The following is a 57,499-nucleotide window of genomic DNA, read 5'->3' as shown; positions in this document are numbered from 1 at the left end:
CTGTGTGATCGCGCAGTTGATCGAGCGCGCGGCCAAGTTGCAGTTGCTGGCGATGGCGGCCGGCACCATCAAGCCGATCCTGCCGGCGCTGGGTCGCGAGGCCCATGCCTGGATTTCCCGGCCCAAGCGCCATGGCGCCGCGTTCAACTACTACGCACGGCAGAACCTGCGCCAACACGCCGATTGCCTGAACTGATCTGCCCTTTTTCGACCGGAGACTTTCCATGTCCAGCCCAACCATCCACGGCATCATCGGCTACACCATCACCCCGTTCAGCGCCGACGGCCAACGCATCGACCTCGACGCCCTGGGCCGTTCCATCGACCGCCTGATCGCCAGCGGCGTACACGCCATCGCGCCGTTGGGCAGCACCGGCGAAGGCGCCTACTTGAGTGATGCCGAGTGGGATGAAGTCAGCGCCTACAGCCTGGCCAAGATTGCCCGGCGCGTACCGACCATCGTCAGCGTGTCCGACCTGACCACCGCCAAGGCCGTGCGCCGCGCGCGCTACGCCGAGGCCAATGGCGCCGATGCGGTGATGGTGCTGCCGGCGTCTTACTGGAAGCTCAGCGAAGCGGAAATCCTCGCCCACTACGCCGCGATCGGCGACAGCATCGGCGTGCCGATCATGCTCTACAACAACCCGGCCACCAGTGGCACGGACATGTCGGTGGACTTGATCCTGCGCATCATCAAGCAAGTGGCCAACGTGACCATGGTCAAGGAGAGCACCGGGGATATCCAGCGCATGCACCAGTTGCATCGCCACAGCGACGTGCCGTTCTACAACGGCTGCAACCCGCTGGCGCTGGAGGCCTTCGTGGCGGGCGCCAAGGGTTGGTGTACGGCGGCGCCGAACCTGATCCCACAGCTCAACCTGGACTTGTACGATGCGGTATTGAGCAATGATCTGACCCAGGCCCAGGCGCTGTTTTACCGCCAGTTGCCATTGCTGGAGTTCATCCTCAAGGGCGGGTTACCGGCGACAATCAAGGCCGGGCTGCGGTTGACCGGGCTGGAAGCGGGTGATCCACGGTTGCCGGTGTTCCCATTGGCTGAAACAGCACGCAATCAATTGAAGGCGCTGCTGGACGTCGCCTGAAAAAACGCCCCGGTTCTTGCGAGCCGGGGCACTTTGGTTTTTGCGACACTTTCAAGTCTTGTCTTTGATCGTGGTCGTCGGGCCATTGGCCTTTACGCTTGCAATGCCATTGTCCCGTGCCGCTGTCGAGGAATACTGCTCGCTGGTACCAATCACTTGGTGATTGGCAGCCTTGAGGTTAAAAAACGGCTGGCCATTGCTGGCCACTTTTTTCTCATAGCGCTCGTCATGCGGGCTGTTGGTCTGCACGGAAGCAATACCGTTTTCGGCTGCGTTGCGGGTGACGTAAAGCTCGCTGGTCAAAATGGTTTCTGCGTTCGCCGCCTTCAACTCGAAACGGAACTGCCCGTTGCCGCTTTTGCTCAACTCATACCATCCAGCCATGACTCTCTCCTTATCAAGTGGGATTTTGTTCACCTGCTTGTAGGATTAAAGGTCATACCCGGCTGATTACCAGCCATGGACTCAGTGAACTGTCATTTATCCGAATGACAAATGACAATAGTTCTCGATATCATTCACGACTTTTCCACGTCGTGCTTCGTCAAGAAGGATATCCATGTCTCGTCCCAAGCCCGACCCGTTGTCGGCCGATGCCTTTCGCGGGTTTTATACAGACATCCTGTATTTCCTGCGCAAACGCACGGACAACGCCAGCGACGCGGCGGACATGACCCAGGATGTCTTCACACAGTGGCTGGACTACCGCGACCGGGCCAAGGTCGAGCAGCCACGGGCGTTTCTGTTCCAGATGGCGCGCAACCTGCTGCGTGATCACTGGCGCAAACAGAAGGTACGGCACACCGTCCACTCTGATCAGGCCGAAATGGATGCGGAGCCTGTCACCGACGAGCAAAACGACCCCATGGCCGCCGCGCAACGCTTGCAACGCCTGGAACAGTTGAAAGAAGTCCTCGCCGAACTCTCGCCCCGCAGGCGAGAAGCCCTTATGCTGCACCGCTTCGAAGGCCTGAGCCAGGCGCAGATCGCCGAGCGCATGGGCATTTCGACCAGCATGGTGGAAAAGCACATCGCTTTTGCCCTGCTGCATTGCAAGCGACGCCTTCAACACGAACCCGGCACGGAGCAGCCAGAATGAACCGCCTGAGCGACACTGACGTGCAGGACATCGAAGACAGCGACGCCATCGATGCCCAAGCCGCCAGCTGGTTTGCGCGCAACCGCAATGGCGTGGGGCGTGCCGAGCGAAAAGCCTTTGCCGCCTGGCAGGCCGAGCCCGCCCATGCCCGCGCCTATGCCGAATTCGAGCAACTATGGGCAGACCTGGCCCAATTGCAGCAGCTGAACAAACCCATGGCGCTGCCCAAGCGCAAACCCTCGGTGTGGCGCCCTGCCCTGGCCGTGGCCGCCGCGTTGCTGTGCGCGGTGTTGGCTACCCCTATCGGCGCGCCCCGCGAGCTGTATCACACCCAGGTCGCGGCCCATGCCAAAGGCATGCGCACCCTCAACCTGCCCGATGGCAGCACCTTGTATGTGAATGCCAACACCCGCGTACGCGTGGATTTCACCGCGCACCAGCGCATCCTGCATCTGGACAAGGGCCAGTTGTACATCGAAGTGGCCGCCGACCAGGAACGGCCGCTGTTCGTGCAAGCCGGCGAGGCCAATGTGCGCGTGGTCGGTACCGGCTTCGATGTGCGCCGCAGCCAGCAGCAACTGGTGGTCAGCGTCGCCCATGGCCAGGTCGCCTTCGAGCCGGACGCGAAAAGCCCCATCACCCTGCTGGGCGCCCGGCAACGTGCGATCTTCAGCTACGCCAAGGGCACATTGCAGCAGCAGACCCTCGCCCCCGAAGAGGTCGCCGACTGGCGCAGTGGTCACCTGGCGTTTCGCAACCGCGAGCTGGCCAGCCTGGTCGATGAGTTGAGCCTGTATCGCCCCCAGGCGCCACTGCAGGTCAGTAACACCGTGGCGCATCTGAAAGTCTCGGGCAATCTGGATGTGAATGATCCAGACGCCCTGCTCAACGCCCTGCCCGCCTTGCTGCCGGTTAAAACGGTGATGTCGACCGACGGCATCGTGAGGTTCGAACCGAGCAAATAACCCCACTGAATTCTTATTTGAGAATATTTTGCATTCGCAGGTGTGGATTTTTTCAGCTGCCCCGTCTTCCTCCGGTCTGAGTTCGATACGCACACCTTTTCGGCCAGTTGGCCATACCGGGGGATTTCATGTTTCGCGCGCCTTGCCACGCTTCGCACCTGTTTCTTCGACCGACCCTCATCGCCAGCTGCCTGGTATTGAGCCTCAGTGCCCAGGCCGAGGCATTCACGCTGCCAGCCCAGGCGCTGGCCACATCCCTGAGCCAGGTGGCGCAGCAGGCTCAGCTCCAGTTGCTGTTCGACGAAGAGCTGCTCAAGAACGTGCAGGCGCCCGCGCTCAACGGCGACTTTACGCCGGAAGTGGCGATTCGCACCCTGCTGAAAAACGGCGAGTTCACCCTGATCAAGGTTGGCAGCACTTATGTCGTGCGCCCCGATGAGGGCAAGACCACCAACAGCGGCGCAATCCAACTGGACGCCTTGAGCGTGATAGGCACTGGTACCGAGGTCGACTCCAGCACCGTCGGCCGCTCGACCCTGAGCCAGGAAGACATCGACCGCTACCAGTCCAACAACATCCCCAGCCTGCTGCAGACCCTGCCCGGCGTGAGCCAGGGCGGTTCGCTGAAGCCTGGCGGCCAGACCATCAACATCCGTGGTTTTGGCGATGCCGAAGACGTGCCGCTGACCGTCGATGGCGCCACCAAGAGCGGCTTTGAGCGCTATCAACAAGGCACCGTATTCATCGAGCCCGAGCTGATCAAAAGCATTGAGGTGGAGAAAGGCCCCAACTCGCCATTCACTGGCAACGGCGGTTTCGGCGGCACGGTCAACATGACCACCAAGGACGCCCCCGACCTGCTCAAGGACGGCCGCAACAGCGGTGCGATGCTCAAATACGGTTACTCCAGCAACGACCACGAGCAGGTCTACAGCAGCGCCGTGTATGGTCGCACCGACGACGGACGCTTTGATGCCCTGGCTTACCTGACCCAACGCGACGGCGACGACATGAAGGTGGCCGCCAAATTACCCAACGAGAACAACCAATACCCGATCAACCCCCAGCGCCTGCCGAACTCCGCCCAGAACGTCGACGGCAAGCTGTTCAAGGTCAACGCCCACTTCACCGAAGAGCACGCCGTTGGCTTGTCCTACTCGCGTTCACACAGCGACCGTTGGACACCGTTTTCTGCCGCCAGCTATCCCACGCCGCCCACCCAGGCGAATATTGACCGCTATGGCTACGAAGCGGCACTCAAGCGTTTTCTGGCCCACCGCGACACTGTCGACACCACCTGGTCCGGCAAATATGAATACACCCCGCTGGACAACCCGCTGGTGGACCTGACCGTCAAGTACTCCCAGTCCAACACCGACCAGACCGACGAACGCGACGCCACGGCGTTTTTCCAACTGGCCACCGGCGGGCGCAAGATGGACACCGCCTACACCGACAAGAACCTCGACATACGCAACGTCAGCCTGTTTGATACAGGTCCCTTGCAGCATGCCGTCACGGTCGGCGGCCAAATCCGCAAGCACATCCGCGAAACCGAGATGTGGATGCCGGGTACCACGTACAACACCCCACGCTATAACTATGGGCATTTCCAGCCAGGCTTCATGCCCCATGGCAAGGTCGATACCAACAGTTTCTTCGTACAGGATGCCGTCACGCTGGGCGACGTCACTATCACGCCATCGATGCGCTACGACCATGTCCGCAACCGTGGCGAAGCCAACGATGCGCCGTACTACAGCAATCCCGACCCGTCCTTCGGCCACGATTACAGCGACCGCACCTACACCGGCTGGTCGCCGCGCCTGGCGGTGTTCTGGACCGTCAACCCGAACCTGGGGCTATTCGCCAACTGGAGCAAGACCTGGCGTGCGCCGGTGATCGACGAGCAGTACGAAGTTCAAGGCCTGGGCAACCGCACCGCCACCAGCGTCGACCTCGACCCGGAACGCATCACCTCGATCAGCGTGGGCAGCGTCAGCAGCTTCGACAACCTGATCGCTCATGACGACAACCTGCAGCTGCGCACCACCTTCTTCCACAACAAAGTCGAAGACGAGATTTTCAAGGCCACAGGTGTCGGCTGCCAGAACCAGGCCATCAATGGCGGGACCATCTCCACCGCCTGCCCGCCGGGGGCCATGTCCAACTACCGCAACATCGGCGGGCTGACCATCAAGGGCTTCGAGCTCGAATCGTTCTACAACTCCACCTACCTGTTCGGCTCGGTATCGTTCGCTTATGCCAAGGGTGACCACGAAGGTGCGTACACCAACCCGTGGGGCCCGGACGTGGCCGCGCGCGATATTCCGCCGACCAAATGGGTGCTGGTGGTGGGCACCAATATTCCGGCGTGGGATGCCCAGGTCGGCTGGACGGGCCAGTTCGTCGGGGCAACCACACGTTTGCCCAGTGATAAATACTCCGGCGGCCCTGGCAGTAGCGTGGGGGATCTGTTCTACGACCAGTACGGCAACAAGCGCTACAACACCCAGGGCCTGTTCGCCAAATGGAAACCCCAACAGGCCTATCTGAAAGGCACCGAGGTGAACTTCACCGTGGACAACCTGTTCAACAACAACTTCCGCCCGGCACTGAGCGGCGACCGCGCCTACACCAAGGGCCGTGATGCCAAGGTCAGCATCACCCGCTTCTTCTGAAAAACTGTACGGATAAATCCGCACCCAGCTGTAGGCCCGCAACCGGCGGGGGATGTGGCTAGATGGGCTTCCCTTGAAGCCCTCTCGTTTTGGTTGCCCCATGAGTTCGCGCGAAAATACCGGCATGGCCCTCGGCCTGCTGGGCGTCATCATCTTCAGCCTGACCCTGCCCTTCACGCGCATCGTGGTGCAGGAAATCCACCCGTTGCTCAACGGCCTGGGCCGAGCGTTGTTTGCGGCGATCCCGGCGGCGGCGCTGTTGCTGTGGCGCCGCGAACGCTGGCCGACCTGGCGCCAGGTGCGCGGGCTGTGCCTGGTGATCGCGGGGGTGATCCTCGGTTTCCCGGTGCTGTCGGCCTGGGCCATGCAGACCTTGCCGGCGTCCCACGGCGCATTGGTCAACGGCCTGCAACCGCTGTGCGTGGCGCTGTATGCGGCGTGGTTGTCCCATGAGCGGCCATCGAAAGCCTTCTGGGCCTGCGCAGCGCTGGGCAGTGGATTGGTGTTGAGTTACGCGCTGATTACCGGCGCCGGTAGCATCCAGGCCGGTGACTTGCTGATGCTCGGTGCGATTGCGGTGGGCGGCCTGGGGTATGCCGAAGGCGGTCGATTAGCCAAGGAAATGGGCGGCTGGCAGGTGATCTGCTGGGCGCTGGTGCTGTCGACGCCGGTGCTGATCGGCCCGGTGTGGTACCTGGCGGCGCAGCATCAAGGCGCGATTTCGATGCGCGCGTGGTGGGCGTTTGGCTATGTGTCGCTGTTCTCGCAGTTCCTGGGGTTCTTTGCCTGGTACGCCGGGTTGGCCATGGGCGGGATTGCGCGGGTCAGCCAGATCCAGCTGTTGCAGATCTTCTTCACCATCGCGTTTTCGGCGCTGTTTTTTGGTGAACACATCGAGCCGATAACCTGGCTGTTTGCGTGTGGGGTGATCGTGACGGTGATGCTGGGGCGCAAGACGGCGGTGCGACCTGCGCCCGTAGCATTGGCCGATCAGGCCAGGTAACCCTCCGCGCGCAGCAGGGTTTCCAGGCAGTGTTCGGTGATGTGGTAGAACGCCTTGAGTTGCTGGATCTTCTCCAGCAACTGCGCGTTGTCCAGCGGCTCTGAGCGCTTTACGGCCAGGATCATCTTGTTCTTGTTGGTGTGCTCCAACGAGATGAACTCGAACACCTTGGTCTCATAACCGCAGGCTTCGAGGAACAACGCCCGCAAACTGTCGGTGACCATTTCGGCCTGCTGGCCCAGGTGCAGGCCGTATTGCAGCATCGGCTTGAGCAGCACCGGGCTCTGGATCTGCAGGCGGATCTGCTTGTGGCAGCACGGCGAGCACATGATGATCGACGCGCCGGAACGGATGCCGGTGTGGATCGCGTAGTCGGTGGCAATGTCGCAGGCATGCAGGGCGATCATCACCTCCAGTTCGCTGGGGGCCACGCTACGCACGTCGCCACACTTGAACACCAGCCCAGGGTGCTCAAGGCGGGCGGCGGCGGTGTTGCACAGGGCCACCATGTCTTCGCGCAATTCAACGCCGGTCACTTCGCCCTCGGCCTTGAGGGTGTTGCGCAGGTAGTCGTGGATGGCGAACGTCAGGTAGCCCTTGCCCGAGCCGAAGTCGGCAACGCGCACCGGCTGGTCCAGCTTCAGCGGTGACGAGGTCAGCGCATGGCTGAACACTTCGATGAACTTGTTGATCTGCTTCCATTTGCGCGACATCGACGGGATCAGCGCCTGCCTGGCATCAGTCACCCCCAGGTCGGCGAGGAACGGCCGGCTCAGGTCAAGGAAGCGGTTTTTCTCGCGGTTATGCTCAGCCGATGGCGCTTCGCGCAGTTGCTGCGGCTTGCTTCTGAACAGCGAGCTTTTGTTCTTCTTGCTGTATTCCAGCTGGGCTTCGTCGGTCAGCGACAGCAGGTGCGCGTTCTTGAACGGGGCCGGCAGCAACTCGGCAATCGCTGCCACCCCCTCGGCCACCGGGAAGTTCTTGGTGATATCGCGGGTCTTGTAGCGGTAGACGAAGGACAGGCACGGCTGCTCCTTGACCGTTACCGGCTTGATGATCAGCCGTTGCAACTCGGCTTCATCGCCGACGTACTTGGCCAGCACCAGCTTGATAAAGGCATTCTGCGCGAGGCTTTCGCTCAGCAGTTCGATGAACTGGGCATGATGATCCGGTTGAGCAGTGACAGACATGAACAAAAACACCTCGGGCAGGGAATGCCGGGCATTTTAGGGGGGATAGTGATTCAGGGCACGGGGTTATTTGATCAGTGGTCATTGGATGGAACACCACAGAACCCAATGTGGGAGGGGGCTTGCCCCCGATAGCAGTAGATCAGCCAATGAATCGGGTGACTGACACACCGCTATCGGGGGCAAGTCGAACCGTCGCACCGCCCCTCCCACATTTTTTTGCCCAGCACTGAGTTTTATTCGAGTACGACCAGGCGATTGGGCAGTTCATTGCGGGTTTGCGTCACCGGCACATGCACCTTCAACAACTCGCCACAGGCCTCGATGCACGCCACAAACCCCGCCAGCGTCTGCCCCTGCTTCACCTGCTGGGTAAACGCCTTGACGATCCCATCCCAGTTGCTGTCATCCAGGCGACTGGAAATGCCGTCATCCACCAGGATCTCCACGTACCGCTCGGCCTCGCTGACAAAAATCAGCACACCGGTGCTGCCCAGGGTGTGATGCAGGTTCTGCTCGAGGAACTGGCGTCGCGCCAGGTTGGAGGCGCGCCAGTGGCGCACCGAACGCGGGATCAACCGTGTCGTCACCTTGGGCAGGCGGAACACCAGGCACAGCACGATGAAGGTCGCCCATTGCGCCAGCAGCAAGGTGTACATGGTCAGGTAGCCCGACAGGTAATGCACCACTCCCGGCACCACCAACGCGATCAGGCTGGCCCACAGCAGCGGGATGTAGGCGTAGTCATCGGCGCGGGCGGCCAGCACGGTCACCAGCTCCGCGTCGGTGGTCTTTTCCACGCGGGCGATCGCCTCAGCGACTTGGCGCTGCTCGTGTTCAGTCAGTAATGCCATGGTTGTGCTTGCTCTCTCATTATTATCATCACCAGCCGCCTGAAGCCCCGCCACCGCCAAAGCCGCCACCGCCGCCGCGGAAACCACCGCCGCCGCCCCCGCCACCACCGCCGCGTCCGCTGCTGCTGAGAATCGCCAGCAGGATCGCGCCCACCGGCAGGCCCAGGCGATTGCACAGCCACAACACGCCGATCAGCAGGATAAACAGGCCGATGGAAAACCCGGGATTATCCTTGGCAAAGTTGGCGTCCGCCACATGGGCCGGCACGGCCAGCGGTTCGCCGCTCACCACCTGCACCATCGCCGCCACACCGTCGCTGATGCCCTGGCTGAAGTTGCCGGCCTTGAACTTGGGTGCAATCACCTGGTTGATGATCACCCACGACTGCGCATCGGTGAGCACACCTTCCAGGCCGTAGCCGACTTCGATGCGCAATTTGCGCTCATCGCGGGCGACGATCAACAGCGCGCCGTTGTCCTTGCCCTTTTGGCCGATGCCCCACTGGCGGCCCAGTTGATAACCGAAGTCCTCAATCGGCACGCCCTGCAGGTCGGGCACGGTGACCACCACGATCTGGTCGCCGGACGTCTGCTCCAGCGCCTGCAATTGCTGGGTCAGTTGCGCACGCGTGGCCGGGTCGATCATCTGGGCGTTGTCCACCACCCGCCCGGTCAGCGCCGGGAAAGTCAGCGCAGCCTGGGCCACGCCCACGCAGGCCAGAAGCCACAGCGCCAGGCCTATCCGTAATAAACGCATCGACACCTCAGCGCAGCCTTATTTGAACTTCACTTGCGGCGCTTTATCGGCATCGGCACTGGTGGCTTCAAACGTGGCGCGGACCGGCAAGTCGCTGTACATCACGCTGTGCCACAGGCGGCCAGGGAAGGTGCGGATCTCGGTGTTGTAGGCCTGCACCGCCTGGATGAAATCGCGACGGGCCACGGCGATACGGTTTTCGGTGCCTTCAAGCTGGGATTGCAGGGCCAGGAAGTTCTGGTTGGCCTTCAGGTCCGGGTAGCGCTCGGAGACCACCATCAAACGACTGAGCGCGCCGCTCAAGCCGTCCTGGGCCTGCTGGAACTGCTTGAGTTTTTCCGGGTTGTCGAGGGTGCTGGCATCCACCTGGATCGAGGTGGCCTTGGCCCGCGCTTCGATCACGGCGGTGAGGGTGTCCTGCTCATGGGCGGCATAGCCCTTGACCACTTCCACCAGGTTGGGGATCAGGTCGGCGCGGCGTTGGTACTGGTTCTGCACCTGGCCCCAGGCGGCCTTGGCCTGTTCGTCCAGGGTCGGGATGTTGTTGATGCCGCAACCGCTGAGCACCGTACCGATCAATAGCAAAACCGCGGCTTTCAAGCCCCAGCGGTAACCTTGTGCTGCTTGCATGGTGTTTCTCCTGGCGAACCTTGATGGAATTGGGCACCGGTAAGGCATAATCCGCTGCCACGACTGGATTGCATCGAATCAATCAGCTAAAAAGATGCCCACCGCTAATAAGAGTTCCGAAGTGTGCGGCATTTGTCGGTATAACACTCGAACAACAACATTACGTTCCCCACATTTTGGCAGAACAGCGCATTTTCGCTGTGCAGTGAGCCGAAAAAGGATATTCATGAAGAAGCTGTGTTTGCTCGGCCTTGTTGCCACGCTGGCCACCCACCCCGCCTGGGCAGAAACAAAGCCTGCTGCGCTCAAGGACAAGGACGCCTTCGTCAGCGACCTGCTCAAGCAGATGACCCTCGATGAGAAGATAGGCCAATTGCGCCTGATCAGCATCGGCCCCGAAATGCCCCGCGAGCTGATCCGCAAGGAAATCGCCGCCGGTCGCATCGGTGGCACGTTCAACTCCATCACCCGCCCGGAAAACCGTCCGATGCAGGACGCGGCCATGCGCAGCCGCTTGAAGATCCCGATGTTCTTCGCCTACGACGTGATCCACGGCCATCGCACCATCTTCCCGATCAGCCTGGCCCTGGCCTCCAGCTGGGACATGGACGCCATCGGCCGCTCCGGGCGCATCGCCGCCCAGGAAGCCGCCGCCGACAGCCTCGACATCACCTTCGCGCCGATGGTCGACATCTCCCGCGACCCGCGCTGGGGGCGTACCTCCGAAGGCTTCGGTGAAGACACCTATCTCGTTTCGCGCATTGCCGAAGTGATGGTCAAGGCCTTCCAGGGCGTCAGCCCCGCGAATGCCGACAGCATCATGGCCAGCGTCAAGCACTTCGCCCTGTATGGCGCAGTGGAAGGCGGCCGCGACTACAACGTGGTCGACATGAGCCCGGTCAAGATGTACCAGGACTACCTGCCGCCGTACCACGCGGCGATCAAGGCCGGTTCCGGCGGCGTAATGGTGGCGCTGAACTCGATCAACGGCGTGCCCGCCACCGCCAATACCTGGCTGATGAACGACCTGCTGCGCAAGGACTGGGGCTTCAAGGGCCTGGCCGTGAGCGACCATGGCGCGATCTTCGAGTTGATCAAGCATGGCGTGGCCAAGGATGGGCGTGAAGCCGCCAAGCTGGCGATCAAGGCCGGCATCGACATGAGCATGAACGACACGCTGTACGGCAAGGAACTGCCCGGCCTGCTCAAGTCCGGCGAGATCGAACAAAGTGACATCGACAACGCCGTGCGCGAAGTGCTCGGCGCCAAGTACGACATGGGCCTGTTCAAGGACCCGTACCTGCGCATCGGCAAGGCCGAGGATGACCCGGCCGACACCTACGCCGAAAGCCGCCTGCACCGCAGCGAGGCCCGCGATATCGCGCGCCGTAGCCTGGTGTTGCTGAAAAACCGGGACAACACCCTGCCGCTGAAAAAATCCGCGACCATCGCCCTGGTCGGTCCGTTGGCCAAGGCGCCGATCGACATGATGGGCAGCTGGGCCGCCGCCGGCAAACCCGAGCAATCGGTGACCCTGCTCGACGGCATGAACGCGGTGATCGGCGAAAAAGGCAAGATCATCTATGCCCGTGGCGCCAACATCACCAACGACAAGGCGGTGGTCGACTACCTGAACTTCCTCAACTTCGATGCGCCGGAAGTGGTCGATGACACCCGACCTGCCCAAGTGATGATTGACGAAGCGGTCAAGGCTGCCAAGGATGCCGATGTGGTGGTGGCCGCCGTGGGCGAGTCCCGTGGCATGTCCCACGAATCCTCCAGCCGCACCGACCTGAACATCCCGCAAAGCCAGCGCGACCTGATCAAAGCCCTCAAAGCCACCGGCAAGCCGCTGGTATTGGTGCTGATGAACGGTCGCCCGCTGTCGATTCTGGAAGAGAACCAACAGGCCGACGCCATCCTGGAAACCTGGTTCGCCGGCACCGAAGGCGGCAACGCCATCGCCGACGTGCTGTTCGGCGACTACAACCCGTCGGGCAAGCTGCCGATCACCTTCCCGCGTTCGGTGGGGCAGATCCCGACCTACTACAACCACCTGACCATCGGCCGACCATTCACCCCAGGCAAACCGGGCAACTACACTTCGCAGTACTTCGATGACACCACCGGGCCGCTGTTCCCGTTTGGATATGGCTTGAGCTACACCACATTCGGCCTGTCGGACATGGCGCTGTCGTCCACCACCCTGAACAAGACCGGCAAGCTCGACGCCAGCGTGACGGTGAAGAACACCGGCAAGGTCGATGGCGAAACCGTGGTGCAGCTGTATATCCAGGACGTGGCCGGTTCGATGATCCGCCCGATCAAGGAGCTGAAGAACTTCCAGAAGGTCATGCTCAAGGCGGGCGAAGAGCGCACCTTGCACTTCACCATCACCGAGGAAGACTTGAAGTTCTACAACACCCAGCTCAAGTACGCGGCGGAGCCAGGCGAGTTCAATGTGCAGATCGGGTTGGATTCCCAGGACGTACAACAGCAAACCTTCGAACTGCTGTAAACATGTGGGAGGGGGCTTGCCCCCGATAGCGGTGGTTCAGTCAATATTTTCAGTGACTGACACCCTGCAATCGGGGGCGAGCCCCCTCCCACATTTGCCTCCCAGTGAACTGGCTAGCCACGTCTATCCAGCAGGTTCACCACCAACCGATCAATCCACCCCCACACCCGCTGCTTCACCCGCCGCCACAACGGCCGCGACTTCCACGCCTCCAGGCTCACCGCCTGGCTCTGGGCAAAATCCCGCTCGAAACTGCCCGCCACCGCCCGCGTCAACTCAGGGTCCAACGCCTCCAGGTTGGCATCCAGGTTGAAGCGCAGGTTCCAGTGATCGAAGTTGCACGAGCCCACACTGACCCAGTCATCCACCAGCACCATCTTCAGGTGCAGGAAACACGGCTGATACTCAAAAATCTGCACGCCCGAACGCAGTAAACGTGGGTAATAACGATGCCCGGCATAGCGCACGGACGGGTGATCGGTACGCGGGCCGGTGAGCAGCAAACGCACTTCCACACCCCGCCCCGCCGCCCGGCGCAGAGCACGACGCACGCCCCAGGTCGGCAGGAAGTACGGAGTCGCCAACCAGATACGTGTCTTGCTGCTGTTCAAGGCACGGATCAACGATTGCAAAATGTCCCGGTGTTGGCGGGCATCGGCATAGGCCACACGACCCAGACCCGGTCCGGTGGCGGGCATCCTGGGTAAGCGTGGCAAGCCGAAATGGGTGGCGGGTTTCCAGGCGCGGCGCGCGTTGTTGGCGTGCCATTGGCGGTCGAACAGGGCTTGCCAGTCGAGCACCAGGGGGCCGCTGATTTGCACCATCACTTCGTGCCAGTCGGCACTGTCGTTGCCCGGCGTCCAGAATTCATCGGTCACGCCGGTGCCGCCGACAAAGGCGATGTCCTGGTCGATCAACAGCAGTTTGCGATGGTCGCGGTACAGGTTGCGCATCCAGCGGCGCCAGCGCAGGCGATTGTAGAAGCGCAGTTCCACACCGGCATCGGTCAAGCGCCTGCGCAGCCCGAGGGTAAACGCCAGGCTGCCGTAATCATCGAACAGGCAGCGCACCTGCACACCGCGTTCGGCGGCCAGCACCAGCGCCTGCACCATGGCTTCGGCGCAGGCGCCGGCTTCCACCAGGTACAACTCCAGCTCGACTTGCCGCTCGGCGCGGGCGATACCCACCAGCATCTGCGGGAAAAAACTCGGCCCGTCGATCAACAACTCGAAACGGTTGGCGCTGCGCCACGGGAACACCGCGCCACTCACGTCAGCGCGCCGTAAAGATCAGCACCGCACCCACCGGCACCGACAGACTGATCGACTTGAGCCCCGCCGCCTTGCGCAGTGCGGCCACACCCGGCGCCAGGTCGAAGTCCTCGGCATGCACCACCAGCGGCTCCAGGGTGACCACCTGGAAACGCCGGTCATCCAGGCGCGTGGCCAGCAGCTCGGCGCTGTAGGTCTGGGTCTTGCCGTGCAGCGTCACCGATAACGGCAGGCGCAATTCAAGCTGCGCGCCGGGGGCCAGGTCGTTGATGGGTTGCAGGTTGATTTGCGCGTTGACCAGCGCCTCGGGGAACGTCTTGATCTCGAACAGCTGATTGCGCATGCGCTCGTCGCGCAGCGGGATGCCGCTGTTGACGGACTCCAGCTCCACCTCAAGCTGCGCCGCGCCCTTGCTGTCGACCTTGCCGTGCAACACCAGGAAGCGATGCACTTCGGCGATTTCGGTGTTCTTGGTGGTGACGAACGACAGCCGCGAAGACTCGTTATCCAGGTACCAGTCGGCATGGGCAGGCACGGCAGCGGCGGCCAACAGGGCGAAAGCCAGGGGTTTGATCACAGAAGCGTTGAACATTGAAGACTCGTGGGGCGAAAAACCTGGACGAACCTTAACCGGATCGCGAGGGTTACGCCAATGCGCGCTGCACTTCGCGCACCGTCTCTTCCAGGCTGGCCATGTGCAGGTTCAACACCCGCTCAACCGGCGCCTGATGCATCGGCCAATGCAGCGCCATGCTCCCAACCAAGCGACCATTGGCGCGCACTGGCAAGGCCACGGCACGAATCAGAAACGGCAGGCGCACCGGATACTCCCAATACCCCTCGGTGCGCTGGCCGAAGCCCTGATGCTGGGTTTGTTCGCAGGCCTGGTACTGCTCGTCCGCCGCCACCCGGTCACGGCCCGCCAAACGTTGAACCTCTTCGGCCGGCAATTGGGTCAGGCAGGCCTTGCCCATCGCTGAATGAAACAGGCTGGCGTGCTGGCCGACGATCTGGCAATTGTTCGGGTAGAGCTTGCGCAACACACTGGGAATCGCGCTTTCCATGACCTCCAGGCGCTCGCCATCAAAACAGGACAAATCCACCACCAACCCGGTGCGCTCACTGAGCTCCAGCAGCCAAGGCGCTGCGCTTTCCACCACCTGGCGCTTGAAGCGTTGCTGGGTGTCGCCGAACAAACGTTGGGCACGCAGGCGGTAACGACGATCGCTCAAGCCGCGATAGACCCAACCCTGCTCCTGCAACGTCAGCAACATGCGCGACACTGTGGCCTTGGGCAGACGTGTGAGGTAATGCAACTCCTCCAGCCCCAGGGCCTGGTGCTCGCCCAGCAACTCGACGATTGCCAGTGCGCGCTCGACCGAGCGTACGGTGCCTGTCTCCATGTTCGATCTCCCTGTTGCCGATGGATGATCATTGTTCACAGCAAGATACAGGCCCGGTCGTGGCTCAACCCGTCGATTCAAGGCACGTCGGCGGTCGACGCTGCACCCATTGCGTCAGCTGTTCATGAGCATAGGCCAATTGCAACACCGCCCGATCCGCCTGGGCCGGGCCGATGATCTGCATGCCCATGGGCAGGCCCTGGGGGTTGAAGCCCACCGGGATGCTCATGCTCGGCAGCCCCGCCAGGGTCGGGCCGATTACCACTTCCATCCAGCGGTGATAGGTGTCCATCTCACGCCCGCCAACGTGGCGCGGCCAGGGTTGTTGTGCCTCGAAAGGGAACACTTGGGCAGTCGGTAACAGCAGGAAATCGTAGTGCTCGAACAGTTTGGCGAGGGCGCGATACCACGCGCTGCGGTCCACCGACGCCTGGTACACCTGCTGGGCCGTCAGATTCAGGCCGCCCTCGACTTCCCATTGCGCTTCGGGCTTGAGCCGCGCACGTTTCTGAGGGTTGGCGTAGGCCGCGCCGAGGTTGCCGTGCACCAGCCAGTGGCGATGCACCAACCAGCTGCGCCACAGCCGCGCCATGGAAAAGTCCGGCTGACAGCTTTCCACCGTGCACCCCAACGCGATGAAATCATCGAGGGCTGATTCGCACAGGCTCAGCACACCGTCGTCCATCGGCAGGTAGCCGTTGTAATCCCCCAGCCAACCCAGGCGTGCGCCCTTGAAATCACGCTGCAAGGGCTGGCTGAACACCGTCGGATCGTCCTTGGACGACAATGGCACCCGAGGGTCATAACCCGCCTGGATACCCAGCAACCGCGCTACATCCGTCACGCTGCGGCCCATCGGGCCTTCGGTGCCCAACTGTTGCACGAACACTTCAGGCATAGGCCCGTGAGGTACGCGGCCTTGTGACGGACGCAAGCCAAACACATTGTTGAACGCCGCCGGGTTGCGCAGCGAGCCCATCATGTCGCTGCCATCGGCCACCGGCAGCATGCGCAGCGCCACGGCCACGGCCGCCCCGCCGCTGCTACCGCCGGCTACCAGGCTGGGGTCGTAGGCATTGACAGTGGTGCCGAACAGCGTGTTGTAGGTCTGCGAACCCAGGCCGAACTCCGGCACGTTGCTCTTGCCGATGATGATCGCGCCACTGGCACGCACCCGAGCCACGCTGATGGCGTCTTCAGTGGGCACGTGCTCGGCGAACAAGGGCGAACCCAGCGTCGTACGCAAGCCTTTGGTAGCCGCCAGATCCTTGATCGCCAGGGGCATGCCGTGCATCCAGCCACGTGACTGGCCCTGGTCCAACTCGCGATCACGTTCCCGCGCCTCGGCCAACACGTCATCGGCATCGCGCAGCGACACCAGCGCATTCACCCTCGGATTGAAGCGCTGAATCTGCGCCAGATAGGCCTGCACCACCTCTACGCACGACACTTGTCGCGCGTGGATTGCCCGCGACAGTTCGGTGGCATCCCAATCAACAATACTCAAGGCTTCACCTCTTTGGAAAACGGCAGTGGTCGCTTGGCCCGCGGTGCCTCATGCATGCAGTAAGTGCCCAGCAGCGTCAGCACGCAAGCGAACAAGACATAGAAGGATGGCGCGACGGGCGTGCCCAGCACTTTGGTCAGCCACGTGACGATCAACGGTGCGAAACCGCCGAACACCATGACCGCCACGTTATAGGCGACCGATACACCGGTCGAGCGAACTTCGATGGGAAACTGCTCGGCCAATGCCGTCGGTGCCGGCCCGAAAAAACCACCGATGGCGGTGCACAGCAGCACCTGCATCGCCAGCAGCCGCTCGATGGACGGTGCGGCGGCGACCCACACGTACAGCGGATAAACCATGACGAAGAATGCGAGGGTGAATGCCATCAACACCGGCCGCCGCCCCAGGCGATCCGAGAGCAGCCCGGACAGTGGAATCACCACGGTCATCAGCGCCACCGCAAACATCTGCACCATCAATACTTGGTCCAGTGGCAGACCAAGGCTTTTGTGGGCGAAGGTCGGCATGTTCACCAGCACCACATAGAACGACACCGTCGCACCACAGGCCAGGCCCATGGAGACGAGGATGCTGCGTCTGTGCTCGCGCACCACCTGCACCAGGCTCGGCGCCGGGCCGCTCGCCTGTTTGCGTGCCTCGATGAACTCCTCTGGATCTTCCATGTGCCGACGAATCCACAGGCCCACCGGGCCAATCAGCAAACCGAACACGAACGGCAAGCGCCACCCCCACAGGTCGAGGGTTTGCGGCGAAAAGAAATGCGTGACCGCCGCCACCATCGCTGCGCCGCCGAACACGGCCAGGCATTGCCCCACCAATTGCCAGGAGCCATATAAGCCCTTGCGATGGGCCGGAGCGCTTTCCACCAGAAACGCCGTTGCGCTCGCGTATTCACCGCCGGTGGCAAACCCTTGAAGCATGCGTGCCACCACGATCAACAACGGCGCGCCCATGCCGATGGCGGCGTAATTGGGCGCGAACGCGATCAATGCGATGGACACGGTCATCAGCCGGATAATCAACTGCATCGCGGCCTTGCGGCCTTTGCGGTCGGAATAGATCCCCAGCAGGATGCCCCCCACCGGGCGCATGAAAAAGCCCACGCCAAAAGTGGCCAAGGCCATCAACAGCGACGCGTACTCGTCATCCGAAGGAAAAAACTGCCGGGCAATGATGCTCGCCAGAAAGCCGTAGACAATGAAGTCATACCATTCCAGCGCATTGCCGATTACGGCCGCCACCACTTGGCGGGTGCGGGACACACCTGGTTTTGCAGTCTGCATGAGGAACACTCCATTCAACCGATCGAGGGAAAGGGTCCAGCGGCAGAAAAAGAAGATCGTCAGACAGGCTTGAGCCAGCTCTCGGCCAGCGCGCCCCAATAGGCGGCACCCGTCAGCAGGATATCGTCGTTGAAGTCATAGGCGGGGTTATGCACCATCGGCCGCGACACGCCATTGCCGATGAACAGATAGCTGCCGGGGCAGCGTTGCAGCATCCAGGCGAAGTCTTCGCTGCCCATCAGCGTGCGGGTGTTGCCGTCCACCGCATCGGCGCCTAGCAAGGCGACGCCAACCTGGCGAGCGAACTCGGTTTCTTCGGCGTGATTGACCAGCACCGGATAGGCCGGGCGGTGTTCGATCTGCGCCGTGCAGCCAAAGCTGGCAGCCTGGGTGTGGATGATGGCGAGCACGCGCTCCAGCATCTGTTCGCGCACCTTGGGGTTGAGCGCGCGCAGGCTCAGACGCAACAGCGCCTCTTGGGGAATCACATTGGCTGCCTGGCCCGCTTGCAGCGCGCCCACCGTGACCACGGCCGCTTCCTGAGTGTCGATATTGCGCGCCACCACCGTCTGCAACGCCATGACCAGACTCGCCGCCGCTACCAACGGGTCCACCGTCAGATGTGGCATGGAGCCATGGCCGCCAACGCCTTCGAGGGTCACCGTGAGCAAGTCCTGCGACGCCATCATCGGCCCGACGCGCAACCCCAGATGCCCCGCCGGCAGCCCCGGCATGTTGTGCATGCCAAACAATCCATCGCAGGGGAAGCGCTCCAGCAAACCATCGGCCAACATGGCTTCGGCACCACCCTGGCCCTCTTCGGCAGGCTGGAAAATCAGGTTCAACGTGCCGTCGAATTGCCGCGTCGCCGCCAGGTAACGCGCGGCGCCAAGCAGCATGGTGGTGTGGCCGTCATGCCCGCAGGCATGCATGCAACCTGCGTGCTGGCTGGTGTAGGCCGCGCCGGTAGTTTCGATGATGGGCAACGCATCCATGTCAGCGCGGATGCCCAGGGTGCGCGAGCTGCTGCCATTGCGCAGCACGCCCACCACGCCGGTCTTGCCGATGCCGGTGTGCACCTCATAGCCCCATTCCCTCAGGCACTGCGCCACGAGGGCCGAGGTGCGGTTCTCTTCGAAACCGAGTTCAGGATGGGCGTGAATGTCGTGGCGCACGGCGCGCAAGTCGCCGGCAACGTCGCTGAGCCAATCCAGGATGTGCTGGTGTGGGCGCATGGTGATTCTCCTCACAGGCGGGTGTTCCCGTTCTTGTTTGCTGCACATCGCCAGATAACCGCGAAGTGCGCAGGAGGACAATCAAAGGTGGTTCCACCCTGTGGAACCTCAGGGCTCCAGGCGACACCCCTGGCGGTCGCCCAGCCACCTCGCCGTGTGCGTGCGCCCCAACCCGCTCGCCGCTACCTCACTGCGCTCCGGGTTATCACTGAACGCACTGGTCGGCACGTACTGCTTCACATACCCGCGGCAATACGCCGCCGGATTGTTCTGCACATACCGGCACGAACAGTATTCCTTGGCCGTATACGCCGCGATGATGTCGGGGAAGGCTTGCAGGTTGACGCGTTCGTGCCAGCCCCACCCCAGCAAGGCGAGCAACAGCAACAGCAACAGGCTGGTAAACGGCCGACGACGAATCATGGTTGCACCGCCGCCAGCACGCGCTTGAGCAGTTCGTTATGGCGATAGCTGCCGTCGCGGTCATCGCCGTAGCGCACGATCACCAGGTGTTCATCGGGCATCACGTATAACGCCTGGCCCCAGTGGCCGAGGGCGGCGAAGGTGTTGGCGGGGGCGTCAGGCCAGGGTCTCGACGCGCCGGTATTGAGCCACCAATGCCCACCCGGGACGGCTTCATCCTGGCCGACCTTGTATTTGTCGAAGGGCTGGCGATTGAAGGCGACCCAGTCTTTGGGCAGCAGTTGTTGATCGCCCCAACGCCCGTCCCGCGCCATCAGCAGGCCGACCCGTGCCAGGTCGCGGGCGGTGAGGTAGGCGTAGGACGAGGCGACGAAGGTTTCGTCGGCGTCGGTTTCCCAGGTGGCGTTGCGAATACCCAGCGGCTTGAACAGCGCATCCCACGGGTAACTCATATAGGCCTTGTGGCCGAGCATGCCCTTGAGGGTGGCGGACAGGATATTGGTGTCGCCGCTCGAATAACGGAACACCTGGCCCGGCTCAGCCGTCGCGTCGGTGTCAGCGGCAAAGTCGGCCATGTCACCGCGACCACGGGTGTAGAGCATCGCCACCACTGACGATTTCAGCGGGGCGTATTCGTAGTCTTCCTGCCAGTCCAGGCCCGAGGCCCAGTTCAGCAGGTCGGCCATGGTCACCTTGGGGTGTTGTTTCATCGGCGGGTAAAAGCGCGCGGCGGGATCGGAGAGTTTGAAGCGGTTCTCGCCGTAGGCCACGCCGAGCACCGTGGCCATCAGGCTTTTGCTGACCGACCAGGTCAGGTGCGGGGTGCTGGCGGTGGTGGGCGCGGCGTAGCGCTCATAGAGGATCACACCATCGCGGATCACCAACAGCGCATCGGTGCGGATGCCTTTGCGGGTGGTGTCGTCACGCGGCGGGAACGCGTAGGCATTTAGGGCATCGACAGCAGGGCCTTCGAGCGGCGTGGCCTTGAGCCAGTCCTTGTCAGGCCAGGTTTCGGCATGGGTGGCAACAGTGACAAACAGCAGGGCAACATACAACAGGCCTCTGACCATGGACGCAGACTCAAGGAACGATCAAACCCGGGAGGCTAGTCAATGCCAATGACCGTTTGAAGACACCGCTCTGTTCTTGAAGGCATACGCCACGTCAATAACCTTTGTTGGTGAAGGCCCTCCCCGCTTGCCCCAACGCTCCTCTCGCCCCTTAAACACCAAAGCGGCGTGACCGTTTGATTCAAAGACGCCCATCCGACCCTGGGCCAACTGCTCAGGCGGCACAGCCTCCACCTCGTCCCAAACACCTAGCCGCCTGAATGCATATTCAAGGCGGCCGCCGCTATTCAGCACGTGCATCGCCTCGGTAAAGCTCGCCGGGCCAGACTCCTGATACCGTTTGGCGCTGACCGCGAACATGAAATTGGCATACAACACCGTCATCGGATCTTCGCCTTTAAGCTGCGCAACAGCTGCGGCCTGTTTCAATTCGTCCTTCGTCAAGAACGTCGATTCCCCGTTTCTCAGCGTGACATGGTAGCCATCGGCCGTTTCACGCACCGATTTGAATACGTCCGTAGGACGCTTGCCAAATTGCATCATCACCGCCTTGATCGCCGCAACAGTCGAGCAATTTGCTTTGTTCCACTGACTGAAATCGCCCCAGATATTTCCGACTTTCCCTCCACCGGTGGACGCCGCAGGTTTGTAGTCAAATAGTTTCTCTCCCGAAACATTGGGCTTTTGACTCATCTTTTCGCCATAGGTACGACCATCTTTAACCCGTGTGCCGGTATGCCCTTCCAGAGGCGCAGGGACTGAAAAGGAAGTCGGCGGGAAGGCCGATGGTGTCGTGTCAGGACGCGGGGGAAACTGCGTAGCAACGGGATTTGGCATAGGTGAGCGCTCTGAAAAGCGGAGCCTGTCTGAAGCTCCTGACAGCTTGAAGGCCCAACTGCCTTCAAACCCGGCCACTGGGTGACCAATACCCCTCATTGGGTTCCCGCGGTCTTCTGCCCTGCGGCTTGCAAGGCGCTGTCATCCAAGCGTCACCATAACTTCATGGAGATGACACCGAGCCTACATAGCCTGACTTTGGACAAACAAGTCGACCGGCCGAAAGGTGGCTGGCACTCGGAGATTCGCCATGACTCAGATCGCCCGCATCAGCGACACCGGCAATGAACGCCGTCTGCAAGCCGAACGCCTGGTTGGCGCGCAGGCGTTGCAGGAAGCCCAGGCCCTGCGGTTCAACGTGTTCAGCGGCGAGTTCAACGCCAAGCTGAAAGGCGCGGAACTGGGCCTGGACATGGATGACTATGATGTTCACTGCAGCCACATCGGTGTGCGGGACTTGAACAGCGGTCGACTGGTGGCCACCACCCGTTTGCTGGACCATCAGGCGGCCAGCACCCTGGGCCGGTTCTACAGCGAAGAAGAATTCAGCCTGCATGGCCTGCTGCACCTGCAAGGCCCGATCCTGGAGATCGGCCGCACCTGCGTCGACCCCGCTTACCGCAACGGCGGCACCATCGCGGTGTTGTGGGGCGAATTGGCCGAAGTGCTCAACCAGGGCGGCTACAGCTACCTGATGGGTTGCGCGAGCATCCCGATGCACGACGGCGGCATCCAGGCCCACGCGATCATGCAGCGCCTGCGCGAACGCTACCTGTGCAACGAACACCTGCGCGCCGAACCGAAAAAACCGCTGCCGGCGCTGGACTTGCCGTCCAACGTGATCGCCGAGATGCCGCCGTTGCTCAAGGCTTACATGCGCCTGGGTGCGAAGATCTGCGGCGAGCCGTGCTGGGATGAAGATTTCCAGGTGGCCGACGTGTTCATCCTGCTCAAGCGCGATGAACTGTGCCCGCGTTACGCGCGCCACTTCAAGGCTGCAATGTGATGAGCCGCCTGCGGGTTTACGGGCGCATTGCCCGCGTGCTGGTGGTGGTGGCGCTGGGCCTGAGCATGGCCAGTGTGTTTGGGGTGTTCGAGCGCTTGGGGATCGCCAATTCGATGGTGCGGCGCCAGCGTTGGTCGCGGTTTTTCATGGCGCGCCTGACCAACGCCCTGCCCTTTCGCGTGACGGTGCACGGCGAATTGCCAACGCAGCCGATGCTATGGGTGAGCAATCACGTGTCCTGGACCGATATTCCGCTGCTCGGCGCCGTGGCGCCGATGTCATTCCTGTCCAAGGCCGAAGTGCGCACCTGGCCGGTGGCGGGCTGGTTGGCGGCCAAGGCTGGCAGCTTGTTTATCCGCCGGGGTTCGGGCGACAGCCAGTTGATCCGCAAGCAGATGACCCGCCACCTGGAGCAACAGCACCCGCTGTTGATGTTCCCGGAAGGCACCACCACCGATGGGCGCAGCCTGCGTACGTTCCACGGGCGCCTGCTGGCCAGTGCGATCGATGCGGATGTGTCGCTGCAACCCGTGGCGATCCGTTACCTGCGTGATGGGCAAGTGGACCCGCTGGCACCCTTTATTGGCGACGATGATTTGCTCTCGCACTTGATGCGCTTGTTTGCCAATGACCAGGGCGATGTGGAAATCCATGTGCTCACGCCGATTGCCTGTGCCGGGCAGGAACGTGCGGCGCTGGCGTATCAAGCGCAGCAGGCAGTGCAGAAGGCGTTGTTCGGGCCGGTGCCGGAAGCGGAACATGTGGATGCTCGACCAGCATTCGCTGCCTGAACTCAAGTGAACACCGTTCAAATGTGGGAGGGGGCTTGCCCCCGATTGGGGTGTGTCAGTCACTGCATGCTTTGACTGAACCATTGCTATCGGGGTAAGCCCCCTCCCACATTCAGCTTTACCTTGTCAGTTGGATCTGTGCGAATGCTTGCAGCTCGGGGTAGAACCGTCGGAAATCTTCACTCAGCGGCTCGTACAACTCTCGTAACTCGTGCATGGCATGCCCCAGTTCCTCGGGTTGTGTCAGCCGCCGCGAAATCCCCCGCAACACCTGCTCCATCACTGCAAACTCTCGGTACGAACCCAGCCAATCATCCGCCGCCATATACGGCGCAATCTGCGCCAGTCGCCCCGGCAATTGCGGTTCGGCGGCAAGCACGCGGTACACCTGCGAGGTGAAGTGTTCCAGTGGCTGGTCGGCATATAGCGCCCAATCCCGCGCCAGGCAGTGGTCGAAAAACACATCGAGGACGATCCCGGCATAACGCCTGCGGGTCAGGCTGAAGCGTGACAACGCCTCCCCCACCAGAGGGTGGCTGTCGGTGAAGCGGTCGATGGAACGATGCAGCTGGATCGCCGATTCGATTTGGGGGCTGAACTGGCCCTGCAGGCGGCCTTTGACAAAGTCGCCATAGAGGCTGCCCAGCAGTTGCGCAGGAAGTTGGCCGCCCAGGTGCAGATGTGCGAGATAATTCATGGCGCGCAGTCTACCACTGCCGTCAACGTATCGTTATAACCCGATATACCGAATGAGCCTAGGCTCAGACCAAAATCATATTGGTATATCGGGATAGACCGATTTAAAGTTCGCCTCATCGCGATATAACGCTGTACGCAACCGAGCACCTGCCATGTCCATCGACCTCGACGAAATAATAAAAGCCCTGGCACACCCAGTACGACGAGACATCCTCACCTGGCTGAAAGACCCGAAAGTGCAATTCCCCGAGCAACTGCACAACCACGAATACGGCATCTGCGCCGGGCAGATCGACCAGCGCTGCGGCTTGTCCCAGTCGACGGTATCGGCCCACCTGGCCACCCTGCAACGCGCCGGGTTGATCAGCAGCCAGAAGGCCGGCCAGTGGCACTTTTTCAAACGCAACGAGGACACCATCCAGGCCTTCCTCGCGGCGCTCACCACCGAACTCAACGCGCACGACAGCGCCGCGTTGTAACAAGGAAACGCCAATGCCCCTCTCGCTCCTCATACTGGCCCTCAGCGCCTTCGCCATCGGCACCACCGAGTTCGTCATCATGGGCTTGTTGCCCGATGTGGCGACGGACCTGGGTGTGTCGATTCCCGGCGCCGGCTGGCTGGTGACCGGTTACGCCCTGGGCGTGGCCATCGGCGCGCCCTTCATGGCATTGGCCACCGCCAAATTGCCACGCAAGGCGGCGCTGGTAGCGTTGATGGGCATCTTCATTATCGGCAACTTGCTCTGTGCCCTGGCCAGTGACTACAACGTGCTGATGTTTGCCCGTGTGGTCACCGCGCTGTGCCACGGTGCGTTCTTCGGGATCGGTTCAGTGGTGGCGGCCAACCTGGTGCCGGCCAACAAGCGTGCTTCGGCCGTGGCCCTGATGTTCACCGGCCTGACCCTGGCCAATGTGCTCGGCGTGCCGCTGGGCACCGCGCTGGGCCAGGCAGCCGGCTGGCGCTCGACCTTCTGGGCAGTGACGGTGATTGGTGTGGTGGCGTTGATCGGCCTGATCCGCTTCCTGCCGGCCAGGCGTGACGAAGAAAAACTCGACATGCGCGCCGAACTCGCCGCCCTCAAGGGCGCCGGCATCTGGCTGTCGCTGAGCATGACCGCGCTGTTTGCCGCGTCCATGTTCACCCTATTCACCTACGTCGCGCCGCTGCTCGGCGATGTCACCGGCGTGTCGCCCAAGGGCGTGACCTGGACCCTGCTGCTGATCGGCCTGGGCCTCACCGTGGGTAACATCATCGGCGGCAAGCTGGCGGACAAGCGCCTGGCGGCCACTCTGATCGGCGTGTTCATCAGCATGGCGGTGGTCTCCACGGCACTGACCTGGACCAGCGTCGCCGTGATCCCCACCGAAATCACCCTGTTCCTGTGGGCCACCGCCTCGTTTGCCGCCGTGCCTGCGTTGCAGATCAACGTGGTGACCTTCGGCAAGGCCGCACCGAACCTGGTGTCCACCCTGAACATCGGCGCGTTCAACATCGGCAACGCCCTGGGTGCCTGGGTAGGCGGCAGTGTGATCGCCCACGGTTTCGGCCTGACCAGCGTGCCCTTGGCCGCAGCGGCCCTGTCGATTCTCGCGCTGCTGGTGACGCTGATTACTTTCCGTCAGGGCGGCGATGCCGACCTGGCCCTCGCTACCCACCGATCAACCACTTATTAGAGAAAGGTGTTATCCCATGACGACTATTTTCGATCCGATCAAACTGGGCGACCTGGAACTGTCGAACCGCATCATCATGGCGCCGCTGACCCGCTGCCGTGCCGATGAAGGTCGCGTGCCCAACGCTCTGATGGCCGAGTACTACGTGCAACGTGCTTCCGCCGGGCTGATCCTCAGCGAAGCCACTTCCGTGACGCCGATGGGCGTGGGCTACCCGGACACCCCAGGCATCTGGTCCAACGACCAGGTGCGCGGCTGGGCCAACGTGACCAAGGCCGTGCACGGCGCGGGCGGCAAGATCTTCCTGCAACTGTGGCACGTGGGCCGTATTTCCCATGAGTCGTACCTGAACGGCGAAAGCCCGGTAGCCCCGAGCGCGATCCAGCCTAAGGGCCACGTCAGCCTCGTGCGTCCACTGGCGGACTACCCGACCCCACGCGCCCTGGAAACAGCGGAGATCGCCGATATCGTCGACGCCTACCGCACCGGCGCCGAGAACGCCAAGGCCGCCGGCTTCGACGGCGTGGAAATCCACGGCGCCAACGGCTACCTGCTCGACCAGTTCCTGCAAAGCAGCACCAACAAACGCACCGATCAGTACGGCGGCTGCCTGGAAAACCGTGCACGCCTGCTGCTGGAAGTGACCGACGCCGCCATCGAAGTCTGGGGCGCTGGCCGCGTGGGTGTGCACCTGGCACCACGCGCCGACTCCCATGACATGGGCGATGACAACCTGGCGGAAACCTTTACCTACGTTGCCAGCGAACTGGGCAAGCGTGGCATCGCGTTTATCTGCTCCCGTGAGAAAGAAGGTGCGGACAGCCTTGGCCCACAACTGAAGAAAGCCTTTGGCGGCACCTACATCGCCAACGAGCGCTTCACCAAGGACAGCGCCAATGCCTGGCTGGCCTCGGGCAAGGCGGATGCGGTGGCCTTCGGTGTGCCATTCATTGCCAACCCGGACCTGCCGGCGCGCTTGAAAGCCGATGCACCGCTGAACGAAGCGCATCCGGAAACCTTCTATGCCAAAGGCCCGGTCGGCTACATCGACTACCCGACGCTGGCGCTCTGATGTAATCCGCTGTTTGAGAGAGTCACGGCTTCAATGCCGTGGCACTCTTACTCCACCCTGCGTGCAGCCTCGTATACACAACTCTCCAACGGCCTTGCGCCTTCTTCAGACAGGTAATATCGAACATATCCCCGCACACGCGGATCTGACTTACACGCAGCGCGCACTTCATTATTCAGACTGGCATCCGCCTCGTAATTAAATGAAGGTTCGCTGCGGATGCTGAATATAAAAAGTCGCCCTCCTGCTTCACAAAAGACAAAAAAGCCGTCACCAGCCTTGAGCGTAGCCAACATCCTGGCCATGCTGGCAATTGTGTCGTTGATGCCGATTCAAGCTCAGGCTTATGCCGAACAGGGCCGCCTGAATGACGCCGCCAGTTGGCGCAGCGATGAGTTCAAGCTGAACTGGGGACTCGGCGCGATTGGGGCGGACTATGCTTACGCCCGTGGGTTAAGTGGCAGCGGCGTGCGCTTGGGTGTTTTTGACACCGGAACCGACTTGCGCCATGGCGAGTTTTCGGGGAAAGAGCATTACGGCTTACGCCTTGCCGAGCGAGGCTGTACCAGCGAGACGGCCTCTCGCATTGGTGATGGTTGCTATTTTACCGAAGGCGATCGCGCTCAAGTCCTGTACTTGGACAGTGCTGTCAGATACGAAGACCACGGCACTCATGTGGCTGGAACGATGGTTGCCAATCGAGACGGCAACGGCACGCACGGTGTGGCCTACGCAAGTGATTTGAGCGCAATACGGCTAACCATGAATCTATTCTATGTCGGGGGAGAGTTCCTGGGCGGACGTGAGGTGCAATCCGCCCAGATACACGCTGCCTATGCGCAACTACGCGAACAGAATGCAAGGGTTGTCAACCACAGCTGGAGCTCAGGTTCGCCGCTGACTGAAGCTGAACTTGATGAAGAGCTGGCTCAGGTATACAACGCTGGTAACGATCTCGGCCAGGGTTCCAGGGACTTTGGAATCCTGCAAATCTGGGCAGCGGGCAATACCAATATTGCGAACGTATCACCTGAGAACGCGCCGCTTGCCAGCACCGAGGCCAGCCTGCCGAGGATACTGCCGGAATTGGAGCGGTACTGGCTGAGTGTGGTCAATCTGCGTCAGGACCTCACTCTGGATCTCAGCTCCAATCGTTGTGGATTCAGCAAAGAGTGGTGCCTGGCTGCCCCCGGCACAGACATCACCTCCACGACAGTCAGCGGTGACATACAGACAACATTGAGCTACGGAGCAGATGGCAAACCAAACGAACTGAAAGTCACAGGAGATCGCCCAGACTTTGATTACGCAGAGGGTACCGGTACCTCGTTCGCCGCCCCGCAGGTCAGCGGCGGCCTCGCCCTGCTGATAGAGCGTTTCCCCTACCTAGACAACCCACAAATCCGTGACGTGTTGCTCACCACCGCCACCGACCTGGGCGCGCCCGGTGTCGACGACGTGTACGGCTGGGGCTTGATGAACCTGAAAAAAGCCATCGATGGCCCCGGCCAGTTGCGGGTCGACACCGACGTGAATATGGACCGTTACGCTGGTGGTACAAAAGTCTGGCAAGGCAGCGCCTGGGACGATTGGCGTAACGACATCGGCGGCCCTGGCCGTCTTGGCAAGTCCGGTGTGGGCTGGTTGCGTCTGAGCGGTGAAAACAGCTTTGCCGGGGCTACGCTCACGCAGGGTATTCTGGAGCTGGACGGCGTCAATCGCTTGAGCAGTGACGTCAAGGTAGAAGGCGGCGCGCTCATCCTCAACGGCACTCTGCACAACACTGACCTTAACGTCAGCGCGGGTCTTGCCCAGATCAACGGCAGCCAAACCGGTGCCAATACGCTGGTCGGCGCAAAAGGCACGCTAATGGGTGCCGGCACGCTGGCCAGCACTCGGGTTGAAGGCACGATCATGCCAGGTAGTGATCGCCAGGCCTTGAACATCAATGGTGATTATCAACAAGTCACCGGCTCGACGCTGGTTGCCTTGTCCCACGCGAACCCAGAGCAACCGGCGCTAAGCGTGACCGGCCAAGCCCGAGTCGACGGCGGCACGCTGCGCATGGTGCGCCAGGACGGCGCCCTGCCCTTGGGCCAGCGCTATACCATCCTGTATGCCGACAACGGTGTGAACGGTGGGTTTACGTCAATTGATCACAGCACACTTTCACCCTTCCTCAGCTTCAACCAACTACTGGACGCCAACAACCTGTGGGTCGATGTCGGGCGTGGCCGCTCACTGGCGTCGGCCGCCAACACGGCAAACCAGCGTGCCGTGGCGGATGCCGCTGACCGTGAGGCGATATCCGGGCCCTTGCCTCAGCGCCTCACTGCGCTGTTTGCTGAGCAAGCGCCGCACGCCCTGGATCAACTCAGCGGCGAATTGCATGCCAGCAGCCAGGCGGTGTTGATCGACAACAGCCGTATCGTGCGCGACGCGGCCTTGGATCGGGCCCGCAGCACGCCCGGTATGCGCAGTCGCGAGCCGCAGGCGCAACGGTCGGGCGCGTGGGTACAACTGCCTCGTCAATCAGGCGCAGCCGGCGGCGACGGCAACACAGCCCGAACAGCGCACACCACGACCGGCCTGCTGGTGGGTGTGGATCACGCCTTGGAACAAGGCACGAGGATGGGCGTGGTGCTCGGCAGTGACAATACAGACGTGAAAGCGGGCTCTCGAGGCAAGGCAAGTATTGACAGCTACCAGATCGGCCTGCACGTGGGCCATGCCTGGGACGCGTTCGGGCTGTATGCCGGCACGGCCTACGGCCAGCATGCGATTCAGACCAGACGGCGGGTCAACTTCCCCGGCATCAACGAACGCCTTTCGGCCGACTACAGTGCCCGCACCCTGCAACTGTTCACAGAAGCCAACTATCGTTTCGACCAAGGTGCCTGGGACTGGCAGCCGTATGTGCAACTGGCTCAGGTGCGCCAGCGCAGTGACGGTTTCAGTGAGCGCGGTGGCGTCAGCGCACTCAAAGGCAAAGGCTCAAAAGAAACCGTCAACCTGACCACCGGTGGCATGCGGTTCAACATTGACTTGGACAAAACGCAAATCGGCCCGTCATGGCTGAGCCTGCACGGTGGCGCAGCCTACACCCTGGCCAGCGGCGACCTGCAACCCACCACCGAGGCAGCCTGGGCCGGCGGGGCAAATCTGCAAGTGGGCGGTGCGCCGCTCAATCGCCGTACCACCCACCTCGAACTGGGCGCCACCGCCAGCCTGACCCGCGACAGCTCGCTGGAGCTGCGTTTGAGCCAGGAACGGGGCGAACGCTTGCGCGATCAAAACATCACTGCGCGGTACTCATTCAATTTTTAAGCAGCACGACTGCGCTCTAGAGTCTCAGGTCACGGTCAACGTCGCAAAATGCTGAAACGAAAAAGCCCCGGCTCGCAGGAACCGGGGCTTTTTCATGGGGCCTAGGAAACACTCCTTCACAGCCCTGCAACAAAATCGCTACAAAATACTTAGGCGGCTACCTATCAACCGCCCGCCAGCCCGTATATAAAGTCACCCCACCCATCAGTCAGAAGGACGATTGACGGTCCTTGGGCTTTACTGTTGACACAACCTGATGCAATTACGCATTTTGTCTTAATTGCGCAGGCTTGGGCTCCAGCGCAGCATGTCCAGCCCGGCGTCCACCCAGCGTTCGGCTTCCTGATGCAGTTGGAAGCTGTCGGGTACCAGCAGCCACTGGCCGATCAGCCCGTTGATGTAGGCGTGGATGCACACCGCGCCACGGGTGGTATCGAGGTTTTCCGGAAGTTGCCCGCGATGGACCGCATTACGCAATGTCAGGCCGATGCGCAGGTTGCATTCCTGGCTGTGGGTCTGGCGCTGGCGACGCATGTCGCACATTTCATCGGTGAATTCGCACTTATGGAACAAGATCTCGTTGATGCGCCGGGTTTTCGGGTCCAGGGCCACTTGATGGAACAAATGAATCAACAACTTGCGCATACAGCCCAGCGGGTCGAGTTCATCCTCGCTTTCACTGGCCCTGGCCAACTCGTCCAGCGGCTCATGCAGCGTGTCGAGCAGCGCCTGGAGCAAATCGGATTTATTGCTGAAATGCCAGTAGATAGCGCCCCGCGTCACACCGGCCAGCGCGGCGATATCCGCCAGCGTGGTCCGCGCAACGCCACGTTCATAGAAGGCTTGCTCGGCGGCCTGGAGAATCTGGCTGCGCGTTTCCTGAGCTTCCTCTTTAGTGCGACGAACCATGGCAGTAAAACCTCAATCGGGACACGGTGGGTGGTGGTTGGCCACCGTCTGAATCATTGTGGGACGACACCGTCATGGGCGCCGAACGTACTAAAATCGAGGCTTTGGGCGTTGCTTTGTCAACATTCCGCGAAGCCTGTCAAGAGTTTACAAACAACCATGAACGTAAGTATATTGCGTAGCAAGCTACTTATCTACTCACAGCTTGTTTTTTACCCTTCCACACTTCTTGTGCGCACCTTGCGCGCCTGACCCGAGGATCTTCATGCAACTTAAGCCAGCTGTTACCGCTCTGGTCACTGCCGTCGCCCTGGCATCGCTGCTCAGCGGATGTAAAAAGGAAGAAGCGGCTCCGCCCGCCCAAACCCCTCAGGTCGGCGTGGTCACCATTCAACCGCAAGCCTATACCCTGACGACCGAGCTGCCAGGCCGCACCACCGCCTACCGCATCGCGGAAGTTCGCCCACAGGTCAACGGCATCATTCTCAAGCGCCTGTTCAAGGAAGGTGGCGACGTGAAGGAAGGGCAACAGCTCTACCAGATCGACCCGTCGGTGTATGACGCCACCCTGAAAAGCGCACAGGCCAGCCTGACCCAGACCAAGTCCATCTCCGACCGCTACAAGCAGTTGGTCGATGAGCAGGCCGTCAGCCGTCAGGAATACGACACCGCCGTCGCCAACCGCATGACCGCGGAAGCCAACGTTCAAACCGCCCAGATCAACGTGCGCTATACCAAAGTGTTCGCGCCGATCTCCGGGCGTATCGGCCGTTCTTCGGTAACCGAAGGCGCGCTGGTCAGCAACGGCCAGGCCGATGCCATGGCCGTCATCCAGCAACTGGACCCGATCTACGTCGACGTCACGCAGTCTTCGGCCGAAATGCTGAAACTGCGCCGCGACCTGGAAAGCGGCCAGCTGGAAAAAGCCGGCGCCAACGCGGCCAAGGTCAAGCTGACCCTGGAAGACGGCACTGCCTATGGCCAGGACGGCAAGCTGGAGTTCTCCGAAGTATCGGTCGACCAGACCACCGGCTCCGTGACCCTGCGCGCCGTGTTCCCCAACCCTGACCACACCCTGCTGCCAGGCATGTTCGTGCACGCCCAGTTGCAAGCCGGCGTGAACAGCAAGGCCATCCTGGCACCGCAACAAGGCGTGACCCGTGATATCAAAGGTATCCCGACCGCCATGGTGGTGAACAAGGACAACAAGGTCGAGCAGCGTCAACTGGTGGCCAACCGCACTGCCGGCGCCTACTGGCTGGTGGAAAAAGGCCTGGACGCCGGTGACCGCGTGATCACCGAAGGCCTGCAATTCATCAAGCCGGGCATCGAAGTCAAGGTCAAGGACGCCGACAACGCCAAGCCTGCCGGTTCTGCTCCCGCTCCTGCCGCCGCTGCTGGCCAGGGGGAGTAACCCATGTCGAAATTTTTTATCGACCGTCCCATTTTCGCCTGGGTAATTGCTCTGGTGATCATGCTGGTCGGGGCATTGTCGATCCTGAAGTTGCCCATCAACCAATACCCGGCCATCGCGCCAACCGCCATCGACATCCAGGTGACCTACCCAGGCGCGTCCGCACAAACCGTGCAGGACACCGTGGTGCAGGTGATCGAGCAACAGCTCAACGGTATCGACAACCTGCGTTATGTCGCCTCGGACAGTAACTCCGACGGCAGCATGACCATCACCGCGACGTTCAACCAGGGTACCAACCCGGACATCGCCCAGGTCCAGGTGCAAAACAAGCTGAACCTGGCGACCCCGCTGCTGCCGCAAGAAGTGCAGCAGCAGGGTATCCGCGTGACCAAGTCGGTGAAGAACTTCCTGATGGTGATCGGTCTGGTGTCGGAAGACGGCAGCATGACCAAGGACGACCTGTCCAACTACATCGTGTCCAACATCCAGGACCCGATCTCGCGGACGGCAGGTGTAGGTGACTTCCAGGTGTTCGGTTCGCAGTACGCCATGCGTATCTGGCTCGACCCGGCCAAGTTGAACAACTACCAGTTGACCCCGGTCGACGTCAGCACCGCCATCGCGGCGCAGAACGTCCAGGTGGCCACCGGCCAATTGGGCGGCCTGCCTGCCCTGCCCGGTACCCAGCTGAACGCAACCATCATCGGCAAGACCCGCCTGCAGACCGCTGAAGAGTTCGGCAAGATCCTGATGAAGGTCAATACCGACGGTTCCCAGGTTCGCCTGCGTGACATCGCACGGATCGAACTGGGTGGCCAGAACTACAGCATCAGCGCACAGTTCAACGGCAAGCCGGCGTCGGGTATGGCGATCAAGCTCGCCTCGGGCGCCAACGCCCTGGACACCGCCAAGGCCATCCGTGCCACCGTGGCGTCCCTGGAACCGTTCTTCCCGCCAGGCATGAAGGCAGTGGTGCCGTATGACACCACGCCGGTAGTGACCGAATCGATCTCCGGTGTAGTCCATACCCTGGTCGAAGCGATCGTGCTGGTGTTCCTGGTGATGTTCCTGTTCCTGCAGAACTTCCGCGCCACCATCATCACCACCATGACCGTACCGGTGGTATTGCTGGGTACCTTCGGGATCCTGGCCGCGTTCGGTTTCACCATCAACACCCTGACCATGTTCGGCATGATCCTGGCCATCGGCCTGCTGGTGGACGATGCCATCGTCGTGGTGGAAAACGTCGAGCGGGTAATGGCCGAGGAACACCTGTCGCCCAAGGAGGCGACGGTCAAGTCCATGGGCCAGATCCAGGGTGCCCTGGTCGGTATTGCCCTGGTGCTGTCGGCGGTACTGTTGCCGATGGCATTCTTCGGTGGCTCCACCGGTGTGATCTACAAACAGTTCTCCATCACCATCGTTTCGGCCATGGCGTTGTCGGTACTGGTTGCCCTGATCTTCACCCCGGCCTTGTGCGCCACCATGCTCAAGCCGATCGACCCTGAGAAGCACGGCCAACCCAAGCGGGGTTTCTTCGGCTGGTTCAACCGCACCTTCGACCGTGGCGTACTGAGCTACGAGCGCGGCGTGGGCAACATGATCAAGCACAAGTTTCCAGCATTCTTCGTGTACCTGATCATCTTCGCCGGCATGATCTGGCTGTTCACCCGCATTCCGAGCGCGTTCCTGCCGGAAGAAGACCAGGGCGTGATCTTTGCCCAGGTGCAGACCCCGGTCGGTTCTTCGGCCGAACGTACGCAGAAGGTCATCGACGACATGCGTGCCTTCCTGCTCAACGACAAGGAAGGCGAGCCGGGCGAAGGCAAGGCGGTGAAGTCGGTATTCACCGTAAACGGCTTCAACTTCGCCGGTCGTGGCCAGAGTTCGGGCCTGGCGTTCGTGATGCTCAAGCCGTGGGATGAACGGGATGCGTCCACCTCGGTATTCGAAGTGGCCAAGCGTGCCCAGGGTTACTTCTTCGGTGCTTTCAAGGACGCCATGGTGTTCGCCATCGTGCCGCCTTCGGTACTGGAATTGGGTAACGCCACCGGTTTCGACGTGTTCCTGCAAGACCAGGGCGGCGTTGGCCACCAGAAGCTGATGGATGCACGCAACCAGTTCCTCGGGGCTGCCGCGCAAAGCAAGATCCTGGCGGGTGTGCGCCCCAACGGCGTGAACGATGAGCCGCAGTACGAGCTCACCGTCGACGACGAGAAGGCCAGTGCCCAGGGTATTTCGCTGTCGAGCATCAACCAGACCCTGGCGATCGCCCTGGGTGGCAGCTACGTCAACGACTTCATCGACCGTGGTCGGGTGAAGAAGGTGTACGTGCAGGGTGAAGCCGCTGGTCGCATGTCCCCAGAAGACCTGGACAAATGGTACGTGCGCAGCGACTCCGGGAAGATGGTGCCAATGTCGGCGATTTCCTCGGGCAAATGGATCTACGGTTCGCCCAAGCTCTCGCGCTACAACGGTGTAGCGGCAATGGAAATCCTCGGTACCCCGGCCCCGGGCTACAGTACCGGCGACGCCATGGCCGAAGTCGAACGTATCGCCAAGGAACTGCCGGCCGGTATCGGCTACGCGTGGACCGGGCTGTCGTACGAAGAACGTCTGTCCGGCTCCCAGGCGCCTGCGCTGTACGCGTTGTCGCTGCTGGTGGTGTTCCTGTGCCTCGCGGCCCTGTACGAAAGCTGGTCGATCCCGATTGCCGTGGTGCTGGTCGTGCCGCTGGGTGTGGTAGGTGCGTTGATCGCCACCAGCATGCGCGGGTTGTCCAACGACGTGTTCTTCCAGGTGGGCCTGTTGGTGACGGTGGGCCTGGCGGCGAAAAACGCCATCCTGATCGTGGAGTTCGCCAAAGAACTTCACGAACAAGGCAAGGGCATCGTCGAGTCGGCCATCGAAGCCTCGCGGATGCGTCTGCGCCCGATCATCATGACCTCCATGGCGTTCATCCTCGGCGTATTGCCGCTGGCGATCTCCTCGGGCGCAGGTTCGGGCAGCCAGCATGCCATCGGTACCGGTGTAATCGGCGGTATGATCACGGCCACCGTGCTGGCGATCTTCTGGGTGCCGCTGTTCTTCGCAACCGTATCCGCCGCTGGCGAACGTAAAAAGACTGACACAACTGAAACCCCTAAAGAGGCTGGCCAATGAGCAAGTCGCTACTTTCCCTAGCCGTCACCGCATTCGTGCTCAGTGGCTGCTCGCTGATACCTGACTATCAGCGCCCCGAAGCGCCGGTGGCCGCACAGTTCCCGCAGGGGCCGGCGTATTCGTCGGCCCAGGCGCCGAGCCAGGCCGCTGTCGAGCAGGGCTGGAAGCAGTTTTTCCATGATCCTGCCCTGCAACAGCTGATCCAGACCGCGCTGGTGAACAACCGTGACCTGCGTGTCGCGGCCCTGAACATCGACGCCTATGCCGCGCAGTACCAGATCCAGCGCGCCGACCTGTTCCCAGCCGTGTCGGCCACGGGCAGCGGCAGCCGTTCGCGTACCCCGGCCCGCTTGTCGCAGACCGGCGAATCGACCATCAGCAGCCAATACTCGGCCGGTCTCGGGATCAGCTCGTATGAGCTGGACCTGTTCGGTCGCGTACGCAGCCTGAGCGAAGAAGCCCTGCAGAAGTACTTCGCCACCGAAGAAGCACGGCGCAGTACCCAGATCAGCCTGGTGGCCAGCGTGGCCAACGCCTACCTGACCTGGCAGGCCGACAAGGAACTGCTCAAGCTGACCCAGGACACCCTGGACGCGTACGAGCAAAGCTTCAAGCTCACCTCGCGCAGCAACGAAGTCGGCGTGGCCTCGGCCCTCGACCTGAGCCAATCGCGTACCTCGGTGGAAAACGCCCGGGTTGCCCTGGCGCGTTATACCCGCCAGGTGGCCCAGGACGAAAACAGCCTGACCCTGCTGCTGGGCACCGGCCTGCCGGCGAATATCGTCAGCAAGCCGCTGTCGGATAACCTGCTCAGCGAAGTGCCGGCCGGCTTGCCATCGGACCTGCTGCAACGTCGTCCCGACATCATGCAAGCCGAGTACAACCTCAAGGCCGCCAACGCCAACATCGGTGCGGCCCGTGCCGCGTTCTTCCCGAGCATCAGCCTGACCGCCAGCGCCGGTACCGCGAGCCCTAACCTCGGCGGCCTGTTCAAAGGCGGTTCGGGCACCTGGTCGTTCGCCCCGCAGATCAACATCCCGATCTTCAACGCCGGTAGCCTGCGCGCCAGCCTGGACTACTCGAAGATCCAGAAAGAGATCAACGTGGCCAACTACGAGAAGGCGATCCAGACCGGCTTCCAGGAAGTCTCCGACGGCCTTGCCGCACGTGAGACCTACAAGCAGCAACTGGACGCCCAGCGTGGCTTCGTCGCGGCCAACCAGGATTACTACCGCCTGGCCGAGCGTCGCTACCGCATTGGTGTCGACAGCAACCTGACGTTCCTCGATGCCCAGCGCCAACTGTTCAGTGCCCAGCAATCGCTGATCACCGACCGCCTGGCGCAACTCACCAGCGAGGTCAACCTGTACAAGGCCCTCGGCGGTGGCTGGAACGAGCAGACCGCGAAGAACGAACCGTTGAAAGAAGAAGCACCGCCACTGAAGTTGTTCTGATAACACCCGCGTCAACGAAGCCCACCTTTTGGTGGGCTTTTTGCTTTTCTGCACCGGACAACTTGCGTTCGATCATCGCCCACAACCCGCTCTCCCCCACTTTCATCGCCCCCGCGCAGCCGCGCACCATGGCCGCCACCTGCATAAACCCAATAACAACAGGTCCTTACGCCATGAGCACTTTCCACCCGCGCCAGCTTTTGCTGGCAACCGCTGTCGCCAGTCTTTCCCTGCCCGCCCTCGCCGAGGAACACGGCTTCCTGGAAGACGCCAGCGCCAACCTCAACCTGCGCAATTTCTTCTTCAACCGCAATTTCACCAACCCCACCAAGACCCAGGGCGGCGCGCAGGAGTGGACGCAGAGTTTCATCCTCGACGCCAAGTCCGGCTTTACCCAGGGCACGGTGGGTTTCGGCGTGGATGTGTTGGGGCTGTACTCGTTGAAGCTCGATGGCGGGCGTGGCACCGGGGGGACCCAACTGCTGCCGCTGGACCACGACGGCCGCCCGGCGGATGAATTCGGGCGTCTGGGCGTGGCGTTCAAGGCACGTATTTCCAAGACGGAAGTGAAAGTTGGCGAATGGATGCCGGTGCTGCCGATCCTGCGCTCGGACGATGGCCGTTCCCTGCCGCAAACCCTGCGCGGTGGCCAGATCACCTCCAAGGAGATCGACGGCCTGACGCTCTACGGTGGCCAGTTCCGCGCCAACAGCCCGCGTGACGACAGCAGCATGAGCGACCTGTCGATGTTCGGTAAAACCGCATTCACATCGGACCGCTTCAACTTCCAGGGCGGCGAATACCTGTTCAACGACAAACGCACCCAGATCGGCCTGTGGAATGCCCAGCTCAAGGACATCTACAGCCAGCAGTTCGTCAACCTGACCCACAGCCAGCCGTTGGGCGACTGGACCCTGGGCGCCAACCTCGGCTTCTTCTATGGCAAAGACGATGGCAGCGCCCGCGCCGGCGAGCTGGACAACAAGACCTGGTCCGGCCTGTTCTCCGCCAGATACGGCGGCAACACCTTCTACGTCGGCCTGCAAAAGCTCACCGGCAACAGCGCCTGGATGCGGGTCAATGGCACCAGCGGCGGCACCCTGGCCAACGACAGTTACAACAGCAGCTACGACAATGCCCAGGAGAAATCCTGGCAGGTGCGCCACGACTATAACTTCGCCGCCCTCGGCGTGCCCGGCCTGACCCTGATGAACCGCTATCTCAGCGGCAGCAACGTGCACACCGGCACCATCACCGATGGCAAGGAATGGGGCCGCGAAAGCGAATTGGGCTACACCGTGCAGAGCGGCAGCCTGAAGAACCTGACCGTGCGCTGGCGCAATTCCAGCATGCGTCGCGACTACAGTAACAACGAGTTCGATGAGAACCGGTTGATCGTCAGTTACCCGATCAGCCTGCTGTAAAGCCGCATAACATTTATCCTGGGAACGATCTGAAGCGTCCGGGCAACTTCATGAGACAGGGCCAGCGTTGGCTCTCTCATAGGGATTACACATGGACGCTTCAAATCGCATTGCATGCCCCCAGATCTTCAGCAACAGCCACTACACACCCGACCCACCGCCTCAACTGGCGTTCACGTCCGACAGCCCGGTTCAAGCTCATCGGCATCCCTTTCTGGATGACGGCAATTTGAAGGCCTGCGGGCAATCAGTCTGGGAGCACGACCATGGCGAAAGCATCAGCAACAGCCTGATCCTTGAAACCGGTGACAACGCGGACCAGGTCCACATCAGCCAGACCCTGCCAGGCCAGTTGGACGTGAAGGTCAATGGCCGGCTGTATCGCTTTGACAGCCACGATAAAAACGGCGAGCCACTGACCTTTCACCTCAAGACCCACGACGGTAACGACAACATCCGCATTGACGCCAACGTGACCCAACCCATCACGGTGGATGCCGGGGACGGCAATGATCGGGTGCGCGCCGGCAGTGGCTACACCCGCCTGTTCGGCGGTCCTGGCAACGACGTACTTCACCTCGGCAGCGGCCTTGGCTACGCCGAAGGCAACGACGGCGATGACATGATCTTTGGCGGCAGCGGCGACAACGTGATCTATGGCAACAACGGCAATGACCGCCTTTACGCTGGTACCGGACCAAAAAGCAAAACCAGCTACCTGGACGGCGGCAACGGCAATGACCGCCTGTATGCCGGCAACGGCCATACGGTGTTGCATGGCGGCGCCGATAATGACCGCTTGATCGGCCACGACCGTAGTACGTTCTATACCGGCAGCGGTCGCGACGCAGTGGTTGCCAATCACCCCGGCGACCTGATCTACGCTCAATCCGGCGATACGATCCGGCACCTCAACGACTCGATATTAACCACCGTCACACCTGACCACGCGCCGCTTGAAGGGCTTGTCATAAAAGGCTCGGCCGACTTTATCCAACGGGTCGAAGACGATCTGGCCTTGCTGCGCAGCTCCCCCCAGGGCAAACAGATGCTTGCCGAAATGAACGCGATAGCCAGGCGCAACGGCGCACCGGTGACCGTGGTGGAGGACCAGTTCGACACGGGAAGCGGCTACACCTATGGCAGCCAGGAACTTAAAACCTTGTTGCAAAACGAACGCCCGCCGGTGGTCGGCGACGATCCCAAGTGGGGTTTCATGGTGGACGGCATACCGGGGTCGCGGGCGGACCGGGCTGAAATCGTCTATAACCGCTCAGCCTTGGAAGTACTGTCCCACAGGACATACTCACCTATCACCGTCCTCTATCACGAAATGGTCCACGCCTATAACGCCGGAAACGGCACCGCGTTGACGGGCTCGACCGTAGAGGTGGTCAACGGGGAGTCAGTTGATGTCTCCAACAGCGAACGTCAAGCCGTGGGGCTGCCGACCACCCCAGAGTATCCCCCCAACCCCAAGCCCTTCACTGAAAATGCCTTGAACGAAGAAATGGGCAAGCCGCTGCGTACCCACTATTTCGACTGAGCCTGAACACCGCTCGTTGGTCAGACGGTAACTCAACACCCGCCATCTTGCTGTATCGTGCGCGCCTGCCGCTGCTGATCCACCCAGCAGTGGCCTCCTATTCGAGCCCGCGCCCATCATGAAACCCTTCGCCATCGCATCCGCCGTGCTTGCCCTGGCCCTGAGCCTCAGCGGCTGTATTGGCGCACCTGTCGCCCTGACACCCCAGACCGAGCAACGCCTGCAAGGCCAGGCGCCGATCCGTTTTCTGCTGACCTTCGATGACGGCCCCAGCGCATCGGGCTACAACAACCCGAGCCGCTCAGTGGTGGCTGACCTGGCACAAAACCCGGTACTGCCGGGGATCAAGGCGGTGTTCTTCCTGCAAACCGAAGCCTCACGCTCCGGGGGCAGCTCACGAGGCCGCAAGACCATGCAGCGCGAGTATGCGGCGGGTCACATCCTCGCCTTCCACACCGCCACCGCGTTTCATACCAACCATCGCTGGCTGAACGACGCCGAACTGGAACGCACCCTCACCCAAGGTGCCGCTGACATTGCGTCGATCACCGGCAACCCGCCGGTGCTGGTCCGCCCGCCGTTCTGGAATTACGACCGCCGCACCTTCGCCGCCTACCAGCGTCACGGCATGCAGGTGCTGCTCACGGATTTGAGTGCCAATGACGGCAAGATCTGGGGCTTCAACGGCAGCCCACGGCGCCGGGCCAATTTGTATCGGCAACTGTCGGTGGTGCGCGAACACATTGCGTTGGGCGAGTTGCCGACGGTGGATGGCGTGATCCCTGTGGTGGTGACCTTCCACGACATCAACCGCTACACCGCGCGGCATATGCAGGAGTACTTGCAGATCCTGCTGGACAGTGCACGGATCACCGGTATGAAGACCGCCGCTGAACCGTTCTACACCGACACGGCCGCCCTGCAACGTGCGGCGCTGGCACGCACGGTGAAGGACGTGAATGAACCGGTGCGTCTGCCGGGCGTGTGGAATTGGGTGTGGGATGCCGATTCCCACTGACCCCTATTCCCGCGACTCAACTCCCAACTCATCCCACACCGACTCGGCCAGATGAAAAGTGGCGTTCGCCGCCGGAATCCCGCAGTAGATCGCGCTCTGCATCAGCACTTCCTTGATCTCGGCGCGGGTCACGCCATTGCTGGCGGCGGCACGCAGGTGCAGCTTGAGTTCTTCACTGCGGTTCATGCCGATCAGCATCGCGATGGTGATCAGGCTGCGGGTATGCCGTGGCAGGCCGGGGCGGGTCCAGATATCACCCCAGGCGTGGCGGGTGATCATTTCCTGGAACTCGCTGTTGAACTCGGTCAGGGCATTGAGGCTGCGGTCGACATGGGCATCGCCCAGCACTTCGCGGCGCACTTGCAGGCCTTCGGCGTAACGTTGTTTCTCGTCCACAAACAGCTCCTCAGCGGGCCAGCAGGAATTCGATTACGCAGTCGCTGAACGCAGCGCCGGCCTGCACATTGGACAGGTGCGCCGCATAGAACTCGGCGTACTCGGCGCCCCGCACATGGTTCTGGATAAAGTGACCGCCAGCCGGTGGGGTGACCGCATCGTCGGTGCCGGCAATCACTAACGTCGGCACCTTGATCAAGGCCAGTTGCTCACGAAAATCCGCATCGCGCACCGCCGCGCAATTGGCGGCGTAACCTTCAGGCGAGGTCGCCGCGAGCATGTCGGTAATCTGCTTGGCCTGGTGCGGGTTGGCGGCTGCGAAATCAGCCGTGAACCAGCGTGCGATGGACGCATCGCGCAGCGCCACCATCGCCGCTGCGCCGTCACGCAACACCATCTCGATGCGAGGGTTCCACACCTCGGGCGTGCCGATCCTGGCGGCGGTGTTGCATACCACCAGGCGGTTCAGGCGCTCGCCCGTGTTGATCCCCAGCCATTGGCCGATCAGGCCGCCCATGGACAAACCGCAGAAATGCGCGCGTTGGATATCCAGCGCATCCAGCAGCGCAATCACGTCGCGGCCGAGCTGTTCGATGCTGTACGGCCCCGGGGTGACCAGGGATTTGCCATGGCCACGGGTGTCGAAACGCAGCACGCGAAAGTGCTGGGTGAAGGCCGCGATCTGGATGTCCCACATATGCAGGTCGGTGCCCAGTGAGTTGGACAACACCAGCACAGGCGCATCCACAGGCCCGTCCAGTTGGTAATGCAGGTCGCCTTCGGCGAGTTGTACAAATGCCACGGTGGTCTCCTCAAGCAAAGTGTTCGGCTACGGCGCGGGCGACCCAGGTGCAGGCCTGGCCCAGGTAGTGGGCCGGGTCGAGCAGGCGGTCCAGTTCGGCCGCCGACAGCTCGGCGGTGACTTGCGGCTCATCCGCCAGTACCGCACGCAAATGCCGTTGCTCGGTAACGGCACGCTTGCAGCAGTGTTCCAGCAAGTGGTGCGCCGTTTCCCGGCCCAGGCGTTGGGCGAGCACGCTGCTGACGGCTTCGGCCAGCACCAGGCCTTGGGTCAGGTCGAGGTTTTTGCCCATGCGCTCGGGGTCGACTTCCAACCCTTCGCTCACCAGCAGCGCCTGTTGCAGCGCGCCGGAAACCAGGCGGCAAATCTCGGGCAGGGTTTCCCATTCGGCATGCCACAGGCCCAGGCTGCGTTCGTGCTCCTGGGGCATGGCGCTGAACATCGTCGATACCAGGCCCGGCACGCGGGTGGCGGCGCCGATCAGCACGGCCGCGCCCACCGGGTTGCGCTTGTGCGGCATGGTGGACGAGCCACCCTTGCCCGGTGCCGACGGCTCGAACACCTCCGCCGCTTCGGTCTGCATCAACAGGCTGATATCGCGGCCCAGTTTGCCCAGGCTGCCGGCGATCAGGCCAAGCACGGCGGCGAACTCTACCAGTCGATCCCGCTGAGTGTGCCAGGGTTGTTCGGGCAGGGTCAGTTGCAGCTCGTCTGCCAAAGCTTCAGCCACCGGCATCGCCTGTTCGCCCAGTGCGGCCAGGGTTCCGGAGGCACCGCCGAACTGAAGCACCAGCAAGCGCGGCTTCAACTGCGCCAACCGTTGTCGACTGCGCGTCACCGCCCCCAGCCAACCGGCGATCTTCATCCCCAGGGTGACCGGCGTCGCATGTTGCAACCAGGTGCGGCCGGCCAAGGGCACGGCTGCGTAACGCTGGGCCTGGGCGGCCAGGATGTCGCCCAGGCGCGCCAGGTCGCTTTCGATCAACGCCAGCGCCCGGCGCAGTTGCAACACCAGGCCAGTGTCCATCACGTCCTGGCTGGTCGCGCCCAAATGCACATAACGTTCGGCCCCGGCGTCTTCACTGGCAATCAGCTTGCCCAGCGCCTTCACCAGCGGGATCGCCGAATTCCCCGCCGTGGCAATCGCCACGCCGAGGGCATCCACGTCGTACAGCGACGCCAGGCAGGCCTGGGCAATCGGTGCGACAGCGGCCTGGGGAATCAACCCGACCCGGGCCTGGGCCCGGGCCAATCCGGCTTCGAAATCCAGCATGCCCTGCAGGCGTCCGCTGTCGCAGAACACCTCGGCCATGCTGTCCGCCGTGAAGTAAGCGTCGAACAATTGATTGCTCGTGCGCAGTGTCATAACGCGTCCCTTATAGATCGTGGTGCAGGTACGCCGCCTGTTTCGGCAGACGCAGGCTGAACAGGAAAGCGATGGCCATCATCGCCGTCACATACCAATAGAAACTGTTCTCCATGCCGATGGATTTCAGGCTCAGGGCGACGAATTCCGCCGAGCCGCCGAAAATCGCATTGGCCACCGCATAGGCCAGGCCCACGCCCAAGGCACGCACCTGAGGCGGGAACATCTCCGCTTTGACCAGGCCACTGATGGAGGTGTAGAAGCTGACAATCGCCAGGGCCAGGGTAATCAGCACAAAGGCCAGGAACGGGCTGCTGACGGTTTTCAGGGTCAGCAGGATGGGCACGGTGAACAGCGTGCCGAGGCCCGCAAACCACAACATCGAGTTACGCCGGCCGATCTTGTCCGCCAACATGCCGAACACCGGCTGCATGCACATGTAGAGGAACAACGCACCGGTCATGATGTAGCTGGACGTCTTGGCGTGCATGCCCACCGTGTTCACCAGGTACTTCTGCATGTAGGTGGTGAAGGTATAGAAAATCAGCGAGCCGCCGGCGGTGTAACCCAGCACCGTGATGAACGCGGCCTTGTGATCGCGAAACAGCGCGGCAATGCTGCCGGCGTCCTTGTCTTCGCGGGTTTCCTTGCTGGTGGTTTCTTTCAACGTGCGCCGCAGCAACAGGGAGATCACCGCCGCAATGGCGCCGATCACGAACGGAATCCGCCAGCCCCAGGCGCGCAGTTCTTCTTCGGTAAGGAACTGCTGCAGGATCACCACCACCAGCACCGCCAGCAACTGGCCGCCGATGAGGGTCACGTACTGGAAGGACGCGAAGAACCCGCGCTGGCCCTTGAGAGCCACCTCACTCATGTAAGTCGCGGTAGTGCCGTACTCGCCACCCACGGACAAGCCTTGGAACAGTCGCGCAATCAGCAGCAGGATCGGCGCCCAGACGCCGATGTCGTTGTAGGTCGGCAAAAAGGCGATGACCAGGGAGCCGGCGCACATCATCAGCACCGAAATCATCATTGAGTTCTTACGGCCATGCTTGTCAGCCACCCGGCCAAACAGCCAGCCGCCGATGGGGCGCATCAGGAAACCGGCGGCGAATACCCCCGCCGTATTGACCAACTGGACGGTAGGGTTGTCCGACGGGAAAAACGCCGGGGCAAAGTAAATGGCACAGAAGGCGTAGACGTAGAAGTCGAACCATTCGACGAGGTTGCCGGAGGATGCCCCGACAATCGCAAAAATCCGTTTGCTGCGTTCTTCTCCGGTGTAGTGACTCGTTGTTGTTGTCATGTGGTTTCACTCAGTGGGAACGGTTATAGCCTAGACATACTTTGCAACAACCATGTTCCGCAAGAAGACTTTTGGGTAGGTGGTGCCTGAACCGGCCCCATCGGGGGCAAGCCCCCTCCCACATGTTGACCGCACCGCCTATCAAATGTGGGAGGGGGCTTGCCCCCGATGGGGCCCTGAAAAACCACTCAATAATCGAAGAACACCGTTTCCTTATCCGTCCCCTGCAAAATCACATTCCACTGATACACCCCCGCCGCATCCTGCCGGGCGATCAAGGTGCCACGACGCTCCGAGGGCACACACGCCAGCAACGGGTCCTGCCCATTCAGCGCCTCGCCCTCAAAATAAATCCGCGTGAGCAAGTGCTTCACCAACCCACGGGCAAACACCAGCACCACCAGGTGCGGCGCCTGGGTGGTGCCCTTCAGTCCCGGTACGGCGCCCGGCTTGATGGTGGTAAAGCGGAACCGCCCTTCGGCATCCACCGGCACCCGGCCGAACCCTTCGAAGTTCGGGTCCAGTGCCTTGTCCTGCTCATCCTCCGGGTGATCGTACTTGCCGGCGGCATTGGCCTGCCAGACTTCGAGCATGGCGTCGTTGACGACATCACCATTGCCATCCACCACCTGCCCGCTGATCGCCACGCGCTCGCCAAGGGTGGCAGCCACGGTGAGGTCTTCACGGTTCAGCCAGGTCAGGCCGATGTGGTAATACGGCCCGACGGTGTGGGACGTGGTCGCATTGAGTGTCATCTCATTTCTCCATCGGCGTGGCGTCGCGGCCGCGCAGGACGATGTCCCAGCGGTAGCCGAGGGCATAGGAAGGAATGGTTTTTTCCAGGTCGAAACGGGCGATCAAGCGTTCCTTGGCCGAGGTGTCCGGCACGCAGTTGTAGATCGGGTCGTATTCCAGCAGCGGGTCTCCAGGGAAATACATCTGCGTGACCAGGCGCGTCAGCACGCTCGGGCCGAACAGCGAAAAGTGGACATGCGCCGGGCGCCACGCGTTGTGGTGATTGCCCCAGGGATACGCGCCGGGCTTGATGGTCTGGAACTGGTACCAGCCGTCGGCGTCGGTGACCGTGCGGCCGGTGCCGGTGAAGTTCGGGTCCAGCGGTGCGTCGTGCAGGTCGCGCTTATGGTTGTAGCGGCCGGCGGCGTTGGCCTGCCAGATTTCCACGAGGATGCCCGGCACCGGCAGGCCGTTTTCGTCGAGCACGCGGCCGTGAATGATGATGCGTTCGCCTTGGGGCTCGCCTTCATGCTGGGCGGTAAGGTCGTTGTCCTTCGGGTTGACCCGCTCGGCGCCGATGGTCGGGCCGGTGATTTCCGACAAGGAATGGGGCAGGAACACCAAGGGCTGCGACGGCGAACGCAGGTTCGTCGACTGGTAGGCCGGGTGCAGGTAATCCGGTTGAGTGCCCGCTTGCGGGCGCCGGTATCCGGGCTTGTCACTCATGGAGCAATCCTCTCTTGTTAGATGCGTTCAATCGCCAGGGCCAGGCCTTGGCCGACGCCCACGCACATGGTCGCCAGGCCTTTGCGGCCGCCGGTTTTTTCAAGCTGATGCAGCGCCGTCAGCACCAGCCGCGCGCCGCTCATGCCCAGCGGATGGCCAAGGGCAATGGCGCCGCCGTTCGGGTTGACCTGGGGTGCGTCGTCGGCAATGCCCAGCTCACGCAAGACGGCCAGGCCTTGGCTGGCGAAGGCCTCGTTGAGTTCGATCACGTCAAAGTCGGTGACGGCCAAGCCAAGGCGCTCGACCAGTTTGCGCACGGCCGGCACCGGGCCGATGCCCATCACCCGTGGCGCGACACCAGCGCTGGCCATGCCCAATACGCGAGCGCGAGCGGTCAGGCCATGTTTCTTGACCGCTTCGGCGGAAGCCAGGATCAGCGCCGCCGCACCGTCATTCACACCCGATGCATTGCCGGCGGTAACCGTTTTGTCCGGACCATTGACTGGCTTGAGTTTGGCCAGGGCTTCCAGGGTGGTGTCCCGTGGATGCTCGTCCTGCTCTACCACGGTTTCGCCTTTTTTATGGGCGACCCGCACCGGCACGATTTCTTCGGCGAAGAAACCGGCGGCTTGCGCGGCGGCAGTGCGTTGCTGGCTGCGCAGGGCAAAGGCGTCCTGGTCGGCACGGGACACCTTGTAATCGTCGGCGACGTTATCGGCGGTCTGTGGCATCGCATCCACGCCGTACTGCTCTTTCATCAACGGGTTGATAAAACGCCAGCCGATGGTGGTGTCTTCCAGCTTCATGTTGCGCGAGAACGCCGCGTCGGCCTTGCCCATCACGAACGGCGCGCGGGACATCGACTCGACGCCGCCGGCAATCGCCAGCTCCATTTCGCCGCTGGCAATTGCACGGAAAGCGGTGCCAATCGCGTCCATCCCCGAGGCGCACAAACGGTTGAGGGTCACGCCCGGAATGCTTTCCGGCAAGCCCGCCAGCAACAGCGCCATGCGCGCCACGTTGCGGTTGTCTTCACCGGCCTGGTTGGCGCAGCCGAGGAAGACCTCATCGACTGCCGTCCAATCCACCGACGGGTTGCGCTCGATCAAGGCCTTGATCGGCAGCGCCGCCAGGTCATCAGCCCGCACGGTGGACAGGCCACCGCCAAAACGGCCGATGGGGGTACGAATGGCGTCACAGATAAATACATCGCGCATCAGGCTTCTCCCGGTGCTTGGCCATGGGCGGCCGCGGTGCGTGCTTCAAGGTCACGCAGGGCGGTCAGCTCTACATCAGTGGGTTCGGCGGTGGTGTCGACCTGCTCGGCAAACCGAATCGCCCAACCGGTGGCGGCCACCACTTGCTCGCGGGTCACGCCCGGATGCAGCGCGGTGACTACGAACTCATTTGTACCGGCTTCCGGCTCCATGATGCACAGGTCGGTAATGATCCCTACAGGCCCTGCGCCCGGCAGGCCCAGGCGCTTGCGCGAGTCGCCGCCTTCGCCGTGGCCGACCGAGGTGATGAAGTCCAGCTGGTCGACAAACGAACGCGCCGACTGCTTGAGGATGATCAGCACGCTCTTGGCCGAACCGGCGATCTCCGGCGCGCCACCGGCACCCGGCAGGCGCACTTTGGGCTGGTGGTAGTCACCCACCACGGTGGTGTTGATGTTGCCGAAGCGGTCGACCTGGGCGGCGCCGAGGAAGCCCACGTCGATGCGCCCGCCCTGCAGCCAGTAGCGGAAGATCTCGCCGGTCGGTACCACGGTGTCGGCGGTTTCCGCCAGTTCGCCATCACCGATGGACAGTGGCAGTACCGATGGCTTGGCGCCAATCGGGCCGGACTCGTAGATCAGCACCACATCTGGCGACGACGTCAGGCGCGCCAGGTTGGCCGCCTTGGACGGCAAGCCGATGCCAACGAAGCACACGGAGCCGTTCTTGAGGCGGCGCGCGGCGGCAACGGTCATCATTTCATTGGTCGAGTAAGCCATTACTTGGCCTCCTGCGCGGTGGCCAGCCTGGCCTGGAATTCGGTGAAGTCGGCGGTGCCGTGGATGTATTCGTTGATCCAGGCGGTAAAGGTCCCGCGGTCGCGGGCGATCGGGTCCCACGCCTGGTAGAAGCGGTTATCGCGCTCGTTGTAACCATGCGCGTAGGACGGGTGTGCGCCACCAGGTACATGGCACACCGCCGTCAGGGCCCAGGTCGGCAAGACGCAGCTGTTCATCGGTGCATTCAAGTCATCGACGATTTCTTCGACGGTGACGATGCAGCGCTTGGCCGCCAGGGCCGCTTCCTTCTGCACACCGAGGATGCCCCACAGCAACACATTGCCCTTGCGGTCGGCTTTTTGCGCGTGGATCACGGTGACGTCCGGTCGCACCGACGGCACCGCCGCCAGCACTTCGCCGGTGAATGGGCAGGTCACGGTCTTGATCAGCGGGTTGACCTTGGGCAGGTCGGAACCAGCGTAGGCACGCAACACCGCGAATGGCAGACCCGACGCACCGGCGACGTAGGCATTGGCCAGGTCGGCGTGGCTGTGTTCTTCGATTTCCAGCGGTTGCGGCCATTGCTTCTCGACCGCGTCGCGCAAGCGATGCAGGGAACCCACGCCGGGGTTGCCGCCCCAGGAGAAAATCAACTTGCGGGCACAGCCGGCACCGATCAACTGGTCGTAGATCAGGTCAGGCGTCATACGCACCAGCGTCAGGTCTTTCTTGCCCTGACGAATGATTTCATGACCCGCTGCCGTAGGGATCAGATGGGTGAAGCCTTCGAGGGCGACGGTGTCGCCGTCGTTCACAAATTGCTTCACCGCGTCACGCAGCGCGAGGATTTCAGCCATGGGGTTCGGGCTCCCGGTGTGGATCGAAAAAGGCGCTGAGGTGGCGCCGAAGTGCTTGAAGATTAAGCCGGGGAAATGGGCCAAACAATCCGATAATCGACTCAGCGTTCGATTATCGAACGGATTGTTGCTTGGCTAAGCATTAAGCAAAACTCGATAACTGTGGGAGTGGGCTTGCCCCCTCCCACAGGTCTCAGGTCGCGTCGGCGTGGCTGACCATGCCTTTGATCACCACGGCCGTGGTGGCCAATGCGGCGGGGATCACCAGGGCGGTGAGCACTTGCTCGAAGTTCCAGCCCAGGCCCAGCAACGTCGCGCCCATCCACGCGCCGAGGATCGCGCCGAAACGGCCGATGCCGAGCATCCACGACACGCCCGTGGCACGGCCTTGAGTGGGGTAGAAACGTGCGGCCAGGGACGGCATCGCCGATTGCGCACCGTTGACACACATCCCGGCAATCAGCACCAGGGTCGCCAGTAAGGTGATACTGCCCAGGCTCTGCCCTACCGCGTAGGCAAACACCCCGGCCAGCAGGTAGAACGTGCCGATGACCTTGTGCGGATTGAACCGGTCCATCGCCCAGCCCACGCCCACCGCGCTCAACACACCACCGAACTGGAACAACGCGCCGATAAACGCGGCCTGCTCCATGCTCGCGCCGCTGTCGCGCATCAGGGTCGGCAGCCAGCTGGTGAGCAGGTACACGATCACCAGGCCCATGAAGTAGGTGAGCCACAGCAACAACGTACCGGCGCTGTAGGTGCCGGAGAAGATCACCGCAAACACGTTGCGCGCCTTGACGGTTTTTTGCTCGGGCACACTGAAACTGCTGGCTTGGGCGACAATGTTCGGCTCAATGGGCGACAAGGTTTTGCGCACCTTGTCGGTCCCCCGATTGCGCACCACCAGGTAGCGCGCCGATTCCGGCAGCCATACCAGCAACACCAGCGCCAGGATCAACGGCAGGATGCCGCCGATCAGCAGCAGGCTGTGCCAACCGAATGCCGGGATCAGCTTGGCCGAGATAAACCCGCCACCGGCCATGCCCAGGTTGAAGCCACAGAACATGCTGGTCACCAGCAACGACTTGTGGCGCTCAGGGGTGTATTCGGACAACAGCGTGGTGGCATTCGGCATGCCGGCGCCCAGGCCGAGCCCGGTCAGGAAGCGCAGCACCAGCAGTTGATCGACGTTGCTGCTGTAGGCCGACGCCAGACTGAATGCACCAAACACCAGCACCGCGCCCACCAGCACCACTTTGCGCCCGAAGCGATCCGCCAGCGGGCCGGAGCCGAGCGCGCCGAAGACCATGCCGATCAACGCGGCGCTCATCACCGGACCGAGGCTGGCGCGGTCGATGCCCCAATCCTGGGACAGCGCCGGCGCGATAAAGCCCATGGCGGCAGTGTCGAGGCCATCCAGGAAAACAATCAGGAAACACAGGATCACCACGCGCCACTGGTAACGGGACAGTGGCTGGGTGTTGATAAAGGACTGCACGTCCAAGGAAGTACCGACAGAGGGCTGATTCATTGTTTTTATTTCCACACCGATGGCGGGCTGACGACCTTGGGTCGTCGTTATTATTGAGCGCTCCCTGGAGCGCTGTCGCACAGTAATAAGCCAGGGAAAACAGCGCAATCGACCCAACCGGGATCTGTGCGGTCACCGAACAGCTTAGGCAAACAGCTGCGCACTCAACTCGCGGCTGGCACTGAGCATGCTCGGCAGGAAGCGCTGTTCCAGCTCGCTGCGGCTGACACGGCCGGCGTGGGTGCTGACGTTCAGCGCGGCCAGCACCTGGCCCGAGGCGTCATACACCGGCACCGCGATGGAGCGCAGGCCCTGCTCCAGTTCCTGGTCGACAATGCACCAGCCTTGCTGACGCACCTGTTGCAGGCAGTCGAACAGCGCGGCGGGCGTGGTCAGGGTGCGGCTGGTCTTGGTCTGCAGGTCGGCGTGGTCGAGATAATCCTGCAGCGAGGCGTCATCCAGCGCCGCGAGCAAGATGCGGCCCATGGAGGTGCAGTAGGCCGGCAGCCGTCCGCCCACCGACAGGTCCACCGAAATCAGGCGCTGGGTGGTGGCCGAACGGGCGATGTAGAGAATGTCGTCGCCTTCGAGGGTCGCCATGTTGCAGGCTTCGTGGAGTTGCTCGCTCATGCGGTCCAGATAAGGCTGGGCGGACACCGCCAGTGGCGTGGACGACAGATAGGCATGGCCCAGGGTCAGGACTTTGGGCAACAGCGAATAGGTACGCCCATCGGTAGTGGCGTAGCCGAGCTTGATCAAGGTGTGCAGGCAACGGCGCACGGCGGCGCGAGGGATTTCGGTGCGGTGGCTGATCTGGGCGATGGTGAGGTGGCGCTTGCGCTCCTGGAACGCCTGCACCACGGCCAGGCCACGGGCCAGGGAGGTCATGAAGTCCGGATCACCGGTAAACGCCTGGATACGCTTGGCCGGGGACGCAACGATCGGCGGCGCCACTGACGCGAAAGAGTTGCGCAATTGATCGTTCATGTCGAGATCCTTTGTCTTATTGTCAACCGCAGGGGAGGATTGGCCACTATTACAAGCTGCGTCAGCCGAGATGTACAAGGCAGGGCCGACAACATTGTGCGATTATCGGACGATCATTCGATTATCGCAATTTGCTCGCAACCTCCCCCTTCACCCACGACGGATTGAAAAAAAACGAGGCCTCTTATTAACGTTTGAAGTTTGGATGGATTCATGACACCCGAATGTGTGCAATTACCAATAGGCGCGTGTAACAAAACACTCATACAAAGTTGACGGTTTTTAACTTTATACCGATAGTGTTATTCAAATGCGCCGCTATAATGCACCCTGTGTACTGGTCCACCCGGTTTCATTATCGGCAACGGAGCTGGCCGCATGATGCACAGGCCGTGCATCGTCGATAGCAACTACCTGCCTTGAATGACGGCACTAGCAGTGTTCACCCACGTCTGTTTCAAACTTGAACGCTATGGCGGTTCGACTTGAAACACCCTGAGGGCGCATTCCGGCATAACGCTGCAACGTATTGACACTCAACTCAATTAGGTAACGATGTGACGAAAGATGAACTGCGCGCGGAACTTGAGCGCCAGGAGCAACGTTACAAGGACGTTTACGGCGGGGAAGTCACCACCTACGCCGCCCAGCCTGAACCTGAGCGCAAACCATGGCGCAAGCGCGCCAGCCTGCTTGACCAGGCCTTTGCACAGGAAATCCAAAAGATTGAACAGGAACTCAAAACCGAAGAGCCCTAGGCGATTCGGTTTGAGCCTCAAGGTCATGGCCCAGGTTGATGGCACTCAGCCATCAGCCAGAAATCTTGCACCCTACCAAGAACGGTAAAATTTCATACAAATGTTTCAGTCGTGACGTTTTTGTGACAATCCCCGCTTCTGGCGCCCTCTGCCATATAAATCAAAGACTTGCCCAAGCCCCGAAAACCCTGGGATGCACGCCCTTTCCGGGATTTTTTTCAGGGAAGATTGATACCGATGAGCAGCTAGTGCATCGATTACTGAGGTTTTCTGGCATAATCGCGCCCCCTTACGACCGGGTCAGAAAACCTTCATGATCGATTTATTCAGCGGACTGGATGCTTGGGTTCTCGTGAGCCTGTTGCTCGCCCTGGCCTTTGTCCTCGCCTTCGAGTTCATCAATGGCTTTCATGACACCGCTAACGCGGTGGCCACAGTCATCTATACCAAAGCCATGCCGCCGCACCTGGCCGTGTTCTTCTCCGGGGTGTTCAACTTCCTCGGCGTGTTGCTCGGTGGTGTCGGTGTCGCCTACGCCATCGTGCACTTGCTGCCGGTGGAGTTGCTGATCAATGTGAACACCGGCCATGGCCTGGCGATGGTCTTCTCTTTATTGGCGGCGGCGATCACCTGGAACCTGGGCACCTGGTACTTCGGTATCCCGGCCTCCAGCTCCCACACCCTGATCGGCTCGATCCTCGGGGTCGGCCTGGCCAACGCCCTGATCAACGACATTCCCCTGGCTGACGGTGTGAACTGGCAGAAAGCCGTGGATATCGGCGCTTCGCTGGTGTTCTCGCCGATGGCCGGCTTCCTGGTTGCAGCCCTGGTGCTGATCGGCCTGAAGTGGTGGCGTCCGCTGTCCAAGATGCACAAGACCCCGGACCAGCGCCGCAAGCTCGATGACAAGAAACACCCGCCGTTCTGGAACCGCCTGGTGCTGGTGATTTCCGCCATGGCCGTGAGTTTCGTGCACGGCTCCAACGACGGCCAGAAGGGTATCGGCCTGATCATGCTGGTGCTGATCGGTATCGTGCCGGCGCAGTTCGTGCTCGACCTGGGCAGCACCACCTACCAGATCGAACGGACCCGCGACGCCACCGTGCATTTGAGCCAGTTCTACCAGCGTAACAACGCCACGCTCGGCGAGTTCCTGGCCCTGGGCAAAAGCGTGCAGAACGACCTGCCTGGTAAGTTCCAGTGCAATCCACAGCAGACCGAGCCGACCATCAACGCGCTGGTCGACACACTCAAAGGCGTGTCCGACTATCACGCGCTGACGGCGGACCAGCGTATTGAAGTGCGCCGCTATCTGCTCTGCCTGGACGACACCGCGAAGAAAGTCGGCAAGCTGCCAGGCCTGGATGCCCGTGAGAAATCCGACCTCGACAAACTGCGCAAAGACCTGACCGCCACTACCGAATACGCCCCGTTCTGGGTGATCCTTGCCGTCGCACTGGCCTTGGGCCTGGGCACCATGGTGGGCTGGAAGCGTGTGGTACTGACCATCGGCGAGAAGATCGGCAAGCAAGGCATGACCTATGCCCAGGGCATGTCGGCACAGATCACCACCGCGACCATGATTGGCTTTGCCAACATCTTCGCGCTGCCGGTGTCGACTACCCACGTGCTGTCGTCGGGCGTGGCCGGTACCATGGTCGCCAACAAAAGCGGCCTGCAGGGCGGCACCGTGAAGACCATCCTGATGGCCTGGGTACTGACCCTGCCGGCAACCGTGGCCCTGTCGGCCGGGTTGTTCTGGTTGGCTTCCAAGGCGCTGGGCAGCTGATAAGCCGCCTGCGATAAAAAAGGTGCGATCCGCGAGGGTCGCACCTTTTTTATGATCACTATTGCGTTAATTCAGGCGCAAAAAAAGGGCGACCGAAGTCGCCCAAAATGCCTTGCGTGCTCATGTAACCTGGAAAAACTATGGTTTTTTCCGCTTGTTCGCGTCTTTCCAGATAAAAATTCCAAATCCTACAAAAAACATCACCATCAGGCTTACCGTCAGCACTCCGGCGAACACCACATTATCGATAAACATGACCGGCCTCCTGCGCTTGCCCTGTTGCGATAGGGCTAAGTTAATGGAGAAGGCGGATTGGAAAATTGACGGGGATCAATGTCGCCCGCGACGGGGCGTAAAGAAGAGCAATAACTGACCTGCATCAATGGATGCAGGTACTTTCAACGCTTTTTTGGCTTGTTCTTCGATTTCTTTTTAACTTTGCCGAGTGGCATTGCCTGTTCAAATGCCTGGCGGACTTCATTCAGGCGTTTGTCATTGAGGTCGTGAACGCGCTTGGCGCGCTCGGCATTCAGGTCGATCAGCTTGTCGTCTTCACTCATGGCTTGGCTTACGTCGTGGAGGGAATGACCCAATAATGCGGCCTCCCCCGCTCAACGGCAAATCAGCGGGCGACAAAAGGCAGGTCATCGCACAAAATCGCTGTTTTCCCGAACCAGGAGATTCACCCAGGTGGCACTGCACAAGGACCTTCCGCCGCTGCTGGCGCTGCGCGCCTTCGAAGCCGTGGCGCGGCACTTGAGTTTTATCAAGGCCGCCAGCGAGTTGTCAGTGACCCAGAGCGCGCTGAGCCATCAGGTGCAAAAGCTTGAGCAGCACCTGGGCAAACCCTTGTTTATCCGACGCACCCGTGCGATCGATCTGACCACCGACGGCCAACAGTACTACGACGAAATCCGCCCAGCCCTCGATGCCATCGCCGCCGCCACACGCGCCCAACGGGTCACCCCCAGCGCCACCGTGCTGCGCATCGGCTTGCTGGCCTCCTTTGCGACCCTGTGGCTGGCGCCCCGCCTGGCAGGCTTCCTCAATCGCTACCCACATATCCAGGTGGAATTGTTGCCGGCCATTCAACTGGCAGACGTGGCAGGTGCGGAGGTCGACCTGGCCATCCGTTATGGCAAAGGCGACTGGCCCGATGTGCAGGCCACGCGACTGATGCCGGAAATCATCTCGCCGGTGTGCAGCCCGATGTTCAAGGCAACGCAAGACAGCCCATTGCTGATGGCCACTTCGCACCGCCCCTTTGAATGGACCGACTGGTCCGAGCACTATCAGGTCGACCTCGGTCACCACCCCCGCGTAATGCTGCACGACTACAACATCGTGGTCGAAGCCGCCGTGGCCGGCCAGGGCATCGCCATGGGCCGTCATCGCCTGATCGAGCGCAGGCTGCAGGACGGCAGCCTGGTGGAAGCCTTCGATTGGCCGCCCTATCACAGCGACATCGGCTACTGGTTGATCGCACCTCAAGGCACCACCAGCGAAGCCGCCGCGTGTTTCAGCCAATGGCTGAGGGAAGCCTGCACCGATACGTGAGTTTTTTCGATACATCGCGTGAGATCTATCCGTTTGTCGCGCCTCGATACAGCCAACATGCTGAAGCCTCCCGACCCAAGAGGATTCATCATGAGCGACTCCCTCCGCCAACGCGTGCAAGCCCTTGGCCTCACGCTGCCAACCCCCAGCCAGCCGATCGCCAACTACATCAACCACGTGGTCAGCCAGAATCACCTGTTCGTCTCCGGGCAAATCCCACTGGTGGATGGTAAACCCGCCTATGTGGGCCGGTTGGGCGAGTCGCTCAGCGATGCAGAAGGTGCTCAAGCAGCGGAACTCGCTGCGCTGGGCCTGCTGGGGCAGTTGAGCAATGCCCTCGGCGATGACCTGTCGCGCCTGGTGCGCACCGTGCGCCTGGGAGTATTCATCGCCAGCAGCGGCGACTTCACGCAACAGAGCGTGGTGGCCAACGGTGCCTCCAACCTGCTGGTCAATGCGCTTGGCGAAAAAGGCCGACATGTGCGCACCGCCGTTGGCGTGTCCAGCCTGCCGGCCGGTGTGGCCGTGGAGGTTGATGCGATTTTCGAGCTGCACCCATGAGCCCGCTTGAAGTCCAGCACCTGCGGGATGACACGCCCGGCTGCCAGTCCGGCATCGTGCACTTCAATCATGCCGGCGCCTCGCTGCCCAGCCAGGCAACCCTCGACGCGATCTTCGAACAACTGCAACGGGAGGCTCGCGACGGCCCGATGGAAGCTGGCGAACATGGCGCCGTGCTGGTGGAAAGAGCCCGCCGCGCCGCCGCACAACTGCTCAACGCTCCTGCCTCATCCATCGCGTTTGCCAGCAGTGGTTCGACCGCCTGGAGCCTGGCGTTCCAGGCCCTGGGCCCCTGGCAACCCGGCGACCGCATTCTGGTAGGCCGTCACGAATGGGGCGGCAACCTGGCCAGCATGGAACTGGCGGTGCAAGCGGGTGCCCGCGTGGAAGTCATCCCCTGCGATGCAAGCGGCGCGGTCTGCCCGGTGGCGTTGGAGTCGATGCTCGATGCCAGGGTAAAGCTGATCGACCTTACGTGGCTCCCGGCCAACGGCGGCCTGATCAACCCCGCCCAGGCCATCGGTGACCTGGCCAGGCGTCACGCCATCCCCTACTTCATCGACGCCGGCCAGGCCGTCGGCCAGGTGCCGGTGGACGTACAAGCATTGCAGTGCGATGTGCTCAAGTCCGCCGGAAGAAAGCATCTGCGCGGTCCACGCGGGACGGCGCTGTTGTATGTGCGGCCGGATTTCCTCGGGCGCCTGAACCCGGCCCAACGCGATGTGTTTTCGGCGCCCTGGACCGCCCAGGGTTTCGATCTGCGCAATGACACACGGC

The 57,499-nt window shown here is 61.7% G+C and carries 53 protein-coding genes (2 of these 53 only partly in view); 24 read left to right on the top strand and 29 right to left on the bottom strand.

All coding sequences use genetic code 11. From position 1 onward, the window contains the following. Together BM017_RS03700 and BM017_RS03695 are read left to right on the top strand one after the other, a co-directional pair. Nucleotides 1-196 carry the 3' end of an aldolase gene (locus BM017_RS03700; RefSeq protein ID WP_071488901.1) on the top strand. Its footprint begins 587 nt before the window's first position, so the window shows 196 of its 783 coding nt (coding positions 588-783); its start codon lies off the left edge, out of view; it ends in the stop codon at nt 194-196. Nucleotides 197-224: 28 nt separating this feature from the next. Continuing rightward, on the top strand, nt 225-1,103 hold the full coding sequence (locus tag BM017_RS03695) for a dihydrodipicolinate synthase family protein (protein ID WP_092241328.1): 879 nt from the start codon (nt 225-227) through the stop codon (nt 1,101-1,103). A gap of 51 nt (nt 1,104-1,154) precedes the next feature. Here the strand turns inward: BM017_RS03695 and BM017_RS03690 are convergent, their stop codons facing one another. Further along, complete coding sequence (locus BM017_RS03690; protein ID WP_092241326.1) at nt 1,155-1,487, bottom strand: YegP family protein; 333 nt, start codon at nt 1,485-1,487, stop codon at nt 1,155-1,157. A gap of 175 nt (nt 1,488-1,662) precedes the next feature. Here BM017_RS03690 and BM017_RS03685 point away from each other — a divergent pair, with 175 nt between their 5' ends. From BM017_RS03685 to BM017_RS03670, 4 genes are all read left to right on the top strand, one after another. Then, nucleotides 1,663-2,202, top strand: a complete 540-nt coding sequence (locus BM017_RS03685) for an RNA polymerase sigma factor (RefSeq protein ID WP_071488898.1) — start codon at nt 1,663-1,665, stop codon at nt 2,200-2,202. Further along, the gene (locus BM017_RS03680) at nt 2,199-3,167 is read left to right on the top strand and encodes a FecR family protein (RefSeq protein ID WP_092241324.1); all 969 of its coding nucleotides are present in this window, start codon (nt 2,199-2,201) and stop codon (nt 3,165-3,167) included. Before BM017_RS03685 ends, BM017_RS03680 begins: the two co-directional genes overlap by 4 nt. Nucleotides 3,168-3,295: 128 nt before the next feature. Further along, nucleotides 3,296-5,848: a TonB-dependent receptor gene (locus BM017_RS03675; RefSeq protein WP_092241322.1), complete on the top strand. Its 2,553-nt coding sequence runs from the start codon at nt 3,296-3,298 to the stop codon at nt 5,846-5,848. Nucleotides 5,849-5,948: 100 nt separating this feature from the next. Continuing rightward, on the top strand, nt 5,949-6,851 hold the full coding sequence (locus BM017_RS03670; protein WP_071488895.1) for a DMT family transporter: 903 nt from the start codon (nt 5,949-5,951) through the stop codon (nt 6,849-6,851). Here BM017_RS03670 and BM017_RS03665 read toward each other — a convergent pair. The 4 genes from BM017_RS03665 to BM017_RS03650 all read right to left on the bottom strand — a co-directional run bounded on the left by BM017_RS03665 (nt 6,839) and on the right by BM017_RS03650 (nt 10,282). After that, a complete protein-coding gene (locus BM017_RS03665) occupies nt 6,839-8,041 on the bottom strand; it encodes a class I SAM-dependent methyltransferase (RefSeq protein ID WP_092241320.1) in 1,203 nt (400 codons plus the stop codon). The two genes, BM017_RS03670 and BM017_RS03665, sit on opposite strands and share 13 nt — an antisense overlap. A 236-nt stretch (nt 8,042-8,277) precedes the next feature. Beyond that, nucleotides 8,278-8,895: a TPM domain-containing protein gene (locus tag BM017_RS03660; RefSeq protein WP_071488893.1), complete on the bottom strand. Its 618-nt coding sequence runs from the start codon at nt 8,893-8,895 to the stop codon at nt 8,278-8,280. Between the two features lie 28 nt (nt 8,896-8,923). Next, nucleotides 8,924-9,652: a TPM domain-containing protein gene (locus BM017_RS29500; protein ID WP_092241318.1), complete on the bottom strand. Its 729-nt coding sequence runs from the start codon at nt 9,650-9,652 to the stop codon at nt 8,924-8,926. 18 nt (nt 9,653-9,670) lie between these two features. After that, nucleotides 9,671-10,282 carry a LemA family protein gene (locus BM017_RS03650; RefSeq protein WP_058425190.1) on the bottom strand — a complete coding sequence of 204 codons (612 nt, stop codon included), beginning with the start codon at nt 10,280-10,282 and terminating at the stop codon, nt 9,671-9,673. Between the two features lie 226 nt (nt 10,283-10,508). Here BM017_RS03650 and bglX point away from each other — a divergent pair, with 226 nt between their 5' ends. Next, entirely contained in the window at nt 10,509-12,800 is a 2,292-nt protein-coding gene (bglX, locus tag BM017_RS03645; RefSeq protein WP_071488891.1) for a beta-glucosidase BglX, read from the top strand. Nucleotides 12,801-12,913: 113 nt separating this feature from the next. Here bglX and BM017_RS03640 read toward each other — a convergent pair whose 3' ends face one another. The 9 genes from BM017_RS03640 to BM017_RS03600 all read right to left on the bottom strand — a co-directional run bounded on the left by BM017_RS03640 (nt 12,914) and on the right by BM017_RS03600 (nt 21,853). Beyond that, nucleotides 12,914-14,071: a phospholipase D-like domain-containing protein gene (locus BM017_RS03640; RefSeq protein ID WP_071488890.1), complete on the bottom strand. Its 1,158-nt coding sequence runs from the start codon at nt 14,069-14,071 to the stop codon at nt 12,914-12,916. A gap of 1 nt (nt 14,072) precedes the next feature. Beyond that, nucleotides 14,073-14,663, bottom strand: coding sequence for a YceI family protein (locus tag BM017_RS03635; protein ID WP_092241316.1), 591 nt, complete (start codon nt 14,661-14,663; stop codon nt 14,073-14,075). A 52-nt stretch (nt 14,664-14,715) separates the two neighbouring features. After that, nucleotides 14,716-15,474, bottom strand: coding sequence for an IclR family transcriptional regulator (locus BM017_RS03630; RefSeq protein WP_092241314.1), 759 nt, complete (start codon nt 15,472-15,474; stop codon nt 14,716-14,718). A gap of 64 nt (nt 15,475-15,538) precedes the next feature. After that, nucleotides 15,539-16,981, bottom strand: coding sequence for an amidase (locus BM017_RS03625; RefSeq protein WP_092241312.1), 1,443 nt, complete (start codon nt 16,979-16,981; stop codon nt 15,539-15,541). Continuing rightward, nucleotides 16,978-18,288, bottom strand: a complete 1,311-nt coding sequence (locus tag BM017_RS03620; RefSeq protein ID WP_092241310.1) for a citrate-proton symporter — start codon at nt 18,286-18,288, stop codon at nt 16,978-16,980. The genes BM017_RS03625 and BM017_RS03620 overlap by 4 nt, the downstream gene beginning before the upstream one ends. 59 nt (nt 18,289-18,347) lie before the next feature. Beyond that, complete coding sequence (locus tag BM017_RS03615) at nt 18,348-19,523, bottom strand: M20 aminoacylase family protein (RefSeq protein ID WP_092241308.1); 1,176 nt, start codon at nt 19,521-19,523, stop codon at nt 18,348-18,350. Between the two features lie 108 nt (nt 19,524-19,631). Beyond that, complete coding sequence (locus tag BM017_RS03610; RefSeq protein ID WP_092241307.1) at nt 19,632-19,946, bottom strand: amidase; 315 nt, start codon at nt 19,944-19,946, stop codon at nt 19,632-19,634. Next, a complete protein-coding gene (locus BM017_RS03605) occupies nt 19,943-21,016 on the bottom strand; it encodes a serine hydrolase domain-containing protein (protein WP_092241305.1) in 1,074 nt (357 codons plus the stop codon). Before BM017_RS03605 ends, BM017_RS03610 begins: the two co-directional genes overlap by 4 nt. A gap of 39 nt (nt 21,017-21,055) precedes the next feature. After that, the gene (locus BM017_RS03600) at nt 21,056-21,853 is read right to left on the bottom strand and encodes a hypothetical protein (RefSeq protein WP_139216843.1); all 798 of its coding nucleotides are present in this window, start codon (nt 21,851-21,853) and stop codon (nt 21,056-21,058) included. 250 nt (nt 21,854-22,103) lie between these two features. On the opposite strand from BM017_RS03600, the gene olsB reads away from it, so the two are divergent. Together olsB and BM017_RS03590 are read left to right on the top strand one after the other, a co-directional pair. After that, a complete protein-coding gene (gene olsB, locus BM017_RS03595) occupies nt 22,104-22,859 on the top strand; it encodes an L-ornithine N(alpha)-acyltransferase (protein ID WP_003172415.1) in 756 nt (251 codons plus the stop codon). Beyond that, a complete protein-coding gene (locus BM017_RS03590; RefSeq protein ID WP_071488882.1) occupies nt 22,859-23,650 on the top strand; it encodes a lysophospholipid acyltransferase family protein in 792 nt (263 codons plus the stop codon). Before olsB ends, BM017_RS03590 begins: the two co-directional genes overlap by 1 nt. Before the next feature lie 118 nt (nt 23,651-23,768). Here BM017_RS03590 and BM017_RS03585 read toward each other — a convergent pair whose 3' ends face one another. Then, the gene (locus BM017_RS03585; RefSeq protein WP_071488881.1) at nt 23,769-24,347 is read right to left on the bottom strand and encodes an acyl carrier protein phosphodiesterase; all 579 of its coding nucleotides are present in this window, start codon (nt 24,345-24,347) and stop codon (nt 23,769-23,771) included. Between the two features lie 154 nt (nt 24,348-24,501). Between BM017_RS03585 and BM017_RS03580 the strand changes: the two genes are divergently transcribed. The 4 genes from BM017_RS03580 to BM017_RS03565 all read left to right on the top strand — a co-directional run bounded on the left by BM017_RS03580 (nt 24,502) and on the right by BM017_RS03565 (nt 30,422). Then, complete coding sequence (locus BM017_RS03580) at nt 24,502-24,828, top strand: ArsR/SmtB family transcription factor (RefSeq protein ID WP_092241301.1); 327 nt, start codon at nt 24,502-24,504, stop codon at nt 24,826-24,828. A gap of 13 nt (nt 24,829-24,841) precedes the next feature. Next, nucleotides 24,842-26,023: an MFS transporter gene (locus BM017_RS03575; RefSeq protein WP_092241299.1), complete on the top strand. Its 1,182-nt coding sequence runs from the start codon at nt 24,842-24,844 to the stop codon at nt 26,021-26,023. A gap of 16 nt (nt 26,024-26,039) precedes the next feature. Beyond that, complete coding sequence (locus BM017_RS03570) at nt 26,040-27,095, top strand: alkene reductase (RefSeq protein WP_092241297.1); 1,056 nt, start codon at nt 26,040-26,042, stop codon at nt 27,093-27,095. Nucleotides 27,096-27,374: 279 nt separating this feature from the next. Further along, nucleotides 27,375-30,422, top strand: coding sequence for an autotransporter domain-containing protein (locus tag BM017_RS03565; protein ID WP_170856029.1), 3,048 nt, complete (start codon nt 27,375-27,377; stop codon nt 30,420-30,422). Between the two features lie 276 nt (nt 30,423-30,698). On the opposite strand, the gene BM017_RS03560 is transcribed toward BM017_RS03565, so the two are convergent. Beyond that, nucleotides 30,699-31,331, bottom strand: coding sequence for a TetR family transcriptional regulator (locus tag BM017_RS03560; protein ID WP_071488878.1), 633 nt, complete (start codon nt 31,329-31,331; stop codon nt 30,699-30,701). A 265-nt stretch (nt 31,332-31,596) separates the two neighbouring features. Between BM017_RS03560 and BM017_RS03555 the strand changes: the two genes are divergently transcribed. The 6 genes from BM017_RS03555 to BM017_RS03530 all read left to right on the top strand — a co-directional run bounded on the left by BM017_RS03555 (nt 31,597) and on the right by BM017_RS03530 (nt 41,352). Further along, the gene (locus tag BM017_RS03555; protein ID WP_058425202.1) at nt 31,597-32,745 is read left to right on the top strand and encodes an efflux RND transporter periplasmic adaptor subunit; all 1,149 of its coding nucleotides are present in this window, start codon (nt 31,597-31,599) and stop codon (nt 32,743-32,745) included. Between the two features lie 3 nt (nt 32,746-32,748). Further along, nucleotides 32,749-35,910 carry an efflux RND transporter permease subunit gene (locus tag BM017_RS03550; protein ID WP_071488877.1) on the top strand — a complete coding sequence of 1,054 codons (3,162 nt, stop codon included), beginning with the start codon at nt 32,749-32,751 and terminating at the stop codon, nt 35,908-35,910. Further along, nucleotides 35,907-37,364 carry an AdeC/AdeK/OprM family multidrug efflux complex outer membrane factor gene (gene adeC, locus BM017_RS03545; RefSeq protein ID WP_092241293.1) on the top strand — a complete coding sequence of 486 codons (1,458 nt, stop codon included), beginning with the start codon at nt 35,907-35,909 and terminating at the stop codon, nt 37,362-37,364. The genes BM017_RS03550 and adeC overlap by 4 nt, the downstream gene beginning before the upstream one ends. Nucleotides 37,365-37,537: 173 nt before the next feature. Beyond that, nucleotides 37,538-38,788, top strand: a complete 1,251-nt coding sequence (locus BM017_RS03540) for an OprD family porin (protein WP_092241291.1) — start codon at nt 37,538-37,540, stop codon at nt 38,786-38,788. A 91-nt stretch (nt 38,789-38,879) separates the two neighbouring features. Next, a complete protein-coding gene (locus BM017_RS03535; RefSeq protein WP_092241289.1) occupies nt 38,880-40,334 on the top strand; it encodes a M91 family zinc metallopeptidase in 1,455 nt (484 codons plus the stop codon). Nucleotides 40,335-40,452: 118 nt separating this feature from the next. Further along, nucleotides 40,453-41,352 (top strand): polysaccharide deacetylase family protein, encoded by a 900-nt coding sequence (locus tag BM017_RS03530; protein WP_092241287.1) that lies wholly within the window; start codon nt 40,453-40,455, stop codon nt 41,350-41,352. A gap of 3 nt (nt 41,353-41,355) precedes the next feature. On the opposite strand, the gene pcaC is transcribed toward BM017_RS03530, so the two are convergent. From pcaC to pcaR, 11 genes are all read right to left on the bottom strand, one after another. Continuing rightward, nucleotides 41,356-41,748 carry a 4-carboxymuconolactone decarboxylase gene (gene pcaC, locus BM017_RS03525; RefSeq protein ID WP_028619276.1) on the bottom strand — a complete coding sequence of 131 codons (393 nt, stop codon included), beginning with the start codon at nt 41,746-41,748 and terminating at the stop codon, nt 41,356-41,358. Nucleotides 41,749-41,758: 10 nt separating this feature from the next. Beyond that, a complete protein-coding gene (pcaD, locus tag BM017_RS03520) occupies nt 41,759-42,550 on the bottom strand; it encodes a 3-oxoadipate enol-lactonase (RefSeq protein WP_092241285.1) in 792 nt (263 codons plus the stop codon). Nucleotides 42,551-42,560: 10 nt separating this feature from the next. After that, on the bottom strand, nt 42,561-43,916 hold the full coding sequence (locus BM017_RS03515; protein WP_092241283.1) for a 3-carboxy-cis,cis-muconate cycloisomerase: 1,356 nt from the start codon (nt 43,914-43,916) through the stop codon (nt 42,561-42,563). Between the two features lie 10 nt (nt 43,917-43,926). Next, nucleotides 43,927-45,222: an MFS family transporter gene (locus BM017_RS03510; RefSeq protein WP_092241281.1), complete on the bottom strand. Its 1,296-nt coding sequence runs from the start codon at nt 45,220-45,222 to the stop codon at nt 43,927-43,929. A 188-nt stretch (nt 45,223-45,410) separates the two neighbouring features. Next, nucleotides 45,411-45,977 (bottom strand): protocatechuate 3,4-dioxygenase subunit alpha, encoded by a 567-nt coding sequence (gene pcaG / locus BM017_RS03505; protein ID WP_092241279.1) that lies wholly within the window; start codon nt 45,975-45,977, stop codon nt 45,411-45,413. A 1-nt stretch (nt 45,978) separates the two neighbouring features. Then, nucleotides 45,979-46,683 carry a protocatechuate 3,4-dioxygenase subunit beta gene (gene pcaH, locus BM017_RS03500; RefSeq protein ID WP_092241276.1) on the bottom strand — a complete coding sequence of 235 codons (705 nt, stop codon included), beginning with the start codon at nt 46,681-46,683 and terminating at the stop codon, nt 45,979-45,981. Between the two features lie 17 nt (nt 46,684-46,700). Next, the gene (gene pcaF / locus BM017_RS03495) at nt 46,701-47,903 is read right to left on the bottom strand and encodes a 3-oxoadipyl-CoA thiolase (protein ID WP_170856036.1); all 1,203 of its coding nucleotides are present in this window, start codon (nt 47,901-47,903) and stop codon (nt 46,701-46,703) included. Beyond that, nucleotides 47,900-48,679 carry a CoA-transferase subunit beta gene (locus BM017_RS03490; protein WP_092241272.1) on the bottom strand — a complete coding sequence of 260 codons (780 nt, stop codon included), beginning with the start codon at nt 48,677-48,679 and terminating at the stop codon, nt 47,900-47,902. The genes pcaF and BM017_RS03490 overlap by 4 nt, the downstream gene beginning before the upstream one ends. After that, the gene (locus BM017_RS03485) at nt 48,679-49,536 is read right to left on the bottom strand and encodes a CoA transferase subunit A (protein WP_092241270.1); all 858 of its coding nucleotides are present in this window, start codon (nt 49,534-49,536) and stop codon (nt 48,679-48,681) included. Before BM017_RS03485 ends, BM017_RS03490 begins: the two co-directional genes overlap by 1 nt. 193 nt (nt 49,537-49,729) lie before the next feature. Continuing rightward, nucleotides 49,730-51,070, bottom strand: a complete 1,341-nt coding sequence (locus tag BM017_RS03480) for a 4-hydroxybenzoate transporter PcaK (RefSeq protein WP_092241268.1) — start codon at nt 51,068-51,070, stop codon at nt 49,730-49,732. A gap of 144 nt (nt 51,071-51,214) precedes the next feature. Beyond that, complete coding sequence (gene pcaR / locus BM017_RS03475; RefSeq protein WP_071488865.1) at nt 51,215-52,057, bottom strand: pca regulon transcriptional regulator PcaR; 843 nt, start codon at nt 52,055-52,057, stop codon at nt 51,215-51,217. A 557-nt stretch (nt 52,058-52,614) separates the two neighbouring features. Here pcaR and BM017_RS03470 point away from each other — a divergent pair. Next, a complete protein-coding gene (locus tag BM017_RS03470; RefSeq protein WP_003189295.1) occupies nt 52,615-52,815 on the top strand; it encodes a hypothetical protein in 201 nt (66 codons plus the stop codon). A 313-nt stretch (nt 52,816-53,128) separates the two neighbouring features. Further along, nucleotides 53,129-54,604, top strand: a complete 1,476-nt coding sequence (locus tag BM017_RS03465; RefSeq protein WP_092241266.1) for an inorganic phosphate transporter — start codon at nt 53,129-53,131, stop codon at nt 54,602-54,604. Nucleotides 54,605-54,742: 138 nt separating this feature from the next. Here BM017_RS03465 and ccoM read toward each other — a convergent pair whose 3' ends face one another. Together ccoM and BM017_RS29060 are read right to left on the bottom strand one after the other, a co-directional pair. After that, nucleotides 54,743-54,859: a cytochrome c oxidase subunit CcoM gene (gene ccoM, locus BM017_RS29495; protein ID WP_010212341.1), complete on the bottom strand. Its 117-nt coding sequence runs from the start codon at nt 54,857-54,859 to the stop codon at nt 54,743-54,745. Between the two features lie 143 nt (nt 54,860-55,002). Then, nucleotides 55,003-55,164, bottom strand: a complete 162-nt coding sequence (locus BM017_RS29060; protein ID WP_092241264.1) for a hypothetical protein — start codon at nt 55,162-55,164, stop codon at nt 55,003-55,005. A 130-nt stretch (nt 55,165-55,294) separates the two neighbouring features. On the opposite strand from BM017_RS29060, the gene BM017_RS03455 reads away from it, so the two are divergent. The 3 genes from BM017_RS03455 to BM017_RS03445 form a co-directional block, all read left to right on the top strand. Beyond that, entirely contained in the window at nt 55,295-56,161 is an 867-nt protein-coding gene (locus tag BM017_RS03455) for a LysR substrate-binding domain-containing protein (RefSeq protein ID WP_092241262.1), read from the top strand. 90 nt (nt 56,162-56,251) lie between these two features. Further along, on the top strand, nt 56,252-56,722 hold the full coding sequence (locus tag BM017_RS03450) for a RidA family protein (protein ID WP_071488861.1): 471 nt from the start codon (nt 56,252-56,254) through the stop codon (nt 56,720-56,722). Further along, on the top strand, nt 56,719-57,499 hold the 5' portion of the coding sequence (locus tag BM017_RS03445; RefSeq protein ID WP_092241260.1) for an aminotransferase class V-fold PLP-dependent enzyme. It continues 401 nt past the right edge of the window; only the first 781 of its 1,182 coding nucleotides appear in the window; the start codon lies at nt 56,719-56,721; its stop codon lies beyond the right edge, outside the window. Before BM017_RS03450 ends, BM017_RS03445 begins: the two co-directional genes overlap by 4 nt.

The organism is Pseudomonas sp. NFPP04 (genome assembly GCF_900113815.1).
GTDB classification, from domain to species: domain Bacteria; phylum Pseudomonadota; class Gammaproteobacteria; order Pseudomonadales; family Pseudomonadaceae; genus Aquipseudomonas; species Aquipseudomonas extremorientalis.
This window is presented reverse-complemented; position numbering and strand designations above follow the sequence as displayed.

Excerpts from the sequence above, each read along its gene's own strand:
- BM017_RS03695 (WP_092241328.1), top strand. The coding sequence starts at position 225 with ATGTCCAGCCCAACCATCCACGGCATCATCGGCTACACCATCACCCCG.
- BM017_RS03690 (WP_092241326.1), bottom strand. The coding sequence starts at position 1,487 with ATGGCTGGATGGTATGAGTTGAGCAAAAGCGGCAACGGGCAGTTCCGT.
- BM017_RS03685 (WP_071488898.1), top strand. The coding sequence starts at position 1,663 with ATGTCTCGTCCCAAGCCCGACCCGTTGTCGGCCGATGCCTTTCGCGGG.
- BM017_RS03680 (WP_092241324.1), top strand. The coding sequence starts at position 2,199 with ATGAACCGCCTGAGCGACACTGACGTGCAGGACATCGAAGACAGCGAC.
- BM017_RS03675 (WP_092241322.1), top strand. The coding sequence starts at position 3,296 with ATGTTTCGCGCGCCTTGCCACGCTTCGCACCTGTTTCTTCGACCGACC.
- BM017_RS03670 (WP_071488895.1), top strand. The coding sequence starts at position 5,949 with ATGAGTTCGCGCGAAAATACCGGCATGGCCCTCGGCCTGCTGGGCGTC.
- BM017_RS03665 (WP_092241320.1), bottom strand. The coding sequence starts at position 8,041 with ATGTCTGTCACTGCTCAACCGGATCATCATGCCCAGTTCATCGAACTG.
- BM017_RS03660 (WP_071488893.1), bottom strand. The coding sequence starts at position 8,895 with ATGGCATTACTGACTGAACACGAGCAGCGCCAAGTCGCTGAGGCGATC.
- BM017_RS29500 (WP_092241318.1), bottom strand. The coding sequence starts at position 9,652 with ATGCGTTTATTACGGATAGGCCTGGCGCTGTGGCTTCTGGCCTGCGTG.
- BM017_RS03650 (WP_058425190.1), bottom strand. The coding sequence starts at position 10,282 with ATGCAAGCAGCACAAGGTTACCGCTGGGGCTTGAAAGCCGCGGTTTTG.
- bglX (WP_071488891.1), top strand. The coding sequence starts at position 10,509 with ATGAAGAAGCTGTGTTTGCTCGGCCTTGTTGCCACGCTGGCCACCCAC.
- BM017_RS03635 (WP_092241316.1), bottom strand. The coding sequence starts at position 14,663 with ATGTTCAACGCTTCTGTGATCAAACCCCTGGCTTTCGCCCTGTTGGCC.
- BM017_RS03630 (WP_092241314.1), bottom strand. The coding sequence starts at position 15,474 with ATGGAGACAGGCACCGTACGCTCGGTCGAGCGCGCACTGGCAATCGTC.
- BM017_RS03620 (WP_092241310.1), bottom strand. The coding sequence starts at position 18,288 with ATGCAGACTGCAAAACCAGGTGTGTCCCGCACCCGCCAAGTGGTGGCG.
- BM017_RS03615 (WP_092241308.1), bottom strand. The coding sequence starts at position 19,523 with ATGCGCCCACACCAGCACATCCTGGATTGGCTCAGCGACGTTGCCGGC.
- BM017_RS03610 (WP_092241307.1), bottom strand. The coding sequence starts at position 19,946 with ATGATTCGTCGTCGGCCGTTTACCAGCCTGTTGCTGTTGCTGTTGCTC.
- BM017_RS03605 (WP_092241305.1), bottom strand. The coding sequence starts at position 21,016 with ATGGTCAGAGGCCTGTTGTATGTTGCCCTGCTGTTTGTCACTGTTGCC.
- BM017_RS03600 (WP_139216843.1), bottom strand. The coding sequence starts at position 21,853 with ATGCCAAATCCCGTTGCTACGCAGTTTCCCCCGCGTCCTGACACGACA.
- olsB (WP_003172415.1), top strand. The coding sequence starts at position 22,104 with ATGACTCAGATCGCCCGCATCAGCGACACCGGCAATGAACGCCGTCTG.
- BM017_RS03590 (WP_071488882.1), top strand. The coding sequence starts at position 22,859 with ATGAGCCGCCTGCGGGTTTACGGGCGCATTGCCCGCGTGCTGGTGGTG.
- BM017_RS03585 (WP_071488881.1), bottom strand. The coding sequence starts at position 24,347 with ATGAATTATCTCGCACATCTGCACCTGGGCGGCCAACTTCCTGCGCAA.
- BM017_RS03580 (WP_092241301.1), top strand. The coding sequence starts at position 24,502 with ATGTCCATCGACCTCGACGAAATAATAAAAGCCCTGGCACACCCAGTA.
- BM017_RS03575 (WP_092241299.1), top strand. The coding sequence starts at position 24,842 with ATGCCCCTCTCGCTCCTCATACTGGCCCTCAGCGCCTTCGCCATCGGC.
- BM017_RS03570 (WP_092241297.1), top strand. The coding sequence starts at position 26,040 with ATGACGACTATTTTCGATCCGATCAAACTGGGCGACCTGGAACTGTCG.
- BM017_RS03560 (WP_071488878.1), bottom strand. The coding sequence starts at position 31,331 with ATGGTTCGTCGCACTAAAGAGGAAGCTCAGGAAACGCGCAGCCAGATT.
- BM017_RS03555 (WP_058425202.1), top strand. The coding sequence starts at position 31,597 with ATGCAACTTAAGCCAGCTGTTACCGCTCTGGTCACTGCCGTCGCCCTG.
- BM017_RS03550 (WP_071488877.1), top strand. The coding sequence starts at position 32,749 with ATGTCGAAATTTTTTATCGACCGTCCCATTTTCGCCTGGGTAATTGCT.
- adeC (WP_092241293.1), top strand. The coding sequence starts at position 35,907 with ATGAGCAAGTCGCTACTTTCCCTAGCCGTCACCGCATTCGTGCTCAGT.
- BM017_RS03540 (WP_092241291.1), top strand. The coding sequence starts at position 37,538 with ATGAGCACTTTCCACCCGCGCCAGCTTTTGCTGGCAACCGCTGTCGCC.
- BM017_RS03535 (WP_092241289.1), top strand. The coding sequence starts at position 38,880 with ATGGACGCTTCAAATCGCATTGCATGCCCCCAGATCTTCAGCAACAGC.
- BM017_RS03530 (WP_092241287.1), top strand. The coding sequence starts at position 40,453 with ATGAAACCCTTCGCCATCGCATCCGCCGTGCTTGCCCTGGCCCTGAGC.
- BM017_RS03515 (WP_092241283.1), bottom strand. The coding sequence starts at position 43,916 with ATGACACTGCGCACGAGCAATCAATTGTTCGACGCTTACTTCACGGCG.
- BM017_RS03510 (WP_092241281.1), bottom strand. The coding sequence starts at position 45,222 with ATGACAACAACAACGAGTCACTACACCGGAGAAGAACGCAGCAAACGG.
- pcaG (WP_092241279.1), bottom strand. The coding sequence starts at position 45,977 with ATGACACTCAATGCGACCACGTCCCACACCGTCGGGCCGTATTACCAC.
- pcaH (WP_092241276.1), bottom strand. The coding sequence starts at position 46,683 with ATGAGTGACAAGCCCGGATACCGGCGCCCGCAAGCGGGCACTCAACCG.
- BM017_RS03490 (WP_092241272.1), bottom strand. The coding sequence starts at position 48,679 with ATGGCTTACTCGACCAATGAAATGATGACCGTTGCCGCCGCGCGCCGC.
- BM017_RS03485 (WP_092241270.1), bottom strand. The coding sequence starts at position 49,536 with ATGGCTGAAATCCTCGCGCTGCGTGACGCGGTGAAGCAATTTGTGAAC.
- BM017_RS03480 (WP_092241268.1), bottom strand. The coding sequence starts at position 51,070 with ATGAATCAGCCCTCTGTCGGTACTTCCTTGGACGTGCAGTCCTTTATC.
- pcaR (WP_071488865.1), bottom strand. The coding sequence starts at position 52,057 with ATGAACGATCAATTGCGCAACTCTTTCGCGTCAGTGGCGCCGCCGATC.
- BM017_RS03465 (WP_092241266.1), top strand. The coding sequence starts at position 53,129 with ATGATCGATTTATTCAGCGGACTGGATGCTTGGGTTCTCGTGAGCCTG.
- ccoM (WP_010212341.1), bottom strand. The coding sequence starts at position 54,859 with ATGTTTATCGATAATGTGGTGTTCGCCGGAGTGCTGACGGTAAGCCTG.
- BM017_RS29060 (WP_092241264.1), bottom strand. The coding sequence starts at position 55,164 with ATGAGTGAAGACGACAAGCTGATCGACCTGAATGCCGAGCGCGCCAAG.
- BM017_RS03450 (WP_071488861.1), top strand. The coding sequence starts at position 56,252 with ATGAGCGACTCCCTCCGCCAACGCGTGCAAGCCCTTGGCCTCACGCTG.